Here is a 57671-nt window from a genome sequence, read left to right on the forward strand (position 1 = left end):
GCCCGCCGCATTGCTGCTACCTGCCTGCGTCACCATCAATATTTACTTCCCTGCGGCTGCCGCTGAGAAAGCCGCCGATCGCATCATCGATGATGTCTGGCAACTGCAGGACAAAAAAGTGGCCCCGACTGCCCCGGCTAGCGAAATACCTGCCGTTCAACCCGCACCATAAAGGATTCCCCATGAAAAATATCATTATCGTCTTCAGTCTTATGATGAGCATGTGGCTGTCATTGAGCCCGGCATATGCGGCGGCAGATCTTGAGATCAATACGCCCGCCATCAGCGCCATCAAAAACAGCATGCAGGCGCGCCATGCTCAGCTGGCGCCGTTTTACAGCAGCGGCGCGGTGGGATTTTCGCGCGATGGCCTGGTGGCCGTGCGTGATGCCGCGTCAGTTCCGCTAGCGCAGCGGCAGGCCCTGAATAGCCTGGTAGCGGCCGAAAACAAGGATCGCAACGCGCTCTACGCCGAGATTGCCAATGGCAACCAGCATCCCGAATGGGAGCCGGAAATCCGCGCCACCTTTGCCAAACGCTGGGCTGATAAGGCACAGGGCGGCTGGTGGGTGCAGGATGGCAGTGGCTGGGTCAAAAAGTAAGCTCGCGGACAGCTGGCTTCAACACCCATCTGGCTAGCCTTTTTATAACCCAGCTTTATAACCCAGCGCCTCACCGTGCCTTTTCACCAGATATTCACCGAGTGACACCATGACCCCGACCCTTGTGTTCGATATTGAAACCATCCCCGATGTTGACGGCCTGCGCCGCCTGTACGATCTGCCGCCTGACACTTCCGCCGAAGATGTCGCCCGCATTGCCTTTCATCAGCGCCGCCAGCAAAACGGCAGCGAGTTTTTGCCGCTGCAACAGCATAAGGTGGTGGCGATTTCATGCGCCATGCGCGAAGGGGATAGCTTTCGGGTGTGGACGCTGGGCGCTGCGGATGCCCCCGAGCGCGAGATCATTCAGCGATTTTTTGATGGCATTGAGAAGTACAAACCGAATGTGGTGTCATGGAATGGTGGCGGCTTTGACCTGCCTGTGTTGCATTATCGCGGCTTGATTCATGGCGTGCAGGCGAGCTGCTACTGGGATATGGGCGAAGATGATAGAGACTTCAAGTGGAACAACTACATCAGCCGCTACCATACGCGGCATCTGGACTTGATGGATTTGATGGCGCTGTATCAGGCTCGCGCCAATGCACCGCTGGATCAGATCGCACAGCTATGCGGTTTCCCTGGCAAGCTCGGCATGGATGGCTCCAAGGTGTGGGATGCCTATTGCTGCGGTGAGATTGAAGCCATACGCAATTACTGCGAGACCGATGTGGCAAATACCTACCTGGTCTACCTGCGCTTTCAGCTGATGCGCGGGCATCTTAACCCTGAGTCTTATGCCAGCGAAATCGCGCTGGTGCGTCAAACACTGGCTGCCAGTGAAGGGCCGCACTGGAAAGAATTTCTGGCGGCGTGGGCGGGGGAATAAACCTTGTCTGCGGGCGAGTCTGGCTGCCCCGTTATTTAGTGCAGCCACGCAAATTTGCGATAGCAGGCTGTCCCGCAGACCGGGCTTAAATAGCGGCGCTTATTGCTGGCTCGCAGTGTAGCGGGGCACTTCCAGATTCTGAATATTCATTTCTCCCGAGGCGATTCCGCTCAACACTGGGCCGAAAAGTAAAAAAGCCAGTAGTAAATGAACAAACTTTTCCATGATGAATTCTCCCGGTTCAACAAGTTAAAAAAAGTAAAAAAGTGTTGATGGAAGATTAAAATGGCTGGTGTCTGGTCCATATCCGACATAAGCTGATTCTCATGTAGGAATGCAGGAAGCAACGCCTGACCGCAAAGGCGTGGTGAATATAACAAGCGGATCAAAAGCTTAATATAAAAAATCGGGGTTTGATATCCATGGAGAGCACAATGCAAAACAATAAATTAGCGAATCTGGCGGCATGCCTCTGTCTGATGGGCGGGCTGGCACTCTCTGCCCCCGCCTTTGCTGGCAAGCCGGATGGAGCAGGCCACGGCAATGGCAATGGACAAGGTCAGAAACATGGCGGGCCGGACCGTGGCGGACGTGATAATGACGGACCAGGCGGGCGTCCCGACGGCGGCGACCGTGGTGGTGATCGTGGTGCGCACAAGGGCGGTGACCGCGGTGGCGACCTTGATCACCATGGCGGCGACGTACGTGTGGGCATGTATTTTGGCGATCAGCAACGCACCATCGTGCATGATTACTATGGCGAACAATTCCGCGGCGGCCATTGCCCACCGGGACTGGCGAAGAAACACAACGGTTGCATGCCACCCGGCCAGGCGCGCAAATGGCGCAAAGGCTATCCATTGCCACGGGATGTTGTGTATTACGACTTGCCACCGCGCATTATTGTTGACCTCGGCGCGCCGCCGGCCGGATATAAATATGTGCGTGTTGCTGCCGATATCCTGCTGATTGCGGTTGGCACCGGCATGGTGGTGGATGCCATAGACGACTTGAGCCGCATGTAAGTTTTTTTAAAGAGACGTGTCATCGCAAAAAGCCCCGGATCACTCCGGGGCTTTTTCTTTTTCGTGTGCATCAAACATGGTGCATGTGCGCTATTTTTGCACGTCCATGGTGCCATGCGCCTGATGCTGAATTTGGTATTGCATCAAGCAATATTCTGGTAAAAATCAAATAAAAACATCAGCATGTAAATATTTTTCACGTTTGTGTGATGGGTGGCATAACGGTTGCTTTGGTATTACTGAAATTCATTTTCGTAATACTAACCAGGAGAGCCATTGTGATATCACTTTTACCATCTTCAGGCATTAAAAACATTGCACGCATGGCGGTATTAGCCGCCGGTTTCTGTTTTACTTTATCTTTCACTATGGCGGCCGAAGCCGCCGCACCGCTCAAGATCGGCTATAGCGACTGGCCGGGCTGGGTGGCATGGCAAGTGGCCATCGAAAAAGGCTGGTTCAAGGAAGCTGGCGTGGATGTGAAGTTTGACTGGTTTGATTACTCCGCTTCCATGAATGCCTTCAGCGCTGGCAAGATCGACGCCGTCACCGTGACCAATGGCGATGCACTGGTTACCGCCGCCGGTGGTGCCAAAAACGTCATGATCATCGTCACTGATTATTCCAATGGCAACGACATGATTGTCGGCAAGCCTGGCATCAAAAGCCTGAAAGACCTGAAAGGCAAGAAAATCGGTCTTGAGCTGGGTCTGGTAGAGCACCTGCTGCTGCTGAATGGCCTGCAAAAAGCGGGTCTCAAGGAAAGCGATGTCACGCTGGTGAATACGCCTACCAACGAAACCCCACAAGCACTGGCTTCCGGCGACCTGGCGGCGATTGGTGCATGGCAGCCCAACTCTGGCGAAGCCATGAAGCGCGTTCCCGGTGCCAAGCCTATCTACACCTCTGCCGATGAACCCGGCCTGATCTACGACGTGTTGACCGTCAGCCCAGCCAGCCTCTCCAGCCGCCGTGCGGATTGGGAAAAAGTCGTGAAGGTCTGGGCCAAGGTAGTGGATTACATTAATGACCCCAAAACCCAGCCTGATGCAGTGAAGATCATGGCCGCTCGCGTGGGTATCAAGCCAGAAGCCTACCTGCCATTGCTGAAGGGCACCCGTCTGCTCACCCTGGACGAAGGCAAGGCCATCATGGTGAAGGCCGATGGCTTCAAGTCGCTGTACGGTTCTTCCAAGATCGTGGATGACTTCAACGTCAAAAACGCCATCTACAAGAAGCCGCAAGACCTGAACAAGGCGATTGATCCTACGCTGGTCAGCAAGTAAGTCATCCGTTATCAGGCGCAGGGAGAAGGTTATGGGTTCCAATTGGTTTGCAGTGCGGCAGGAGTTGACGCCAGAGCGTCGCAAATTCCTGGTAATTGCATCGTTTCTACTGCCTCTGCTGGTGTGGGCGTTGGTCAGCTATGTGCCGTTTATCTGGCACCCCATGGTGAAGGTGACTTCACCGGGCGACGTGGATTATTTCCAGGTCGACATGCTGGTCAACAAAGCGACCTTCGAGGAAGAAACGGCCACCATGCAGGAAGAGGGCAAGCAGCTGCCACTGGGCATCCCCTCCAACCCCATTTACCTGCCGCCTCCGCACAAAGTGGTGGAAGCCTTGTATACCGCTTTCACCACGCCACCGGTGCAGCGCGACGGCCTGTGGTTGCACCAAAGCCTGTGGCAAAGCATACAGGTGATTTTCTGGGGCTTTGTCATCTCATCGCTGGTCGGGGTGCCGCTCGGCATCCTGGCGGGCACCTATAGTGCGGTATCGCGTTTGTTTGAACCGTTTATCGAGTTTTTCCGTTACCTGCCCGCCCCGGCGTTTGGCGCCCTGGCCGTGGCAGTGCTCGGTATTTACGATGGCCCCAAGATCGCCATCATCGTGATTGGTACCTTCTTTCAACAGGTGCTGATCATCAGCAACACCACACGCAAACTGGATTATTCGCTGCTGGAGGCCGCCATGACCCTGGGCACCAGCCGCTGGAAACTGCTGCGCCATGTCGTGATCCCGGGTGTGCTGCCCGAGTTGTATCGCGATCAGCGCATTCTGCTGGGCTGGGCCTGGACTTATCTGATCGTGGCCGAACTGATCGGCACCTCGTCCGGCATCACCTGGTTCATCACGCAGCAGGCACGCTATGAGCACTTTGAAAACGTGTACGCCGCCATTTTGATTATCGGCATTATCGGTCTCGGCACGGATATGGTGCTGGCCCGCCTGGGCAAGCGTCTCTTCCCCTGGGATAAACCGGCGAACAAGGAGTAGGCCGTCATGCAAGCAAATACAGATCAAATCAGTTACCTGACCCAGTCCGAAGCCGTCAAGGCGCGCTTCGACAAGCTGAAACAGCGCGAAGTGATCCTGGAAGTGAAAAACCTCACCAAGGTCTATCGCGGTGCCAAGGGCGAAACCACGGCGCTGAAGGATGTCAGCTTCAAGACGCACCGCCGTGAGTTTGTCTGCGTCATCGGGCCCTCCGGTTGTGGCAAGTCCACGCTGATCCGCACGCTGGCCGGCCTGGAAAGCTACACCAGCGGCGAAGTGCTGCTGGATGGCAAGCCCGTCACCGGCCCCGGCCGCGATCGCGGCATGGTGTTTCAGGGCTACACCCTGTTCCCATGGCTCAGCGTAAAAAAGAACGTGATGTTCGGCCTGGAAATGAATGGCATGCCCTCTGAAGAAGCCTCGCGAGAAGTCGCGCTGTGGCTGGAGCTGGTGGGCCTGGAGAAATTTGCCAATGCCTATCCGCATGAGCTTTCCGGCGGCATGAAGCAACGCGTGGCGATTGCCCGTGCCCTGGTCAACCAGCCGCGCATTCTGCTGATGGATGAACCGTTTGGCGCGCTGGATGCGCAGACCCGCTGCAAGATGCAAACGCACCTGCTGGAGATCTGGCGCAACATCGACATCACCATCCTGTTCATCACGCACGATCTGGATGAAGCCATCCTGCTGGCAGACCGCATTCTGGTGCTGAAAGCGCATCCGGGTGAAGTGCAGGAGCTGATTGAGGTATCGGTGCCACGTCCGCGCAGCCCTGATCAATTGTTCACCCCCGAATTCATTGCCACCAAGGCGCGGCTGGAAGAGCTGATCCATCCACCCACTGAGCCCGTGGATGAAGACGCCGTCTCCGTGCCCAGTCGCATGATTCGCTTCGTCAATGTTGCCGATAACGTGGAGTAAAGAAATGACGATGCAATGGTCTGAAACAACCTGGGATGAACTCCCTGCCAAGCTGGCTGCGGCCAGCGGCACCGCCATGCTGCCGATAGGCGCAACCGAACAGCACGGCCCGCACATGGGCTGTGGCATGGATTACATCCTGGCCGATATTCTTTGCCGCGAAGTGGCGGAAACCACGGGCGTGCCCATGCTGCCGACCATGCCATACGGCTGCTCGGTAGGGCATAGCCGCCGCTGGCCAGGCACCATCGCGCTCACCCCCATCACCCTGATCAATCTGGTGAAGGAGATTGGCGACTGGGCCTACCACAGCGGTGTGCGTCGCCTCTTTATCATCAACAGCCATGTCACCAACGCCGCGCCCTTGCGCTGCGCGCTGGAAATGCTGCGCAGCGAGCACGACGACATGATGGTGGCCGTGATCAATACCGCCACCATGAGTCCGCGCGTCAAGCAGTTCCACCATGCTGATGGCGATGACTGGCATGCCAACGATGCCGAAACCTCGCTCATGCTGGAAAAAGCCCCGCACATCGTGCGCACCGACAAGCTCACGCTGGCCGATGACCCGGACCGCACCGATGACCTGGTGTTTGCCCACCCGGTGAATCGCACCAGCCTGAATGGCGTGACCGGCCAACCCAGCATTTCCAGTGCCGAAAAAGGCGCGGAATGGTTTGCCTGGATGGTCGAGGATTTATCCGAATTGATACGCCGCGGTCAGGCCGAACAGCCACCGCTCCCCCATTCCTATTTCAGCCATGCCGCTGCCTGAGACGTCAGGCCCGGCACAGCAAAACCGCAGCACCCTAATCCGATTTAATTGAAAGGTATGTATATGTCGAAGTCGACTGCAGAAATTGCCACGATCCAGAACGAGCTCAAAGCCAAGGGCGTAAAGTATTGCATAGGCGCTTACGTGGATATCCACGGCGTGCCCAAGGCCAAGGTGGTGCCGATTGATCACCTGCCGCAAATGGCTGCTGGCTCCGAGCGCTACACCGGCTACGCGCTGGATGGCCTGGGCCAGGCACCAAGCGATGATGAACTGACCTCGGTTCCTGATCTGGACCATATCATTCCCTTGCCATGGGAACCAAAAGTGGCCTGGATGCCCGCAGACAATGGCTTTCAGGGCGAGCCCTATGCGCTGAACACCCGCGTCGCACTGAAAAACGTGCTGGCACAGGCCGCTGAAATGGGCTTTGGCATGAACCTCGGCATTGAGTGCGAGATTTACCTGCTGAAGCAGGAAGCCGATGGCAATCTGTCTATCCCTAACCCCGATGACAAGCTGGTGAAGCCTTGCTACGACGTGCGTGGCTTTATGGATAACTTCGGCTGGCTGGACAAGATGGCGACCGCCATCAACGACCTGGGCTGGGATCTGTATTCGTTTGACCACGAGGACGGCAACAGCCAGTTCGAGTTTGACTTCAACTACAGCGATGCGCTGACCATGTGCGACCGCTTCACCTTCTTCCGTTACATGGCCAAGCACTACGCCAAGGAAGAGGGCCTGCTGGCAACCATGATGCCCAAGCCGTTTGCCGACAAGACCGGCACCGGCGCGCACTTCAACATGTCGCTGTACGACCTCAAGACTGGCAAGAACCTGTTTGCCTGCGACCCCAAGGATGATCCACGCGGCCTGGGCCTGACCACATTGGGCTACCAGTTCATCGCCGGTATCCTCAAGCACGGCCCGGCCCTGTGCGCGGCCTTTGCGCCTACGGTCAACAGCTACAAGCGCCTGGTGCGCCGCGGTGCCATGAGCTACTTCAGCTGGGCGCCGGTATTCAACTCCTACGGCTCCAACAACCGTACCAACTCGGTACGCGTGCCCATGGGCGGTGGCCGTTGTGAATCCCGGAATGCGGATGGCGCCGTGAACCCTTATCTGGCTGCCACGCTGGCATTGGCCGCCGGTCTGGAAGGCATACGCGAGCAGCTGGACCCAGGTGCACCGAACGAAGACAACCTCTACGCCATCAGCGAAGAAGAGCGCATGGGCCGTGGCATTCAATTCCTGCCGCAAACCCTGCAGGAAGCGGTTGAGGCATTCGCTGCCGATCCGCTGGTGGAAAAAACCCTGGGCAAGGAGTTGCGTGACGAGTTTGTCACCTACAAGAGCCAGGAATGGGAAACCTACCACCTGACCGTGAGCCAGTGGGAAATTGATCGTTACAGCTACATGTTCTAAGCCGAGGTGTTGACGGGGCAGGCTGCAAGGCCTGCTTCGGTCTGCCATGATGGCGCCTTTGGTCGCGCCAAACCGGCAAGTCACACAGGAGGAAACATGAACGAGAAAAACAAAAAGGCACCGGTAAATCGCATCAGTATCTCCTTGCCGGATGAACTGCATGCCGAGCTCGATTCCATGGTGATTGAGCGGGGATTCGAAAGCCGCTCGCAAGCCATCAACGACATGCTGCGCCAGCATCTGGCCGAGCATAAGCGTGAAAAAGGCAATGAGGTCATGGTGGGTACCATCACCATTCTTTACAACAATGGCACGCGCGGCCTGCAAAAAACCATTGCAGATTTGCAGTACCAGCATCTGGATGAAGTGATCAGCTCGCTGCACGTGCATCTGGCCGATAACCAGACCATGGAAGTGATACTGGTCCAAGGCCCGGCACTCACCGTGCAGGCCGTGGCGAATGAGATCATCGCGTTGCGTGGTGTGATTACCGGCAAGTTGCAACTGATGGGGGCGGTTATCCCGCCGTTACACCCGATGACGCCCAAGGCCCGCAAGGCGGGGCAATAACGGGAAAAAGAGACAAGGACAAAAGCATGAGTGCTGTATTTGAACCTGCTGCCGTGCTGTGGGAAGAAACCATCCCCGGCGGCAATCACTGGTCAGGCCTGATACGCCGAGGCACTGCGCTGCGTATCACCGACCTGGAGGGCGGGGCCAACCTGGCCGCGCTGTTTTACAACCCGGAAGACAAGCTGGAACGCTACAACATGCCGGATTCGCTGAAGGCGCAGCATACGGCGTACCTCACCACCGGCAATGTCTGCTATTCCGACATGGGCCGCGTCATGTGTTCCATCATTGGCGATAGCGTGGGCTGGCACGATACCTTCTGCGGCGTGACCGATGCCGCCATGATCGAAGCCCAGTATGGCAAGGCCACGTTTCAGACCCACCGCAATGCCATGCACCGCAGCGGCAAGGATGGCCTGCTGGTGGAACTGGCGAAATACGGTCTGGGCAAGCGCGATCTGGTTGCCAACGTCAATTTTTTCAGCAAGGCGGTGCCGGATGACAACGGTGCGCTGAGCTTTGTCACCGGCCATAGCAAGGCGGGCGATTATGTGGATGTGCGCTTCGACATGAACGTGTTGCTGGTGTTATCTGCCGCGCCGCATCCGCTAGATCCTGCCACCGAATACAAACCGGCTGCAGTAAAACTCACGGCCTGGTATGCCGGGGCCGCCGCGCCCGATGATGTATGCCGCACGCAGTGTGAGCAAAACGCCCGCGGCTTTATCAACACGGAAAGGTATTACCTATGAGCCAGATGCTGACCGAAAGCCCATTGGATCCGCGCAACGCCGTGCTGGACCAGGTATGCGATGCCGGCGACCCCTGGATGGCCGAAGTGAAGAAAGGCCAGATATTCCGCATTCTGGACCTGGAAGGCAATCAGGCGGTGGATACGCTTTTTTACAGCGCCGCTGATCCGGAAGAGCGCTACAGCGCGGTGGATACCATTGCCCGCCAGCGGCAGCTTTACCTGACTACCGGCTCGGTGCTGTATTCGAGCGAAGGCCGGCCCATGTTGACCATCACCGCGGATACCTGTGGCCGCCACGATACCCTGGGCGGGGCCTGTGCCGCTGAGAGCAACACCGTGCGCTATGCCCTGGAAAAGCGCCCCATGCACAGCTGCCGCGACAGTTTCATGCATGCGCTCAACCATTGCGGCTGTGCCACGCACCGGCACATGAGCAAGCGCGACATTACCGCCAACATCAATTTCTTCATGAATGTGCCGGTCACCGCCGATGGCCATCTCAAGTTTGATGATGGCATCTCCGGTGCGGGCAAATACGTGGAAATGCGCGCCGAAATGGATGTGGTGGTGCTGATCTCCAACTGCCCGCAACTGAATAACCCCTGCAATGCCTATAACCCGACGCCAGTTCGCCTGCTGGTATGGGATGCCGTCTAGGCCACCACGCAGAAGCTGGCATGCAACCTGCTAGAGAATGACGGATACAACGGTCAGTTAGTGTCAGCCAACTGAATCAACCGCTCACCGGGACGGCCCGGTGAGATCTATACCCAGCGGGACGGCCCGCACAAGGTTAGTCATGTTTCATAAAGTGCTTATTGCGAACCGCGGCGAGATCGCTTGCCGCATCATTCGTACCCTCAAGCAGCTTGGTGTCCGCTCAGTAGCCGTCTATTCCGAAGCCGATGCCGGTGCACGGCATGTGCTGGAGGCGGATGAGGCTGTCTGCGTCGGTCCGGCGCCCGCCGCCGAGAGTTACCTGAATATTCCCGCCATTCTGCAAGCGGCGCACCAGACTGGTGCGCAAGCCATCCATCCGGGCTATGGCTTTCTGTCTGAAAACCCCGGCTTTGCCGAAGCCTGCGAAGCCGCAGGCATTGCCTTTATCGGCCCCACTCCCCAACAGATGCGTGACTTTGGTCTCAAGCACACCGCCCGCGCGCTGGCCGAGGCCAATGGCGTGCCACTGCTGCCGGGCACCGGCCTGCTGGCAGATGTCGCCGAAGCCCGCACGCATGCCGCACGCATCGGCTACCCGGTGATGCTGAAGAGCACGGCGGGTGGTGGCGGCATCGGCATGCGCCTGATCTGGGGCGAAGAGGAACTGGCCGAAGCCTTTGCCTCGGTGCAGCGCCTGTCACGCGCCAATTTCAAGGAATCCGGCCTTTATCTGGAAAAATACGTGGAAGCCGCGCGCCACATTGAAGTGCAGATTTTTGGCGATGGCGCAGGTCATGTGGTGGCGCTGGGCGAGCGCGATTGCTCGGTGCAGCGCCGCAACCAGAAGGTGATAGAAGAAACCCCGGCGCCCAATATCAGCGAGGCGATACGCCAGCAGCTGGCCGAGACAGCGGTGCGTCTGGCCAGTGCCATCGGCTATCGCTCGGCGGGCACGGTGGAATTTGTTTACGACAATGCCAGCGGCGACTTTTACTTTCTGGAGGTCAACACCCGGCTGCAAGTGGAGCACGGCGTGACCGAGCTGGTAAGCGGCGTGGACCTGGTGGGCTGGATGATCCGTCTCGCCGCAGGCGAGCACGACTTTATTGCGGCCTATCAGCATCAGCCTAAGGGCCATGCCATTCAGGTGCGTGTGTATGCCGAAGATGCCAACAAGCAGTTTCAGCCCAGCTCGGGCGTGCTGACCGAAGTGGTGTTCCCCTCCGATGTGCGGGTGGATGCCTGGGTAGAGCAGGGCAGCGAGGTTTCGCCGTATTACGACCCCTTGCTGGCCAAGGTGCTGGTGCATGCCAGTGACCGCGCTGCTGCGGTGCAATCCATGCAAACCGCGCTAGACCAGACCCGCCTCGCCGGCATTGAAACCAACTTGGAGTACCTGCGCCAGGTGCTGGCCGACAGCATATTCCCGGCCGGGCAGCAGACCACGCGTTACCTCAACAGCTTTGTTTACCGCCCACACACGCTGGATGTGCTGGATGGCGGCGTCATGAGCACCATACAGGATTACCCCGGCCGCACCGGCTACTGGAACATTGGCGTGCCGCCTTCCGGCCCCATGGACCATCTGGCGTTTCGCTTTGCCAATCGCCTGGTGGGCAACGCCGAAGGCATGGCGGGGCTGGAAGTCACCCTGATCGGCCCCACGCTGAAATTCAATACCGATACCGTGATTGCCGTGACCGGCCCTGAGCTGGCATTAACGCTGGATGGCCAGCCGCTTGCCATGTGGCAGGCGCATGCCGTCAAGGCGGGCAGCACCCTCGCCATCGGCAAGCTGGGCGACCTGGGCTGCCGCGCGTATCTGGCAGTGCAGGGCGGCTTTGATGTGCCGGATTACCTGGGCAGCAAATCCACCTTTACTCTGGGCCAGTTTGGCGGCCATGGCGGCCGCGCCCTGCGCGTGGGCGATGTGCTGCATCTGGGCAAGCTGGCTGCGGCGCAAACCGCGGTGTCGGTGATTCCGCCAGCCCTGCGTCCGCAATACACGCACGAATGGCAGATTGGTGTGCTGTATGGCCCGCATGGCGCGCCGGATTTCTTTACCGATGACGATATTGCGATGTTCTTCTCCACCGACTGGGAAGTGCATTATAACTCCAACACCACCGGCATCCGCCTGATTGGCCCCAAGCCGCAGTGGGCGCGGCAGGATGGCGGTGAGGCGGGCTTGCATCCCTCCAATATCCACGACAATGCCTATGCGATTGGCAGTGTGGACTTTACCGGTGACATGCCGGTGATTCTGGGGCCGGATGGCCCGAGCCTGGGCGGCTTTGTCTGCCCGGCTACCATTGTGCAGGCCGAGCTATGGAAAATGGGCCAATTGAAAGCGGGCGACAAGGTGCGCTTTGTGCGCCTCTCCCAGGCCCAGGCACGTGCGCTGGAAATCGCGCAAAACGCCATGCTGGCGGATCTGGCGACCGCCACTGCGCCACTGGCCTTACCCGCCTCCGATATTGCCCAAACCCAAACCCCCATTCTGGCCACCTTGCCTGAGACGGCAGAGCGCGTGGCCGTGGTGTATCGCCAGGCCGGTGACAAATACCTGCTGGTGGAATATGGCCCGCTGGTGCTGGACCTCAACCTGCGCTTCCGCGTGCATGCCCTCATGCAGGCGCTGGAGCAGGCCAAGGTGCCCGGCATCATTGATCTCACGCCCGGCATACGTTCGTTGCAGGTGCATTACGATAGCCTGCGCCTGCCGGTGGAGCAGTTGCTGACTACCTTGCAAACCCTGGAATCGCAATTGCCCGCCATCGATGAAATGGAAGTGCCGACCCGCATCGTGCACCTGCCGTTGTCCTGGGACGATGCGGCCACCCAGCTCGCCGTGGAAAAGTACATGCAATCGGTGCGCAAGGATGCGCCGTGGTGCGATGTGGAGTCCGGCCATGGCAGCAATATCGAGTTCATCCGTCGCATCAACGGCCTCGATAGCATTGAGGACGTCAAGCGCATCGTGTTCGAGGCGAGCTACCTCACCCTGGGCCTGGGCGATGTGTATCTGGGCGCACCCGTCGCCACGCCGGTAGACCCGCGCCACCGTCTGGTAACCACCAAATACAACCCGGCCCGCACCTGGACGCCGGAGAACGCCGTGGGCATTGGCGGCGCCTATATGTGCGTGTATGGCATGGAAGGCCCCGGCGGTTACCAGTTTGTCGGCCGCACCTTGCAGATGTGGAACCGCTGGCGTGCCACGGCCGACTTCCCGCAGGGCAAGCCCTGGCTGCTGCGCTTTTTTGACCAGATCCGCTTTTACCCGGTCAGCGCGGAAGAGTTGCTGCAAATCCGCGAGGATTTCCCACGTGGCAAATTCAAGCTCAAGGTGGAAGAGCAGGTATTCCGCCTCAAGGATTACAACGCGCTGATCGCCGCTGAAGCCGCCACCATGATCGCGTTCAAGGAGCGCCAGCAAGCCGCATTTGATGCCGAGCGCGAGCGCTGGATTGCCAACGGCCAGGCCAATTACAGCAATGATGAGTCGGCAGCGAGCACGGTGGCGGAAGACGCGCTGCCCGATGACTGCCGTGCCGTGGCCGCCCATGTAGCCGGCAATCTGTGGCAAGTGGCAGTGAATGTGGGCGATACGGTCGCCGCGGGCGATACGCTGGTGATTATTGAATCCATGAAAATGGAAATCGCCGTGGTCGCCCCGGCAGCCGGGACCATCAGCCATGTGTTGTGCCAGCCGGGCAAGCCCGTCAGTGCCGGCCAGACCCTCATTGCCATTGCAACGGAATAAATCATGACCACACTCGATCTGCAAATCACCAGCCTGCGCGAGCAATACCGCACAGGCAGCCTCACTCCCTCGCAACTGGTACGGCAGCTGGATGCCGCTATGGGTACGGAAGACCCGCACCGTATCTGGATTCATCGCCTGCCACTGGCGCAACTGTTGTCTTACGCCGAGGCGCTGGAAGGGCGCGACCCTGCCAGCCTGCCGCTGTATGGCCTTCCGTTTGCCATCAAGGACAATATTGATCTCGCGGGCGTGCCTACTACCGCCGCCTGCCCGGAATATGCCTACACCCCTGCGCAGCACGCCACCGTGGTGCAGCGGCTGATCGATGCCGGGGCCATTCCCTTGGGTAAAACCAATCTTGACCAGTTTGCCACTGGCCTGGTGGGCGTACGCTCGCCGTATGGCGCCTGCCATAACAGCATAGACCCGGATTATATTTCCGGTGGCTCAAGCTCTGGTTCGGCCGTTTCGGTGGCGTTGGGCCTGGCAAGTTTCAGCCTGGGTACGGATACCGCAGGCTCAGGCCGCGTACCGGCCTCATTCAATAATCTGGTCGGGCACAAGCCCAGCTGCGGGTTGCTCAGCACCCGTGGCGTGGTGCCTGCCTGCCGCACGCTGGATTGCGTGTCCATCTTTGCGCTGACGGCACAGGATGCCGCTACCGTGCTGGAGGTCGCCCAGGGCTTTGATGAGGAAGACCCGTATTCGCGTGAGGCGCTCACGGCAGGCAAGCCCTTGCCCGAGCATGGTTTCCGCTTTGGTGTGCCACGTGCCGATCAGCTGCAGTTTTTTGGCAATGCGGAAACGCCCGCCTTGTTTGATGCTGCCGTTGCCAAACTGGTGGCGCTGGGCGGGGTGGCGGTGGAGATTGATTTCACCGTGTTTTTGCAAGCGGCCCGCTTGCTCTACGAAGGGCCATGGGTGGCCGAGCGCTACGCAGCTATCCGTGAATTCATCGAAGCCAAACCCGAAGCGCTGTACCCGGTCACGCACAAGATCATCAGCGGTGCGACACGCTTCAGCGCCGCCGATGCCTACAGCTTCGGCTATCAACTGAAAGCCCTGCAACGCAAGGCTACCGCGGTGTGGGATGACCTGGACATTATCGTCACCCCGACGGCGGGCACCATTTACACGATTGCCGAAGTCGAGGCCGACCCGGTGCAAACCAATTCCAATCTGGGCTATTACACCAATTTCATGAATCTGCTGGACCTGTCGGCGATTGCCGTGCCTACCGGATTCCAGGCCAACCGCCTGCCATTTGGCGTCACCCTGTGTGCCCCGGCGTTTCATGACGCTACTCTGCTGGCGCTCGCCGCCCGCATGGAAGACGCCGCGCGCACACTGGGCGCTACCTCATTTACCCGCAAGGAGATTCACGCATGAGCGATACCCCCATGATCAAAGTCGCTGTGTGCGGCGCCCACATGAGCGGCCTGCCGCTCAACCCGCAACTGATGGCGCTGGGCGGCGAATTCGTCGAGAAAACCCGTACCTCGCCTTATTACAAGCTGTTCAAGCTGAATGGTTTCACGCCGGAGCGGCCTGGGCTATTGCGGGTGACCGAGGGCGGTTCGGCGATTGCCCTGGAAGTCTGGCAACTGCCGCTCACCAATTACGGCGCCTTTGTCGCCAGTGTGCCTGCGCCCCTGGGCTTCGGCACGCTGGTGCTGGAAGACGGCTCGCAGGTGCAGGGCTTTTTGTGTGAAGCCTATGCCACCGAAAACGCCGTGGACATCTCGGCATGCGGTGGCTGGCGTGCCTGGTTGTGCAAAAAAGAGACAGTCTGAGACTGGTGTGGCTATTTTGCCAAAATGGGATAGTGCGATGTTTTTCAAAGGAGGATTATCAAACCCAACACGCGATTGTGACGTTTGTTTTTTTTATCTCTATTCATTCATTAAATAAGGGGATTGTGATGTTGAATACACCTGTAAAGAGTCTTGTTGCCCTGATGTTTGCTGCAGGCTTTGCTTCACCAGTTTTTGCTGCTGACGAAGCTGCTGCTCCTGCAGCGGAGTCGGACTGGACCTTTCCAAGCAGCATCGGCTTTGTCAGTGATTACATCTTCCGTGGCCAGTCCCAGACCTGGGGCAAGCCAGCGGCTCAACTGAGCGTTGAAGCAGACCACAAGTCCGGTTTTTATGCGGGTTTCTTTGCTTCCAATGTATCTGACAAGTGGTTGCCAGGCGCCAACCTGGAAACTGACCTGTACGCAGGTTTCCGTAACACCATTCCAAGCACAGCCGTGGGCTACGATGTGGGCGCGATTTACTACATCTACCCAGGTGCAGACTGGGAAGACTCTGCTTTCAACCCACCTACCGTCAATCCATCGACTGGCGTTCCATATCCAGCAGGTACCACCAAGGCTAATCGCCTGAATACACTGGAAATCTACGGCTCTCTGACTTATCAGTGGCTGACATTCAAGACTGGTATCACCGCCACTGAATACTGGGGCTGGAATACCAATAACTCGCCAACCGGTGGTGGTTTTGCGGGTGATCTGAGCGCTGGTGTGACTGGTAGCACCAAGGGTTCGTATTTCTACGAGCTGGATGCTGCCTATGAAGTGGTGCCAACCTGGAACCTGACAGGTCAAGTCGGTCATCAAGTGATCAACAACTCGACCGGTCTGGATATCACCTACTACAAGGCAGGTGTTACCAAAGTGTTTGACAAGGGCTGGTCTGTCGGTGCCTTCTACTCCGGTACCAATGAACCTGATGCCTACAAGGACTTCCTGAGTCTGGAAAACACGGTATCCAAGTCGGATATCGCCAAAGACAAGTTCTTCGTTTCGATCTCCAGAGCATTCTAATGCTGGTCAATACGGCGGCTGAGGCCGCCGTATTGGTTTCTCACGTCCACTTTCGATACGGAGTTCTGTCATGAGCACCTCTTTAAAATCCTCTTTGAACGGCTGGCACCTGTGGGGCCTGGCTGTGGGCCTGGTGATTTCAGGTGAATATTTCGGCTGGAGCTACGGCTGGGCGCAAGCCGGTACGCTGGGCTTTCTGGTCACCGCGATCCTCATCGCGATCATGTATACCACTTTCATTTTCAGCTTTACCGAGCTGACAACTTCCATTCCGCACGCGGGTGGGCCTTTTGCCTATGCGCGGCGTGCCCTGGGTTCCAAGGCGGCCTTTATTGCCGGCTTTGCCACGCTGGTGGAGTTTGTATTTGCGCCACCGGCGATTGCCATGGCGATCGGCGCCTATCTGAATGTGCAGTTCCCGGGCGTTGATCCCAAGATCATGGCGGCCGGTGCCTATGTGATCTTTATTGGTCTCAACATCATTGGCGTGCGCATTGCCGCGACTTTTGAGCTGTTTGTGACCATTCTGGCCATTATTGAATTGCTGGTGTTCATGGGCGTGGTGTCGCCTGGCTTCTCTTTCAGCAATTTTGTGGCTAACGGCTGGTCTGGCGAGAACACCTTCAGCATGGCGGCTATCCCCGGCATTGTGGCGGCGATTCCGTTTGCGATCTGGTTCTTCCTGGCGATTGAAGGCGTTGCCATGGCGGCAGAAGAAGCCAAAGACCCGAAACGCACCATTCCCAAGGCTTACATTGCCGGTATTCTGACCCTGGTAGCGCTGGCGATAGGCGTGATGGTATTTGCCGGTGGTGCTGGTGACTGGCGTACGCTGTCCAACATCAATGATCCATTGCCACAGGCGATGAAGATGATCGTCGGTGAAAACAGCGGCTGGCTGCATATGCTGGTGTGGATTGGCCTGTTCGGCCTGGTGGCTTCGTTCCACGGCATTATCCTGGGCTACTCGCGCCAGATTTTTGCCCTGGCCCGTGCTGGCTACATGCCCAAGTATTTCGGTGAAGTGCATCCCAGGTTCAAGACCCCGCACCGTGCCATCATTGCCGGTGGTGTTGTGGGCGTGGCCGCGATTTTCAGTGATGACCTGATCCAGTTCGGCGGCATGACGCTGACGGCCAACCTGATCACCATGGCGGTGTTTGGCGCGATCGTCATGTACATCATGTCCATGATCAGCCTGTTTGCGCTGCGTAAAAAAGAGCCTAACCTGGAACGTCCGTTCACCGCGATTGCCTATCCATTATTCCCGGCAATTGCGCTGGGTCTGGCCGTCGTCAGCCTGGTGACCATGATCTACTATAACCAGCTGCTGGCGTTCATCTTTGTTGTGCTGATGGCGCTGGCCTATGTGTACTACAGTGTGACCCAGCATCACCGCGATGCTTCGTCAGACAATGTGGTAGCAGGCACTGCCGTATAGTTTCAGAGAGTTATTTGTGATCGTCATGTAACAATGGCCGCAGGAATGTCAGTGCCGGGGTCTGCCGACTCCGGCACGGCATGCAGGCAGCTTGATGCCACCTGCGGCCATCTTCAACCCAATGGATGCATGCCATGAAATACAGTCATAGCGTAGGCCAAGTCCACTATACCTTTACCGATTTGAAAGACGTGCTGGCCAAAGCAACGCCAGCCCGCTCCGGCGATTATCTGGCCGGTGTGGCCGCGGAGACCTATGCCGAGCGCATGGCCGCCCGCATGTGCCTGGCCGATATTCCCTTGCGCCAGTTCCTGCAGGAAGCGGTCGTGCCGTATGAAGAAGATGAGGTGACGCGCCTCATCATGGATACGCACGATGCCACCGCCTTTGCCGAGATCAGTCACCTCACCGTGGGTGGTTTCCGTGACTGGCTGCTGTCTGATATGGCCGATAGCGCCACGCTGAAACGTGTAGCCCCCGGCATTACCCCGGAAATGGCCGCGGCTGTCAGCAAGCTGATGCGCAATCAGGATTTGATACTGGTGGCGCGCAAATGCCATGTGACCACGGCGTTTCGCAATACCATAGGCTTGCCCGGCCGCCTGTCGGTGCGCTTGCAACCGAATCACCCCACCGACGATGCGCGTGGCATTGCCGCCTCCATGCTGGATGGCCTGCTGTATGGCTCCGGCGATGCGGTGATCGGCATCAATCCTGCGACCGATAGCATCCCGGCGCTGATGGATCTGTATTACCTGGTGGATGAAGTCATCAATCAATATGGCATTCCCACCCAATCCTGCGTGCTGACGCACGTCACCAACCAGATTCAGGTGATGGAAAAGGGCGCGCCTGTCGATCTGGTATTCCAGTCAATTGCCGGTACTGAAAAAGCCAACCAGAGTTTTGGCATCAATCTGGGCATTTTGCAGGAAGCCTACGATGCGGCACTGGCGCTCAAGCGCGGCACTGTCGGCAATAACGTCATGTATTTTGAAACCGGGCAGGGCTCGGCCTTGTCTGCCAACGCCAATTTTGGCGTGGACCAGCAAACGGTAGAGGCGCGTGCCTATGCCGTGGCACGCCGCTTCTCGCCCTTGCTCAGCAATACCGTAGTGGGCTTTATCGGCCCGGAATATCTCTATGACGGCAAGCAGATCATCCGCGCCGGGCTGGAAGATCATTTTTGCGGCAAGCTGCTGGGTCTGCCTCTGGGTTGCGATGTCTGCTACACCAACCATGCCGAGGCCGACCAGGACGACATGGATACCCTGATGACGCTGCTAGGCGCGGCGGGCATTACCTTTATCATGGGTATCCCGGGTGCGGACGACATCATGCTGAATTATCAGACTACCTCTTTCCACGATGCGCTGTACCTGCGCAAGGTGCTGGGCCTGAAGCCCGCGCCGGAATTCGAGCAGTGGCTGATGAAAATGAACATCATGGATTCGCAGGGCCTAGTGCAGCCGGTGCGCACTGGCCATCACATGTTGCAAAACATGCCCAAGAATCTGTTGAGTGCGGCGTAATCCCTCATGAACGAAAACGATCAACCTATCAAGTCAGAAGCCTTGGCCGATGACCCCTGGCAGCAGCTGAAAGGCTTTACCCGCGCGCGTATCGCCCTTGGGCGCGTCGGCAGCAGCCTGCCCACGCGTGAAGTGCTGGATTTTGGCATGTCGCATGCCATGGCGCGCGATGCCGTGCATCTGGCGCTGGATATGGATCAGCTGGCGGCAGGCATTGCCGGGCTTGGTTACGACACGGTGCAGGTGAACAGCTGCGCGCCGGATCGCGCCACCTATCTGCTGCGGCCCGACCTCGGGCGTCGCCTCAGCGAGGCCGATAGCGAAAAGCTGCTCGCCATGCGCAGCGCCAGCCCGATAGACCTGCTCATCGTGGTCGGTGACGGCTTGTCATCGCTGGCGGTGGAGCGGCATGTGCAGGGCTTGCTGGCGGAGATCAAGGCGATTTTTCCGCCAGACTGGAGTACAGGCCCGGTGGTGCTGGTGCGCCAGGCGCGGGTGGCCATTGCCGATACCATAGGTGAGCTGCTGAATGCCCGCATGGTCGCCATGCTGATCGGCGAGCGTCCGGGCCTGAGTTCACCTGACAGCCTGGGTGTTTACCTGACCTATGACCCCCGCACCGGGCGTAACGATGCAGATCGCAACTGCATTTCGAATGTGCGTCCTGAGGGGCTGATGTATGCGGCGGCGGCCCGCAAACTGCTGTGGCTGGCGCGCGAATCCATGCGGCTCAAGCTATCAGGTGTGGCGCTGAAGGATGAAAGTGATGCGGTGGAAATCGAGGTACAGGCTGCACCGCGTTTGCCGGGGGAATCTGCCTGACTAGAACTCTTCGTCGGTCAGGTTGTAGGTCTGCATATTGCCGTTTTCCACTTTGTACAGCGTCATGGTGATCTTGCTGAACTGTATGCCATCGGTGGTGCTTGATTCTTCCAGTTTGAAAGCTTCTGATCTTGCCAGGGCGCCATTGTGCAGATTGCGGTAGCGGATATCGTAATTGCCGGGGTTGACCTTGGTCAGGGTAAATTTTCCGCGGGCGGGAATGAAAAACTGCCGTACTGGAAAGGCTTGGTCATCCCCCAGGTAGACCAGTTTGACGAAGACATCGCCATCATTCTGACGATTATCCACGGTCACGGTCGATAGCCCCTTCATGCGCAACTTGGGGTAGCCATCCACATAGCCCGCGTTGTGCGGCCATGGCGCACCATTGGGCGCGAATGGTTCCCGCTTGCTGGCGGCCAGCGTGGGCTCGGGCTCCATGGGCGGATTCGCCACATATTGCTTGGGCATGGTAACCGCCGGGGCCTGCTTGTCGCTGCTGAAAGTCCAGATAAAGACGGCGCTACTAATGTAAAGCAGGCCATAGCGCAAAAGATGCTTCACGGCCCAATTCTGGCGTAGACGGCTTGCAAAAACGGTCGACGATTTTGGGGCGGGTGTTTCTGTTCGGGGCTCGGTCCGGGTGGCACGCGGCTGCTCGGGAGGCGGTGGCGGTGCCCGCCGTACTACCACTTCCTGCTCGGCAATCCAGAGGTCATGCGATTTGCGTTTTTCCTGATCAGACAACACTTCATAAGACGTGTTGATCAGCGCCATGATGCGCGAGGCCTCAGCGTTATCCGGATTGCGGTCGGGATGGTACTTCTGCGACAGGGTTCTGTAGGCCGCACGAATCACTTCGGGTGGCGCGTTGCGCGCGACCTTGAGGTTGTCGTAATGCGTATGCAGTTTCTTACGCATTGTCCCGATGTTGAGTGATGTGGCCGCTCAATGCGTGCGGCGCCGTGGTGGAGCTAATCATGGTCTATGCCGATTTATCGTTTTGAAGGCTTATTCCCAAGCCGTGTTGCATGATAATCAAAGCGTCATGCGGGTGCAATAATCCTTTATGACTAATGACTTATCATGTCCCCTCCGCTGATTGCCGACGGGAGAGGGCTTAAATGCTGATTTGCGGCGTAAATCGTCACGCTGTAAATAATCAATCTACTTTTTTTTGCACAGCTCTTATAATAGCCGTTTTACTTCAAGCACATCGTTTGCGCCTTGCGCTGCATTGCAGAATTCATGAGTCCTAGTCAAAAATTTGCCACCGATGATGTCCGTATCAAGGAAATCAAGGAGTTGCGACCACCGTCAGACCTGCTGGACGAATTGCAGGCCACGAGTGCCACGACAGACAATATCCTCGAAACCCGCGCTGCCATTCACCGTATCCTGCACAGCTCCGATGACCGCCTGCTGGTGATCATCGGGCCATGTTCCATCCATGATTACGATGCTGGTGTTGAATACGCCAAGCGCCTGCTGCAAGAGCGCAAGCGCCTGTCGGCCGATCTGCTGATCGTCATGCGCGTGTATTTCGAGAAGCCACGCACCACGGTGGGCTGGAAAGGCTTGATCAACGACCCGTATCTCGATGGCAGTTTCCGCATCAACGAAGGCCTGCAACTTGCCCGTCGCTTCCTGCTGGAAGTGAATGAGCTGGGCATGCCTGCCGGTACCGAATTCCTCGACACCATTACGCCGCAATACACCGCCGACCTGGTGAGCTGGGGCGCCATTGGTGCGCGTACTACCGAGTCGCAGGTGCATCGCGAGCTGGCCTCCGGGCTATCGTGCCCGGTGGGCTTCAAGAATGGCACCGATGGCAATATCCGCATTGCGGTCGATGCGATCAAGGCGGCCGCCAGCCCGCATCATTTCCTGTCGGTGACCAAGGAAGGGCATTCCGCGATTGTGTCAACCAGTGGCAATGAGGATTGTCATGTGATTCTGCGCGGCGGCAAGGAGCCTAATTACGAGGCACCGTACGTGGAAGCGGCCGCGCATGAGCTGGCGACGGCAGGCTTGGCCGCCAAGGTGATGATCGATTGCTCGCATGCCAATAGCCTCAAGCAATACCGGCGTCAGCTGGATGTGGCGCTGGATGTCTCCGGCCAGCTGGCGGGTGGCGATGATCGTATCATCGGCGTGATGGTGGAATCGCACCTCAACGAAGGCCGTCAGGAACACAGCCCGGGCTGCACGCTGGAATACGGCAAATCAATCACCGATGCCTGCCTGGGGTGGGATGATACGGTTTCCCTGCTGGATACGCTGGCCGCCGGTGTGCGTGCCCGCCGCAAATTTCAGGATGAAACCGAGTAAGGCATAAGCTCAACGTTTGGTGAATGCCCGCACGGGCGGATGCCGACAATATAAAAGGCTTGATGATGGACACCCGCGTGTGCCCCACATCAAGCCTTTAGTTTTTTGGCGGAGAAACTAGTTGAGCGGGTGCAGGCGACGGAAGGTCGTCGATGGCAGCTCGCCAAACATCTTTTTGTATTCCTGCGAAAAATGCCCGAAGTGCCAGAAGCCCCAGTGGGTCGCGGCTTCCGTAACCGAGTTGGCGGTTTTCAGCATGCGGCGCACGCCATTCAGGCGCTCGGCGCGCAGGAAGGCAATCGGGCTGATATCCAGCGCCTGCTCAAAATGGTATTGCAGACTGCGGCGGCTGGTGCCCAGCTTCTGGCACAAATCCGCGACGGTCAGGGCCTGGGTATCCGGCTGGCTTACCAGTTCGCGTACTTCGGTAATCATTTTCCAGGATTTTGCCCCAGGGACATGAATCGCCTCTGCGGCAGGCAGCAGGCAATCGGCAATGACTTCGAGGCCAGCCATGCGCACGCTTTCAAGGAAGGCGGTGCTATCGGCGAGCTCTGGCGTGGTCGCCAAGCGTTCAAACGTGCCAGAAAGATACGTGCAGAGTTTGATCCAGGCGCTTTCGCTCACAGGCAGCAGGCGTGCCTGTTTGATGACATTCATCAGCTGCGCCTGCTCATCGGGGCAGAGCGCCGCCAGCAGGACTTCGCGCTTGATGGTCAGCACGCCCACCAGGGTCTCCTGGGCGGAAATATATTCAAAGCCCTGGTTGCCGGAATACAGATGCACAGCGGCAGGCTGGCAGGTGCTGCCACAGAACATGCCGTGTGGTCTTTGCAATGGAACGCCGATGGCGATGACATCCTCGCCAAGATGGCCGCTCTGGTAGAGCACCTGATTGGTGTATTCGAGAAACAGATGCATGTCACGCAGGTAAAGCTCCGAGACATAGCCTTCAAACGCGCCAGCGGAGAGTTGCAGGTAATCCTGGTTCCAGCCCTTCAGCAAGCTGGCCTGATGTTCAAAATCCCCGGTCTGCTGATGCTGTATCAGGCTGGATGTCATGGTGCTCAGTGCGGTATGAGATGCAGTTTGCATACGGCCTCTGTTCTGAATAAATGCGATCAGGAACACTTCAGCAAAAAACATGCCCATGGGGACAATGGCCTTAATGCATTGGTTTGCATGGAATTTGTCCGCTGGCACAGGAGATTCTGCACCTGCCGGGTGCATGTTCACCAAATAAAGGTGCATGCATCGATCTATGACGTGTGCAAGGCAGTCTGCGGTAAAATGCGGGCCATGGAAAATTCTACTATTGCATTTATTGAGTCGCTGGATCAGGAAGGGCGCGGTGTCGCCCATGTGGACGGCAAAACCATTTTCATTGACGGCGCGCTGCCGAGCGAGCAAGTGACCTACAAATCGCATCGCCGCAAATCCAGCTACGAGGTGGCGGATGTGGTGGAGGTCGTGCAGCCATCCAACCTCAGAACCACGCCCAAATGCCCGCATTTTGGCTATTGCGGTGGCTGTGCCCTGCAACATATGGATTTCTCCGGGCAAGTGGCGGCCAAGCAGCGCCTGCTGGAAGGCAATCTCTGGCATATCGGCAAGGTGAAGGCCGAAACCATGCTGCCACCTATCTACGGCCCGGCATGGGGCTATCGTCACAAGGCACGCCTGCGCGTGCGCCATGTGCCGAAAAAAGGCGGCGTCCTGGTCGGCTTCAATGAAAAAGCCAGCAGCTTTGTGGCGCATATGGATAGCTGCGAAGTCTTGCCTCCGCACGTGTCGGCATTGATCGTGCCCTTGCAGCACATGATCGCGCAACTGAGCGTGCGCGAGCGCCTGCCGCAGATTGAAGTGGCGGTGGGCGAGCAGGCCACCGTGCTGGTGTTGCGCATACTCGAGGCATTGCGACCCGAAGATGGTCCCATCCTCAAGGCGTTTGCCGATACGCATGGGGTGCAGATATGGACTCAGACCAAGGGGCCGGATACCGTTATGCCGTTTTATCCATTGAACGGTCCGGCGCTGACTTATTCGCTGCCGGAATTCCAGCTGACCTATCCGTTCAAGCCGACTGAATTCACCCAGGTAAACCCGCATATCAACCGCGTCATGTTGCGCCGTGCCATGCAATTGCTCGGCGCCCAGCCGCAAGATCGTATTGCCGATTTCTTCTGTGGCCTGGGCAACTTTACTTTGCCTATCGCACGCAGCGGCGCGACCGTGCTGGGCATGGAAGGCTCAGCCGCGCTGGTGGCGCGTGCAGTCGAAAGCGCCAGTCTGAATGGCCTGGCCGATCAGGTGGAATATCGCGAGGCCGATCTGTTCAAGATGACGCCGGAAGCGCTGCAATCGCTGGGCTACTTCGACAAATGGCTGATTGATCCACCGCGTGATGGCGCACTGGAACTGATCAAGTCCCTGGCGGATGTCGGCCGTGGTGAGGACGGCGCCATGCCAGTCGCCCCCAAGGTGGCCGGGCCTGAGCGCATCGTGTATGTCTCGTGCAATCCGGCGACGCTGGCACGCGATGCTGGCGTGCTGGTCAACCTCAAGGGCTATCGCCTGCTGGCTGCGGGCGTGATCAATATGTTCCCCCATACCTCGCATGTGGAATCGATTGCGCTGTTTGAAAAAATCCAGACTCCCGTCTGACATCGGATACCTGCGTCTGGCCATGCTTTCCTGATCAGGCGCCTGGTTAAGTTAAAAGCGCTTGGTCAGCATTTCCAGCATCAGCCCCGGTACTTTCTGCAGGCCGTAGCGTGGGTCATCGGGGAAGGGTTGCAGCTTGCCGGTGCGCTGGTAGCCCAGACGCTCGTAATAGGCAATCAGGCTGGTGCGCAGGGTGATTACCGTCATGGAGATCTCGCTGGCTTGCCAGCCTTGGCGCGCGGTTTGCTCGGCGTGCGTGAGCAGGGCGCGGCCAGTGCCGCGCTGCTGCAAGCCCGGCTCCACCGCCAGCATGCCCACATAGGCCGACTGGTTGGCCGTCTGCTTGAGATGAATGGAGGCGATGATCTGCCCGGCCTGCTCAGCCAGCAGAATATACGAGGCTGGCGCCGCGATCAGCTCGGACAATTCCCCGGCATCCGTACGTTGCCCGCCCAGTATGTCAGCCTCGGTAGTCCAGCCACGGCGGCTCGATTCACCGCGATAAGCGCTGTTGACCAGCACTGCCAGGGTGGGAATGTCGGCGGTGTCGGCCACCCTGAAATGCAGAGTACTCAAATGGCATCAACCCTGTAATGTGGCGAGGAAGCCCTTGTGATCCATGGGAACGGAAAACATGGGGAAGTTTTTGGCAATCGCCATTTCCTGTTCCTCCGGGCTCAAGGTGGCGGTGCAATCGCCCAGGGTAATCACCTGGTAGCCCAGCTCGTAAGCGGTACGCATGGTGGACTCCACACAGCAATTGGTGAGGAAGCCTGCCAGTGCCACGTGCTGTATGCCGCGGCTGCGCAGGACAAAGTCCAGATTGGTGCTGGCAAACCCGCACAGGCCGCGCTTGCCTTCCACGATGATGTCGCCTTCAGCAGGTGTCAGCACATCCACTATCTCGGCGCCCCAGGTGCCTTTGCGAAAAGACTGGCTATCCACCACGCCCTTGAGAATGCCGTAGGGTGCGCTGGGCAGCTCACGGTAGTCCGGCGTAAAACTGATGGGCACATGGACGATGGTAACGCCCTTTGCACGCGCCTGATTCACGGTATCCACGGTATTCGCCAGCATGTTGTTCTGTGCCATGACGCCGCTCACCGCGCCATGCAGGCTGCCGCCTTCGGACGTAAAGTCATTCTGAAATTCAATCAGTACCAGTGCCGTTTGCTTGGGATTCATTTCATCTCCTGAAGATTGGGGAAAGGGCGGCGCCATGGCGGCCCGACATGCCATAAGACGGCAGCGCGGCAGGATATGTTGCCTGCATCAACGCGCTAGTCTGCTACAGGCGCATAAAAAAGCAATACTCCCTAAATGTAATAGAATGCCAGGCAGCGGGAATCGACAATGACGGGAAAGGGAATGACGCTTGCATAGGTATTTAAGCGCTTGGTGGCTGGGCTTGGCGCTGGTGCTCAGCAGTTGCACGCCGTCTGCCCCCGACAGTGCTGTGCACATGGGCCTCGCGCAGGCACCGGTGAATCTGGACCCCCGCATGGCGACGGATGCCGCCTCTGCCCGCGTCAATCGTCTGCTTTACCAGGCTCTGGTGCGCTTTGATGCTCATGCCCGCCCGCAACCGGCGCTGGCCGACTGGCAACAACTGGCCTCTGATCACTACCGCTTTCATTTGCTGAAACCTGTGCCGCGTTTTCATGATGGCAGTGCCATGACCGCCCATGATGTCGTCGCGACCTATGAATCCATGCTCAAGCCTGGCGCCAGCCCGCTGGCTGCCGAGTTTTCCCATATCCGCAAGGTGAGGGCCGTGGACGATGATACGGTGGATTTCACGCTGGATGCGGCAGACCCGGAATTTCCAGCGCGGCTCATCATCGGCATTTTGCCGGCGCACCTCATTGCCGCCGGGCATGATTTCAGCCGCCAGCCGGTGGGCAGCGGGCCATTGGCTTTTGTCAGCTGGCGCGGGCCACTGGTATTGCAACGCTGGTCTGACGGGCAGCGCTATGTGCTGGAAGAGGTGAAAGATCCGACCGTGCGCGTGCTGAAACTGGTGCGCGGTGAAATTGACCTGCTGGCGGGCGATCTGCCGCCCGAGCTGCTGGTGTATCTGCAACAGCAGACGGCGCTCAAGGTGGAACATACGCAGGGCGCCAATTTTTCGTATCTCGGCTTTAATCTGCAAGACCCGCTGCTCGCTAACCCCAAGGTACGTCAGGCCATTGCCCATGCCATTGATCGGCCGGCCATCGTGCGTCTGGCGCTGGTGCCGGATAGCCGTCTGGCAGGTGCCATCTTGCCGCCCGAGCACTGGGCGGGCAATGCGAGCCTGACGCCGTATGCGCATGATCCTGCGCTGGCGCGCAAGCTATTGCAGGAAGCTGGTGTGTCGCTCCCCCTTAGGCTGGTATACAAAACCTCCACCGATGCGCAGCGGGTGCGGCTTGCCACCATACTGCAGGCGCAAATGCGCGAGGCGGGCATAGAGCTGCAGATACGCAGCCTGGACTGGGGCACGTTTTTTGATGATATCCGCCAGGGTCATTTTCAGATGTACAGCCTCAATTGGGTGGGCATCCGTACGCCGGATATTTACCGGCTGGCGTTTCATTCGGCCAGCGTGCCTCCGCTCGGCGCCAACCGCGGGCGGTTGCATGATGCCGAGCTGGATGCGCTGATAGACCAGCGTGACTGGCCCGCGGCCACGCAGCGCATTCATGCACTGCTGCCGTATGTGCCGCTCTGGTACGAAGGGCAGTTTGTCGCCATGCGGCGTGGCCTGTACCATTACACGCTGGCAGCCGACGGTAATTGGGATGGCCTCATCACAGTAACGCGGAACAGTAAAAACGACCATGCAGATTAATATTTCCTTTAAAAAGCAGCAGCTTGATGTGCTTGGTGACGATGGCACACTGCTGGCGAGCTATGCCGTTTCTACCGCGCTGAATGGCCCAGGCGAGCAGAAAGATAGCGGATGCACGCCGCGTGGCGCGCATATCGTACGGGCCAAGATAGGTGCGGGTGCAGCGCCTTATACCGTGTTTCGTGGCCGTCGCCCCACAGGGGAAATCTGGACGCCTGAGCTGGCCGCCCACTATCCGGGACGCGACTGGATATTGACGCGCATACTCTGGCTTTCCGGCTGCGAGCCTGGCTTCAATCGGCTGGGGCAGGTCGATAGCATGCAGCGCTACATCTACATTCACGGCACGCCCGATACCGAACTCATGGGGGTGGCGGCTTCGCATGGTTGCGTGCGCATGCGCAATACGGATGTCATCACGCTGTTTGATCTGGTGCCGGTGGGAACACCCGTATGGCTTGAGGATGATACGGCGCGTGATTAAGCGATTGTGGGGCGTGCTGCCGGTTGTGTTTGGCGTGCTGCTGCTGACTTTTTTGCTGTTGCATCTGGTGCCGGGCGATCCGGTGGATGTCATGCTTGGCGAGTCTGCCGCCGTGGCAGATCGTGCCCAGCTGCGGGCTGAACTGGGGCTGGATCAGTCCTTGCCAGTGCAGTTCGTGCAATACCTCAAACATCTTGCCCATGGCGATTTCGGGCGCTCCATTCATAGCGGGCAGGCCGTGAGCAGCCTGCTGGCGGAGCGCCTGCCCGCGACGCTCAGGCTTGCCATGCTGGCCTTGCTGATCGCCCTGCTGGTGGGGCTGCCGCTCGGCATCATCGCCGCGCTCCGCGCCCGGCATTGGCCTGATACCTTGGCAACCTTGTTCAGCCTGTCATTATCGGCCATGCCGCATTTCTGGCTGGGGCCTTTGCTCATGCTGCTGTTTGGCCTGTGGCTGGGCTGGCTGCCTATCAGTGGCATGACGCCCGCTTCTGCCATTATCCTGCCCGCCCTCACACTGGGCTTTGGCTTGAGTGCCATCCTGACCCGCATGACACGCGCCAGCCTGCTGGAAGTGCTGAGCGAAGATTTTGTCCGCACGGCACGGGCCAAAGGCCTGAGCGAGTCGCATGTCATCCTGCGCCATGCGCTGCGTGCTGCCCTGCTGCCGGTAGTGACGGTGGTCGGCCTGCAGATGGGCAGCCTGCTGGCGGGCACGGTGATTACGGAAACCGTGTTTGGCTGGGATGGTCTGGGCCGTCTGCTGGTGGAGTCCATCGAAAAGCGCGATTACCCGGTGACCCAGGCCTGTGTGCTGGTGATTGCGCTGACCTATGTGCTGGTGAACCTCTGCACCGATATTGCCTATCAGCGGCTGGATCCGCGCGTGCGCCTGTCATGAAGCAGCTGCCTGCACTGGTCATAGTGTTCTGGCTGGCGGCCGTGATGCTGGCAGCCGTCGTTGATCTGCAACCCGACCATATCCACCTCGAATATATCCTGGCCGCTGCGGATCAGCACGCCTGGCTGGGCTACGATGATCTTGGCCGCAATATACTGGCGCGTTTGCTGAGTGGGGCAGGGGTGTCGCTGCTGGTGGTAGGGGCCGTTACGCTGATTACCTTGTCGATAGGCACCGTGCTCGGCTTGCTGGCCGGATTTTATGGCGGCTGGCTGGATCGCCTGCTGATGCGCATTACCGATATCTTTCTCGCATTCCCCGGCATGCTGCTGGCGATTGCCTTTGCCGCCGTGCTGGGCCCAGGCCTGAACAATTTGCTGCTAGCCTTGTGCATGACCTCGTGGGTGGGCTATGCGCGCCTGACCCGCGCGCAGGCGCTCTCGCTGCGCCAACGCCAGCACGTGCAGGCCTCGGAAGCACTTGGTGCTAGCCCGTGGCGATTGATGCGGCACCACATGCTGCCTTTGCTGGCGGCACCGCTGGTGGTGGAGGCGACCTACAGCATGGCGGGCCTGGTAATTGCGGAGGCGAGCCTGTCCTTTCTCGGGCTGGGGGTGCAGGCACCACAGGCCTCCTGGGGCAGCATGTTGCGCGATGGCGTACGCTATCTGCTGGTGGCGCCGCATTACGTGCTGGCTACCGGCATCAGCCTGATGTCGCTGGTGCTGGCGATCAATCTGCTCGGCGATCGCCTGCGCGACCATTGGGATGTGAAGCGGGCATAAGCGGAAAAAGCTGCTACTATTCCGGCATCGCTTTCCAAAACTTACTTCCCCGTGCAGACAACGCGTAGCTACCGCTATTACGACCTCATGATGGCTGCTTTTGTCACCGTGCTGGTCTGCTCCAATCTGATTGGCCCGGCCAAGATTTCGCAGATCGAGGTACCGGTGCTGGGCACGCTGACCTTCGGCGCGGGCCTGCTGTTTTTCCCTATTTCCTTCATTTTTGGCGATATCCTGACCGAGGTTTACGGCTATTCACGTTCACGCAAAGTCATCTGGGCCGGGTTTGCTGGCCTCGCCTTTGCCTCGTTCATGGCCTGGATGATCGTTGCCTTGCCGGCCGCGCCGTTCTGGCATAACCAGGAAGCCTATGAAGTGGCCTTCGGCTCGGCCTGGCGCGTATCGCTGGCTTCGCTGGTAGCCTTTGCTGCAGGCGAGTTTGTGAATTCCTACATCATGGCAAAAATGAAAGTCATGACCGCTGGGCGCTGGCTGTGGATGCGCACCATAGGTTCAACCATTTTTGGCGAAGGCGTAGACTCGGCGCTGTTTTATCCCCTGGCGTTTTACGGTAGCGGGGTGATTCCCGATGACAAGCTGCCGCTGGTGATGCTGGCGCAATTTGTTGCCAAGGTCGGCGTGGAGGTGGTATTCACCCCGGTGACATACAAAGTGGTGGCCTGGCTCAAGCGTGCCGAAAACGAGGATTACTACGACCGCCATACCGATTTCAATCCGTTTGCCCTTAAAACCGACACTTAAAACCAAGCTCTTGAAAACCAAACCATGACATTAGGCCCGATTATGCTGGATGTGGTTGGCACCGAACTGGACGCCGCCGACATCCGCCGTTTGCAACACCCGCTGGTGGGCGGGGTGATCCTGTTCGCCCGCAACTACCAGTCGCCCGCTCAACTGAAAGCCCTCACCGCCAGCATTCATGCCGTGCGCCAGCCGCCCTTGCTGATAGGCGTGGACCATGAGGGCGGCCGCGTGCAACGTTTCCGCGAGGGCTTTACCCGCATTCCTCCCATGCGCGAATTCGGCAAGATCTGGGACAAACAACCGAAAAAAGCCAAGCAGCTGGCCGAAGAAGCAGGCTGGCTGATGGCCGTGGAGCTGCGTGCCCATGGCATTGATTTCAGCTTTACGCCAGTGCTGGATATGGATTACGGCGTCAGCCAGGTGATCGGCGATCGCGCCTTTCACATGCAGCCACAAGCCATTGCCGAGCTCGCGTATGCGCTGATGCAAGGCCTCAAACGTGGTGGCATGGCGGCAGTTGGCAAGCATTTCCCCGGCCATGGCTACATTGCTGCGGATTCCCATGTGGCGATTCCGGTGGATGAACGCAGCTTTGACGAGATTGCCTCTACCGACATGCAACCTTTCCGCCAGATGATTGATGACGGCTTGCCCGCCATCATGCCTGCGCATGTGATCTACCCCAAGGTGGACGACAAGCCCGCTGGCTTCTCGGAGCGCTGGCTGCAGAAGGTCCTGCGGCAACGTCTGGCGTTCAACGGCGTGATTTTCAGCGATGATCTGTCGATGGAAGGCGCGGTGGTGGCGGGCAATGTTACCCAGCGTGCGCTGGCCGCACTGAATGCCGGGTGTGATATGGCCTTGCTGTGCAATCGTCCCGACCTTGCCGATGAGCTGCTTGAAAATCTTCAGTGGAATATTTCGGCACCCAGTCTGGCACGGCTCGCCCGCATGCATGGCAAACTGCATCCGGCTGACATGACGGCCCTGCGCGAAAGCCACGAGTATATCGATGCGGTGCATACCATCAGCCAGATCGGCATTCATGAGGATGACATGTTCGCCGAGGCTTCCTGATGGGCCGTGCTAAATGTGATGCCAAGGTTGAAACTTTACCGATGTTTGTTTAGTCTTAACAATTGATTGAAGTACAGATTTTTTTGATGAGGAACGCAAATGATGCAAAGCAATTATGAGATCGCACGTAATTCCGAAGTGCTGGTTGCCGATAGCAACAAGGTACTGCGCAATACTTACGCGCTACTCGGACTCAGCATGATCCCCACCGTGATCGGTGCCTTCATCGGCATGAGCATGAATTTCAGCTGGGCTGCCCAGCACCCCATCATGTTCGCGCTGGCTACACTGGCTGGCATGTTCGGCCTGTTCTATGGCATTCAGGCCAACCGCAACAGCGGACTGGGTGTGATTCTGCTGCTGGCCCTGACCCTGTTCATGGGCGTGATGCTTGGCCCTATCCTGCAAGTAGCGCTGCAACTGCGTAATGGCGGCCAGCTTATTGGTCTTGCCGCAGGCGGCACCGGCATTATCTTCCTGACACTGGCTGGCATTGCCACCACCACCAAGAAGGATTTCAGCTTCATGGGCAAGTTCCTGATGGTCGGCATCGTGCTGCTCATCATTGCTTCCCTGGCCAATATGTTCTTCCAGATTCCAGCGTTCTCACTGGCCCTGTCTGGCGTGGCTGTGCTGCTGTTCTCGGGCTTCATTCTGTATGACGTTAGCCGCATTGTGAATGGTGGCGAAACCAACTACGTGATGGCTACCCTGGCGATTTACCTGGATATCTACAACCTGTTCGTCAACTTGCTGCAGATTCTGATGGCAGTACTGGGTGACCGTGACTAACGATTTGCCTTGATCGCTGGCAAGCGGATCAAACCGGCCGAAATGGCCGGTTTTTTTATGTCTGTTGCGCGTGAAAGCTGAGGTTTTGTTGGAGCATGTCTGCTGATAAAACCAGGCTATTCAGCAGTATCCGGCTTGCTGGATAGCGCTTTTTTACTGGCACGGCGGGCGGAGAAAAAGCGGCTCAGCATGCTGCCGGACTCTTCGGCCAGAATGCCACCTGCCACCTCGGTATGGTGGTTGAGCCTGGGCTCTGCCATCAGGTCAATCACGCTGCCGCAGCTACCGGTCTTGGGGTCGCGGGCGCCGTATACCAGACGCGCAATGCGGGCGTGTTGTATGGCGCCGCTGCACATGGCGCAGGGTTCCAGCGTGACGTATAGCGTGCAGCCTACCAGTCTATAGTTGCCTATGGCGGAGGCCGCCTCGCGCATGGCCTGGATTTCTGCGTGCGCAGTGGGATCATGGCGGCCAATGGGGGCATTCATGCCACGGCCGATAATAGCCCCATCCAGCACCACGAGCGCACCGACAGGCACTTCGCCAGCGTCAGCGGCGGCTTGCGCCAATTGCAGCGCCTGTTGCATGAAGGCCTGGTCGATGGCGAGCTGTTCGTCGGGGGTGGCAGATGTTGGCTTGGTCATGAGTAAATGGGCTTGATAATGAGTGGCTTATAACTTTTAAAGCTTATAGATTCCTGATCTGGCGCTTAAGCATTTGCAGCGAGGCCGCAGAGGGCCGGCCGTAACGCAATTGCAGATAAAGCGCCGTAATCGCCGCGATCTGCGCAGCCTGCATGGGCAACTGCTGTTGTGCCCGATGGCTGAAATCCTGTGCGCCTTCCTCAGGCGCTTGCTGCAAACCTGCGCGCGCCATCTTTCGCAGAAACCTGGCATATACCTGTTGCAGCGGGTCGCGCCTTGTTTTGTCACGCAGCAGTACCCAGCTGATCAGGCCTAGCACCAGTGCTGTCACCGCGATAAACAGTGCCGTGAGCAGTGATAATGGAAAAGATGCGCCAAAAATCCGGGATAGCAACTCGGCCTGCTTTTGCTGATTGTAACCCAGCACCCACTGGTTCCAGCCGTTGTTGATGGCATCCCAGTTGAGGTAGAGCTTGCGCAGCAGCGGGTAATCGCGCCGTGCCAGCAGCGGCAGGCTGGCGCTTTCGCTAATGGCGCTGGCGATGCCTGCTTCAATGCGCGATGGCGATACCGCGGCGGTGGGGTCTACCCGCACCCAGCCGCGATTGGGAAGCCAGACTTCGGTCCAGGCATGGGCGTCGGATTGGCGCACGATCATGTACTGGCCAACCGGATTCAACTCGCCGCCCTGATAACCCGTGACCACCCGTGCCGGTATCCCGGCGGCCCGCATCAGAAAGGCAAAGCTCCCGGCATAGTGCTCACAGAACCCGCGGCGTGAGTTGAACAGAAAGTCGTCGATGCTGTTCGTGCCCAATGGCGGCGGGGTCAGCGTGTAATAGAAATTCTGTTGGCGAAACATGCGTAGCGCGGCATCTACAATCGCCTGGTGGTCTGGCAGTTGCGCGCGCCATTGTTCGGCCAGGGCGCGTGACTTTGGGTTGCCTTGCTGGGGCAGTTGCAGCAGATAGCGTTCGGCCACCGGCGATAGTTGATCCGCCAGGGTGTAATCCAGATGCGATACACCTTCATAGCGTATGCGGGTGCGTACCGGTTCACGCGCCAGTATCTGCAGATCCGGGCTCGCCAAGGCGCCTGCGGGCAATTGCGATGGCATGTCCAGCACCAGCATCCATGGCTGGTTGTGCGGTTCCAGCGTCACGCTGTAGCGGACAGGTTCTCCACGCACCGATAGCGATTCCCGCGGCAGATACCCCGCACGCCTGTCGGCACGCCACTCGCGGCCATCAAAATAGCCAAATACAGGACCGCGCCAGTAAAGCTGGCTGGCCCTGGGGGGCGCACCGACAAAGCTGACCCGAAACGCCGTGGCACCAGACAGGCTGAGCTCGCTGATATCGCCGGGGCGCATGCGGTCAGAAAGCCCGGTCATGCTCTTGTAGCTATCTTTGGGCACGCCCCACAATGGCCCCGGCAGGCGCGGGAATAGCACAAACAGCACCAGCATCAGCGGTATGGCCTGCCCCAGCAGGGTGAGCGCAAGGCGTAACTGCAGGCCCTGGTCTGAGCCCGACTGCGGTTTTTGCAGGCCGATCAGGGCAGCTGTCAGGCCCGTCACCGGGATCAGCATGCCAGCCGCGACCAGCATGGATTGACCAAACAGGAAGGCGTTGACGGTGAGGAAATAGGCTATGAAGATCACCAGCATGAAATCGCGGCTGCTACGGGACTCCAGCAGCTTCAGCCCCAGCATGAGCGTGAGCAGGGCGACGCTGGCATCGCGCCCGAACAGCCCATCGAAGCTGGCGACGATGCCGGCAATACCAAGCAATGTCAGCGGCAGCAATACCGGCATGCGTGGTAGCGACCAGCCTCGCGACTCAATCAGCCAGCGCCAGCCGAAGATGAGCGCCATCAAGCCATTGATCCAGAGTGGCAGGTGCGCAATGTGCAAGCCCCATACCGCCAGCAGGGAAAGCAGCAGCCAGATCACATCATGGCGTTGCGGCGTGAAGTTGCGCAGGGCGTGGCGGGTAACGCTCATACGGGCAACTCCATCAGTGCCAGGGCTTGCAGGCAGCGGTGGTAATGCGCTTCACCGCGATCCGCCGCCAGCGTGAGCTGCGGCAGGCGTAGGCCATAGCGGCCACCAGCCTGATGCGCGTCCATCACCCAGCGTACCAGCTGGCAGATGCGCTCCTCGCCATCGGGCCCTGTGGTTTCATGCCAGTCCAGCCAGACGCTGGATACGGGCTCGCCCTGAAAATGCTTGCTGTACATGCCTTGCTCGCGCGAAGAGGCTTTCCAGTCGATGCGGCGTGGCGAGTCGCCCGGCCGATAGTGACGCAGTCCGGCAAAATCCTGATCGCCCAGCAGACTATCCCGACTGCCTTTGCCTGCCTGATCCGTGCTGGTGGCACTGCTGCGGCCAGACGCTGCCGGGCGCGGGTAAACCAGCACCCGGCAATCCGTATCGGCATACGACCATGCCTGCAACAGGCCTAAGGGAAACACGGTGAACACCGTGAGGCGCCCGGGTTCGCTCCAGCCGCGTCGGGTGGTGGGGTAAGCGAGCGTGATCGTGCCGGATTGCCTGGGCGGGATGTCGGTGCTCTGCGGCTGCAGGCAGGCTGCGCAAGAGGCGTAAATGGCATGGCGCATGCGACCGGAGGATTCCTTGAGGCGAATTTCCAGTGTGGCCTCTTCCCCAGCAAACACGGGGCTGGTCTGGCAGTGGCTGACTTCCAGCCAGGCGAGATTGCGCCAGGTATGCAGCATGCAGACGATGCCCAGCGCAGCCAAAAGAAAGGTCAGCACAAAGCCCAGGCTCAGGCTGTAATTGATGCTGCCCAGCAGCATGGCAATGATGATGGTGCCGTAGAGCACGCCAGCGCGAGTCGGCAGGATGTAGATATGGCGCGTGGTGAGAACGGGGCCGCGGCGGGCATCAGCGCGGGCTGTGCGTAGCCAGCGCGTCCAGTTCAGGGAAGATTTGATAAAGGCAGCAGGGCGGCTCACAGGCGTTGTGCTGGCCGCGCTAGGGGATGGCGACCGCGTTCAATAAATGCAGCCCGCTATCCGCATGTGATTCCATGCCGACGGCCCATTGAAGCCGGTGGCCCGCTACGCCCGGGAGCACGGCCTGTATATCTTCCGGAATGACAAAGTCGCGGTTGTGCATCAGCGCCCAGGCTTGCGCGCATTGCCGCAGGGCGAGTCCGGCGCGTGGCGATAACCCGGCGCTGTAATCCACCGCTTGTCGGCTGTATTGCAGCAGGGCTTGCAGGTAATCCAGCAGGGCATCTGAAAGGTGCACATGGTCTACTTCGGCCTGCAAGGCCATCAGCTCGACCGCGCTGATGCAGGCTTCGACCTCGCCAACATGGGCGCGGCCACCATTGTTTTGGAGCAAGGCGCGCTCGGATTGCGGATCGGGGTAGCCCAGCCGGATGCGCATCAGAAAGCGGTCCAGCTGGGACTCCGGCAGGGGGAACGTCCCGATATGGTGGGTGGGGTTTTGTGTGGCAATCACGAAAAAGGGCGTTGGCAACGGGCGCGTTTCGCCTTCCAGGGTGACCTGGCCTTCTTCCATGACTTCCAGCAGCGCGCTTTGGGTTTTGGGCGTGGCCCGGTTGATCTCGTCGGCCAGCAGCACGTGGGTAAAGACCGGGCCGGGATGAAACGTGAAGGCGCCGATATTGCGGTCATACACTGAAATGCCCAGCACATCACCCGGCAGCAGGTCGCTGGTGAACTGCACGCGGTTGAACTGCAAGCCCAGTACCTGCGCCAGCGTATGCGAAAGCGTAGTCTTGCCCATGCCGGGCAAGTCTTCGATCAGCAGATGACCGCGCGCCAGTATGCACGCCAGCGCCAGCTTGATCTGCTGCTCCTTGCCCAGAATGATGCTGGAGGTGGCATGAATGATCTGGGCGGCGACAGGGTGCAGGCTGGACATGGACGTTTAGTTGGTTTTACCGAATTTGTTGGACCAGCGTACCAGCACATACATGATGCCCAGCATCAGGCCTGCGCCTACCCAGAGGGCGACATCGGAAGGGATCAGCGAACCATCTTCCACCGGCATGACGATCAGCTTGCGCAGGACCACGATCATGGCAACTTCGATAAAGGCTTCCACTTCCAGCTGGCTGCCACGCAGATAGCGAATCTCTGCAGTAATCAGCGCCGAGATGGACCACAGCAGCATGAGGGTACCGAGGGCATGCAAAAAGCCATGTACCAGATTGTGGGCGGAGGCCGCATCGCGCACATCCACATAAAACAGCCAGGTAAACATCAGCACGGCCACGGCCAGTGCCAGCCCGATGATGATGTGGGCAAAGCCATTGAGCCAGACCATGGCTTTGACGGCATAGCGGTTAACAGCATACAGCTCACGTGGAATATGCACTTTGTCGTATTGTTCTGGTTTTTCTCTGATCATGATGGCAGCTCTTGATGAATATTAGGTGGATGAAATGGCCTTCCCCCGGCCATGCTCTTGGTCCTGCGCGGCCTTGAACTGTTCTGATCCAAGGCTGCATCATGGATTTTGGCACTAGATCAGCAGTTCATCCAGTGCTAGTTGGGAAAATTCGCGAATCAGCCAGGCCTGCGCTTTGCCGCCATCGCTGCGCCAGGCAAGAAAACAGGGCACCTCAGGCTTGGGTTCGGCCACCTGTTTGATCACCAGCGTGCCATTGGCAACATGCTTTGCGGCCATGGTGCGGGGCAGGTAGCCCACTCCCAGACCGCGTTGCTGGGCCAGGAGTTTGGATGCCATGTCCGATACCGTCAGCACATCCTGCCCCTGCAGAATGCCGGAGGTGCGGGGCGCCAGGTCACGCGAGCTATCGGCAGCGGAGATGGAGCGGTATTGCTGGATATCCTGATTTTGCAGGGGTTCGGGCAGGGCGGCCAGCGGGTGATGCGGAGCTACCGCATAATCGAACTCCACCGTGCCCATGGTGTGGGTAATGTAGCCGCCGCCGGGCGGGCCATCGCCCGGCGCGCCTATGGAAATGTCGGCACGGCCAGTGACCAGGGCATCCCAGCTGCCACCATATACCTCGCGCATCAGCCGGATGCGCGTGCCAAAGCCTTGGGCATAGAACTTTTCCAGCACCCGGTATATCGGCGCCACAGTAAACAGGTCGCTCAGGGCAATGCCGAGTTCGGTTTCTACGCCTGTGGCCACGCGCTTGACGCGGGACTCAATCTCTTGCGCCGCTTGCAACAGGCGGCGACCCTCGCGCAACAGCTCGGCGCCGGCTTCTGTCAGCTCCGCCCGATGGCCTTTGCGGTCAAAAATGGCAATGCCAAGATCACTTTCCAGCTTGCGCACCGTGTAAGTAATGGCCGATGGCACGCGAAACAGCGATTCTGCGGCCGCTGCAAAGCTGCCCTTGCGCGCAATGGCATCCAGCACTTCCAGTGCATCCATGGTGAGGGAGGTATTCATATTTTTTGAACGAGATATGCAAAATTATTTGCTAATCTCGTCTTGGCCTTAGGTTTAATATGCTGCAGGTCATTCAATATAATTGAATAAGGCATTCATGATCAAGCTGAGAAAATCTCGTGAACGGGGACATGCCAATCTGGGTTGGCTGGATAGTTACCACTCGTTTTCGTTTTCAAGTTATTACGACCCCGCCTATATGGGTTATTCAGTGCTGCGCGTGATCAATGAGGACGTGATTGAGCCGGGCCGCGGGTTTGGCATGCACAGCCATCGTGATATGGAAATCATCACCTATATGCTGCAGGGCGACTTGCGCCATGAAGACAGCCTGGGAAATGGATCGACCATCCATGCCGGCGATGTGCAGCGCATGACGGCGGGCAGCGGTATTTCTCACAGCGAATTCAATGCATCGCAGACCGCGCAGGCACATCTGCTGCAAATATGGTTGATGCCCGAGCAGGATGACCTGTCACCCGGGTATGAAGAAAAGCATTTTCCACTCGCCGCCAAGCATAATCGCTGGTGCCTGATTGCCTCACGCGAGGGCCGTGACAACAGCTTGAAGATCAACCAGTTCGTGGATCTCTACGCCAGTGTGCTTGATCAGGGTGTAACCTTGGACATGCCGCTGGATAGTGGACGCAGCTATTACCTGCAAGTGGCCCAGGGCAACCTTCAGGCAAATGGCCAGGATTTGCAGCAAGGGGATGCGATCAGAATGGATGGTGAAACCCGGCTGGACTTACGGGCGCTGACGCAAGCGGAAGTGCTGCTGTTTGATCTGCCACCCCATCACATTCCCGCAACGCAGCCGATCTAAGGTCTTCTATCTCAATACATCAGCTGTATCTAAAATTAACTCATCAGGAGCACACATCATGGCAACCATCGCAATCGTGTATCACAGTGGCTACGGCCATACCGCCGCCCAGGCCCAGGCCGTCGCACGCGGTGCTGGCAAATCCGCCGGCACGCAAGTTCACTTGCTGACCAGCGAAGAGGCTCAGCAGCAATGGGAACTTTTGGCAGGGGCCGATGCCATTATCTTCGGCAGTCCGACTTACATGGGCTCGGTGTCGGCCAAGTTCAAGGAGTTCATGGAAGCGAGCTCCAAGATCTGGTACGAGCGCGGCTGGCAAGACAAGCTTGCAGCCGGCTTTACCACCTCTGCCAGCCAAAGCGGCGACAAGCTGGATAGTCTGATTCAGTTGTCCGTATTTGCCGCTCAGCATGGCATGCTCTGGGTCAGTCTGGGGCTGTTGCCCGGCAATAATCATAGTCAGGGCTCAGTAAACGATTTGAATCGACTGGGCAGTTTTCTGGGCGCAATGGCACAAGCCAATAGCGACCAGGGTGCCGATGTGGCGCCTATACAAAGTGATCTGCTGACTGCCGAACATCTGGGCGAACGCGTAGCCGAGCTAGCCAAGCGTTTGCAGGCTTCTTAATTTTTTGCATTTTTAATGGGGATTTCAATGAAACACATCATCGCCTCTCTGGCGCTCGTAAGTTTTGCTGGCGTTGCATCTGCTGCTGTCGATACCTACAACATCGATACCGCACACAGCTTTGCCAACTTCAAGATTCGCCACGTGGTTTCCAAGACTGCCGGCAGCTTCAATGACATCAAGGGCGTTATCAAACTGGACCCGGATAATCTGGCTAACTCCAGCGTCGATGCCCGCATCAATGTTCTCAGCATCAGCACTGGTCTGGCCAAGCGCGATGAGCATATCCAGAAGCCTGAGTATCTGGATGCTGGCGCCTTCAGCGAAATCCAGTTTGTCAGCACCAAGGTCGAAGCCAAAAGCAAAACCCAGGGCGTGATCACCGGTAAATTCACTCTGCATGGCGTGACCAAGGAGATTTCCTTCCCCTTCGTGGTGCTGGGCTATGGCAATGACCCATGGGGCGGCCAGCGCACCGGGATCGAAGCAAACGCTGTGATCAAGGCTTCCGATTATGGTTACACCTGGGGCCAGAAGGTGGGCAGCCCGGTAGGTGACGATATTGAAGTCAATCTGCTGATTGAAGGCGTGAAGCAAAAGTAAGCTAATTCCTGATTCTTAACCTTGGCGTGCTTGCACGCCATTTGTATTTAAAACGTAAAGGAATCTCTCGATGACAGATCTATTCAGCCCGGTAAGCCTGGGTTCCATCCAACTCAAAAACCGCATGGTCATGGCGCCACTGACCCGCAACCGCGCGGGCACCGGCAATGTGCCAACGGACCTCAATGCGCTTTACTACCAGCAGCGTGCCAGTGCTGGATTGATCATTACCGAAGCCACGCCTATTTCTGCCATGGCGCATGGTTATCCGGCAACGCCTGGTATCCATACTCCGGCGCAAGTGGAAGGCTGGAAAAAAGTGGTGCAGGCCGTGCATGCCCAAGGCGGCAAGATCGTTCTGCAACTCTGGCATGTAGGCCGTATTTCGCATCCTTCCTTGCTGCCGGACAATGCCTTGCCGGTGGCGCCATCTGCCATCAAGCCTGCTGGGCAGGCCTTTACCTATCAGGGCCTGCAGGATTTCGTCACGCCACGTGCGCTGGAACTTGCCGAGTTGCCCGGCATCGTGGCAGATTACGCTGCCGCTACCAAGCACGCGCTGGAAGCCGGCTTTGACGGCGTAGAGGTGCATGCCGCCAATGGGTATCTGCTGGACCAGTTCCTGCGTGATGGCAGCAACAAGCGCACGGATCAATACGGTGGCAGCCTGGAAAATCGCAGCCGTCTGTTGCTGGAAGTCGTGAACGCGGTGATTGCCGTGGCCGGTGCTGACAAGGTGGGTGTGCGTATTTCGCCTCTCAATCCGTTCAACGACATGGCGGATTCCAATCCACAGGCACTGTTCAATCACGTGGCCGAAGTATTGAGCCCGCTGGGTCTTGCCTATCTGCACGCCGTCGAAGGCGGCATGGGTGGCGGCGAAGTGGCGCCATTTGATTTCAATGTGTTGCGCAAACACTTCAAGGGCCCATACATCGCCAATTTGGCCTATGACAAAGCGAAAGGCAACGCGGCCATTGCCAGCGGACATGCCGATGCCATCGCCTATGGCGTACCTTTCCTGGCAAATCCGGATCTGGTGGAACGCTTCCGCCAGGATGCGCCATTGAATGCGCCGGATCAGGCCAGCTTCTACGGCGGCACGGAAAAGGGCTACACTGATTACCCGACACTGCAGCAAGCTTAAGCTCTTATTGCCACATTCAGCCCTGACGTGATCAGGGCTGATTTCCATCAGAACAAGGAGTATTCATGAAAAAGCCAGCTACCACGCAAGTCCCTGTTGCCGAGATTATCGCGAACCGCTGGAGCGGACGCGCGTATGACGCCGCCAAAGCGGTCAGCCGCCAGCAGATCATCAGTTTGCTCGAAGCTGCCCGCTGGGCACCATCCTGCTTTGGTGACCAGCCATGGCGTTTTATTGTCTGGGATCGCAACCATGATGCCGGCGCCTGGCAGCAAGCGTTTGAGTGTCTGGTCGAAGGCAATCAGTCCTGGGTGCGCAATGCACCGGTGCTGTTGCTGGTGACCGCCAATACCCTGTTTGATCACAATGGCAAGGAAAACCGCTGGGGCAGCTATGATGCGGGCGCCGCCGCTGAAAACCTGTGCCTGCAGGCGGAAGAGCTCGGCCTGATGGCGCACCAGATGGGCGGGTTTGACACGAAAAAGACGCGCGAAGTCTTTGCTATCCCCGAGCAGTTTCAATTGATGGCCATGATTTCGGTGGGCTATGCCGCGGATGTCTCCACGCTTTCCGGCGATATTCTGGACCGGGAAACCGCTCCGCGTGCGCGCAAAGCCTTGGGTGATATCTTTTTTGATGGTGCCTGGGCCAAGCCGGTAGCCTAAGCCGGACTTGATTCTGTCGCAGGCTGGATATCGATTCGGGGCGCCTTTGGGTGCCCCGAATGCTTTTTCATCTGCTAGAATCGCAGCCTATTTACTATAAAAGCAGGGGTCGGATCATGGCAGTGGTAACCTTAAACCGCAGTAACTTCAAAGACACGATCGTCAACAATGCCATCGTCATTGTCGATTTCTGGGCGCCATGGTGTGAGCCTTGCGTTAATTTTACCGATGTATTCACAGCGGCTTCCGAGAAAAATCCTGACATCGTGTTTGGCATGGTGGATACGGATGATCAGCCCGAGATTGCCGAATACTTTGAAGTGAAAAAAGTGCCTGGCATTCTGGTGATTCGCGAACAGGCTGGCATTCATGCACAAATCGGCGAAATCGGCGCGCCTGCGCTGGACAAGCTGATCGAATGGACGCGCGACTTTGATATGACGCAGGTACGTGCCTATCTGGCGGAAGAAGACGCCCGACTGGCAAAAGAAGCGGCCGCCAAGTAATTCCCGGATATTCCATCCATCTGCATCGGGTGCGGCATGTCTTGAGCATGTGCTGTACCCGATGCCATCCCAATAGCGGCGTTCGCCGCCATGGTCATAAACTTCCGGTTGTAATCAGGCGATACAGAAAGTAGGCGCCTATGCCCATCATGATGTACATGGGCAAGTCGCCACGGGTGGAGGCTTTGCCGTCAGTCGCGGTGCCCAGCCAGCGGTTAAACAGATAGAGTGCCAGCAGTGCCAGTGGAATGGAGAATATCCCCAGCGGGGAATCCAGCATTTTTGTGAATAATTGCTTTAGCAGACCATTGTCGCGAAAAATCTCCACCGCCAGTCCGACAATACCGAGCAGCATGATGCCGATTTTCAACACGGCAATCAGCGTGCTTTTCAATGAATCCGGTTTTTCGGGCTGGCTGGTTTTCATAATGCAGACACTCCCATTGAATCGCGGTTACGGATTACTGCCGGGCAGGTATTTGGCGGGGTCGACAGATTTGCCTTGCTGGCGTATTTCAAAGTGCAGCTTGACCTTGTCGGTATCGCTGTTGCCCATCTCGGCAATTTTCTGGCCGCGGCTGACCTGCTGGCCCTCTTTCACCAGAATCTGATTATTGTGGGCATAGACCGAGAGATAGGTCTTGTTGTGCTTGATAATCACCAGCTTGCCATAACCACGCAGGTCCGAGCCGCTGTAGATCACCTTGCCAGGGGCGGCTGCTACCACGGGCTGCCCTTGTGAACCGGCAATATCAATGCCTTTGCCACTGCCTGTGTCGCTGAAGGTGCCAATGACCTTGCCATTGGTGGGCCAGACCCATTCCAGCGCCTCGTCATTACCAGTTGCTGCGGCATCTGCTTTGGCAGCCGTCTCGGCAGGCTTCGCATCCGCGGGTTTAGTCTCAGCCGGTTTTGCTTCCTGAGCCTTGGCTGCATCCGCCGTTGTGGCGGCTGGCGTTGCCGTTGCTGGTTTGACTGGCGCAACCTGCATGGCTTGCTCGCTGTATGGCACGCGCAACGCCTTGGGCTCGCTCAGCACCGGGATCCCGGTGGCAGGGCTGCTGGCAGATGGCGGGGCATCCGAGCCCAAGGGACGGACTACGACGTTGCCATCGCCGCTGCCCAGGGGGGCGGTGACCACTCCTGTAGCGGTGTCTGTGGATTCCTTGCTGTCCACCGACTTCAGCTGTAATTGCTGGCCAATACGGATGATGTAAGGCGGCGGTATGTTATTGGCCTGCGCGATTTCCTTGTAGTCATAGCCGTACTCCAGGCCAATGCTGAACAGCGTATCGCCTTTTTTCACGGTGTAGCGGTCCGGGCGCCAATCCTTTCCGGGCTGGCTGGTGGCTACGGAGCTGGCAGGTTTTACGGCAGGTGCCTTGCTGGCGGGTGGCCGGCGGTCGATGACCGGCGCGGGCTCATTGGCGGCACAGGCTGCCAGCACCAGTGTGCATGCCAGGGTCAGATAACGGTAAAAAGCAGCTTGTATACTCAAATGATGATGTCCACTCAATTCGTTCCGCCCAGCAGGGGAACGAACTTCACCGGCTCGAGCTTGGTTTGCCGGTATTCGCTGCCATTGGTGGTGGCAACATGTTCAATCAGGTAGAGGATTTGTTCTTCGGTGCCCACCGGGATCACCATGCGTCCGCCTACCGCCAGCTGTTCCAGCAGCTCCTGCGGTACATGGCTGGCAGCCGCTGTGACAATAATGCCATCGAATGGTGCCATCTCAGATAGCCCCATGGTGCCATCCGCATGCTTGAGCTTGATGTTGCTCATGCGCAGCTCGCGCAAGTGGCCGCGGGCTTTCATCAGCAGGGGGCGTATGCGCTCCACCGAGTAGACTTCTTTTGCCACCTTGGAGAGCACGGCGGTCTGATAGCCGCAGCCAGTGCCGATTTCAAGCACGTTGCCCAGTGGTTTGCCAGCACGCAGGATTTCCGTCATGCGGGCGACGATATACGGTTGGGAGATGGTCTGGCCGAAACCGATAGGCAAGGACACATCTTCATAGGCGCGAGAGGACAAAGCCTCATCGACAAAAATATGGCGGGCAATGCTGCCCATGGCGGAAAGGGTGACTTCATCGCGTATGCCTTGCTCACGCAGACGCGCCAGCATGCGCTCACGCGTACGAAGAGAGGTCATGCCTATGCCACGGATTACGCTACTCATGGGTCTTGATCAGAAGTCTAGCCAGGTTTTCAGGGAGCTCAGCTGGTTGTAGTGCGTGAGATCAATCTGCAGGGGTGTCATGGAGACACGGTTGTTGGCCACCGCATAAAAGTCGGTGCCATCACCTGCATCCTGCGCGCCACCTGCGGCACCTACCCAGTACACGGTTTCGCCACGCGGTGTAGTCGACTTGATCACGGGCTCTGCCTTGTGGCGCTTGCCCAGGCGGGTAATCACACGCCCTTGCAGGGCATCGTAAGGCACATCGGGAATATTCACATTGAGCAGCATGGGCGGCGGCGTGTCTTTTTTCTGGATATGCTGCACCAGCTCAACGGCGACGCGGGCGGCGGTCTCGAAATGCGCTGGATTATGATGCGACATGGAGAACGCAAAGGAGGGCACACCTAGCAGATAGCCTTCCATGGCGGCGGCCACCGTGCCGGAGTAAATCGTATCGTCGCCCATATTGGCGCCATCATTGATGCCGGAGATCACCATGTCGGGCAGCTGGTCCAGCAGGCCGGTCACCGCAAGGTGCACACAGTCGGTAGGGGTGCCGTTGACGTAGTAGAAACCATTAAGCGCCTTGCGCACGGTCAGCGGACGATCAAGTGTCAGGGAGTTGCTGGCACCGCTGCGGTTGCGCTCGGGGGCGACCACGACGACTTCGGCGATCTTGCTGATGTGCTCGGCCAGAATGCTAAGGCCAGGCGCAAAATAGCCGTCGTCGTTGGATAGTAGAATTCTCATGCAATTATTATAAGGGAATAATGACGGCGTTGGGGCAGGCTTAACGTGATTGGTCAGCTTTGAGTTTGGCCTTGTGCTGCTGCTTTATTGGCTGCAGTAGCCATCTGGCTGGGGCGGGTAAAACGGGCATAGAAAATCGCGCAGGTGAAAAACACGAGGGTCAGGGCTACCTCTATCAATGCAAGCTGGGCAGATAATCCGCTATCAGCCCATGCGCGTACACAGCCTTCGGTAAAGTAAAACAGAATAAACATGCAGGCCCACTGATAGGTGTAACGCTTGCCGCGCAACACGCCGAAAAGTGCTGGCAGCAGAAAGGCAGCTTTCCAGATGAGCATGGAGCCACCCGGACGCAAGGGCGCCAGCCAGCCTTCCCAGGCCAGACACAATAAAATCAGGGCAATCAGGCTGATGCTGGCGCCAAGTCGCAGACCTTTGATCATGGGCGGCACGCCTTTGCCATCGCCACCAGTGCCTGGCGTGCTTGCATGGCATCCTGGATGGCTTGCTCGAATTCAAAGCGCAGTATGGTGGGCGGCTGGTGTGCGCTGGAGGCGCGTACGTCAAACCCCAGGCTGTCTATGCCTATCATCTCGGCCTGTTCGGTATCAAGTTGGTGAAAGTGCTGGCAATAGGCACGCAGGTTGTCGGCGTGGTCCGCATTCATGTGCTCGATGATGCCGGTTTCCTGCTGTGCCAGTGGCGGCAACGGCGTGGTGAGCGCGGCGCCTTCTTCCCAGCCCATTTTGCCAAAGCCTGCGATGTAGCGCGCTTGCACCGGCGTAATGCGATAAAACGAAAAATCATGCATATCAAAATACCCCGCGGCCTGGGGGAAGTAACGCAAATAGCGTGCGCGCAGATCGGCATCGGTTTTGTCAGCCGCCAGCGCTTGGCCTAGCACGGTAAGACGCGCGTTGGCCTGCATGTCATCGGCATCATCCAGCACGATCAGCGAAACGTGTGGGTTTTGCAGGATATTTTTGGTGTGCTCGGCCAGCGTGCTGATCAAAATGATGGGGCAGCCGGTATGGTCCACCACAAAAGGTGCGATGGAGCCAAACGGGTAACCCGCAAAGCGTGCCGAGTGCGTGGATAGCACGCCCTTGCGCGAACGATGCAGAAATTGTCGGGCTTCAGTACTGAGGTTCATGCGTCAGGCTTTGTGTTCGGAGTGGCTGCCATGGTGTTCGAGTCAGGCGACAAGCTTGGCCGCGGTGATGGCCAGGCGCTTGCCCAGGGCAATGCACAGCTTGCGTTCATCTTCGGTAATTGGCCGGTCATCGCTGGCGCCACCGATATGGCTGGCACCGTAAGGCGTGCCGCCGCTGGTGGTGGATGCCAGCGCTGGCTCGGAATAGGGCAGGCCGACTATCAGCATGCCGTGGTGCAGCAAAGGCAACATCATGGTGAGCAATGTGCTTTCGTTGCCGCCATGCTGCGAACCGGTGGAAGTAAATACGGCGGCAGGTTTGCCGATCAGTGCGCCCTTGAGCCAGAGGCTGGTCGTGCCATCCAGAAAATATTTCATGGGAGCTGCCATATTGCCGAAACGGGTGGGACTGCCCAGGGCCAGGCCCACACATTCTTCCAGATCTTTCAGTTCTACATAGGGGGCGCCAGTCGCTGGAATCTCCGGCTCGGTTGCCTCGCAATTGGCCGAGACTTTAGGCACGGTGCGCAATCGCGCCCGCATGTCGGGCACGCTATCAATCCCGCGCGCAATCAGTTGCGCCATGTCGCGCACGGCACCGCCCTGTGAGTAATACAAGACCAGTATGTCGCTCATTTCTTGCGCTTGTCCTTGATGCGTTGCTTTTGCGTGTCGGCTTCAAACAGGCCGGTGGCCTTGATCAGGTCGCTGAACTTGCCATAGCCGTAATTGCGCGAGTCGAATGCCGAGAAGTTTTTCACGATGTGTTTTTTGACTTCGCCCATATGGGCAAAGCCATCATCGTCCGACAGGGCTTCAATCGCAGAACGTATCAGCGTCACCAGCTTGGTATCCATCGCCAGTTCCTTGGCGCTTTTGCGGATGCCGGGGGCAGTGGCAGGCTCGGTGGCAGAAGGTCGTGCAACCTTTGCTGCTCTGCCCTTGGTCGTTTTGGCAGTCTCCTGCGCTGCTGGTTCCGGCTCGATGGCAGCGCTGTCTGCCAGCTTGTTCTGCGAGAGAATCTCGATGTAAATGAACTGGTTGCAGGCCGCCATCAGCGATTCAGGCGTTTTTTGCTCACCAAAGCCGTACACCATTTTGCCGGATTCACGAAAACGGATCGCCAGGCGCGTGAAATCGCTATCGCTGGACACAATGCAGAAGCCATCGAGCGGGGCGGTATACAGCAGGTCCATGGCATCAATGATCAGCGCGCTGTCCGTGGAGTTTTTGCCCTTGGTATTAGCGTATTGCTGTATCGGCTGTATGGCGTGCTTGGGCAGGATTTCCTTCCAGCGGTTCAGCTGGTTTTGCGTCCAGTCACCATAAATGCGCCGGACGCTGGCATCGCCAAACTTGGAAATTTCCTCGAACAGCTCGTCGATGATATCGATCACCTTGAAGGTATTGTCCGCGTCTATCAGCACTGCCAGACGTGGATTGTTACGGTCGGTGATCATGCCATGCTCGATCAAATGCGCTTGGCCAGCTCAACCGCCTTGCCGATGTAACTGGCGGGGGTCATGTCGAGCAGTAATTGCTTGGCATCCTGTGGGATTTCGAGGTCCTGAATGAACGCCTGCAGAGATTCCTTGCTGATACCACCCTTGCCGCGCGTGAGCGCTTTCAGCTGTTCGTAAGGGTTGGCAATGCCATAACGGCGCATCACGGTCTGGATTGGCTCTGCCAGCACTTCCCAGTTGTTGTCCAGGTCTTCCAGCAGGCGCGCGCGGTTGGCTTCCAACTTGTTAAGGCCTTTGAGGCAGGAATCGTAGCCCAGCAGGGTGTAACCCAGCGCCACGCCCATATTGCGCAACACGGTGGAGTCAGTGAGGTCACGCTGCCAGCGCGAGATCGGCAGTTTTTCTGCCAGATGGCGCAGCACGGCATTGGCCAGGCCCAGATTGCCCTCGGAGTTTTCGAAGTCGATCGGGTTGACCTTGTGCGGCATGGTGGAAGAGCCGACTTCGCCTTCTTTCACCTTCTGCTTGAAGTAACCCAGGGAGATGTAACCCCAGACATCGCGATCCAGATCGATCAGGATAGTGTTGATGCGCGACAGGGCGTCATACAGCTCCGCCATGTAGTCATGCGGTTCAATCTGAATGGTGTAAGGGTTGTAGGTCAGCCCCAGCGCGGTGACAAATTTCTGGGCAAAGTTTTCCCAGTCAAAGTCAGGATATGCCGACAGGTGCGCATTGAAATTGCCGACGGCGCCATTGATCTTGCCCAGAATTTCCACCTCGGCCAGCTGCTTGTGCTGACGGCGCAGGCGGTAAACCACATTGGCAATTTCCTTGCCCAGCGTGGTGGGTGAAGCAGGCTGCCCGTGTGTGTGCGACAGCATGGGCGCATCGGCCAGGTCATGGGCAATCTCGGTCAGGCGCGTGATCATCTGCTCCAGCATGGGCAGCATGACCTTGTCACGGGCTGCTTTCAGCATCAAGCCATGGGAGAGATTGTTGATATCTTCGGAAGTACAGGCGAAGTGGATGAATTCGCTGACCTTGCGGATTTCGCTGTTGCCGTCGAATTGCTCCTTGAGCCAGTATTCGAGGGCTTTGACGTCGTGATTGGTGCGCGATTCAATCGCCTTGACCTGTGAGGCTTCCACTTCGCCAAAGTTGGCGATGGCAGCATCCAGGTCCTGGATGGTTTGCGAGCTGAATGGCGCGATTTCTGCCAGCGCAGGCTCAGCCGCCAGTGCTTTGAGCCATTCGACTTCCACCAGGGCGCGATGCCGGATCAGCGCATATTCGCTGAAGAAAGGGCGTAACGGATCCAGTTTGGCTTGATAACGACCATCAAGCGGTGAAAGTGCATTGAGTGATGTGAGTTCCATCAGCAGCCTTTGCTCAATTGTAAAAAGAACAAGATTTTACCCTACATCGGGGATGGGCAAAAATCTGATCATGAAATATTTGGAATGTCATGCCGATGATGAGGTCAGAAGCTTAGGGCTCGCATGATGGAGATTGAGCGACAGGATGATCCATCATGTTTTCTGAAACGATCAGCGCCATGCAGGGTAATGATCATGGATGGTATCCGGGCAAGGGGTTATGTGGTTAAATAACAAGCAGCTAGCGGTCAGCTCGAGTGTTTCAATCGTGTGCCGCAATCCGCGTGGCGTCAATGGAAATTTTGGTTTTCAAATGACGGTGAAGGCCATGCATGCAATCGGAAGTGAAGGTGAAATCAAAATGGACATCATGAAAATCGACATGTGGAAATTGGCCGGGCTTGCCCTTGCCGTCTGTGCCATTCCGGTTGCCGCCGCCGAGTCGCCATTTATCACGGTGGAAGAGCGCCTGCAGAAAATGGACAAGGACCATGATGGCATGGTGACGGTGGAGGAAGTGCGTGCCTATATCGAAACCGTGCATGGCAAGGATTTCAACAAGCCGGTGATGGACGAAATGGTGTCTGCTGCCAACAGCAAAAGCTGTGGCTCGCCATTTTCGCGTTCGTTCTACTAGATCTCCCCAGCGGATAGCGCTTCTTTTTGCTTTTCCCCTCGTCAGCCTTTGAGCTTGCACTGGTGACAAGCTCCCCTCATTCATAGCCTCAGGGCTTCAGCATCTCATCCAGCGGGGCCGGTTTGTGGCGCAGATAGCCCTGCGTGTAGTGAATGCCCATGCCGCGCAGCAGGTTTTCCACTTCTACCGTTTCTACATACTCTGCAATGGTCTTCAATCCGGTGCCGTTGGCAATTTCGCAGATGCACTGCACCATGGCCTGATCAATCACATTGCTATCAATCGCGCGAATGAACTGGCCATCAATCTTGAGGTAATCCACGTCCAGATTCTTGAGGTGTCCAAAGGACGATACGCCACTGCCAAAATCATCCAGTGAAAAACGAATGCCAAAGCGGCGCATGGAGGCGATAAAACTGTTGGCGTCGGCCAGATTGGTAATGGCAGCGGTTTCGGTGATCTCAAAACATAATTTGGAGTAGGTGGCGGGCGTGGAGACGATCAGCTCCAGCATGTAGTCATGAAAGGCCCGATCGCCTATGGATTGCCCGGAAATATTAACGGACAGCACATCAATATGGTCGATCACATGCTCGTGTTGCATGAGCCAGTGCAGCACGCGTTTGGTGACCCAGCGATCAATGCGGGAAGTGATATGAAAGCGCTCGGCCGCTGGCATAAAGGCGCCAGCAGGGATCATGCCGCCATTGCCATTGCCATCCGGCAGGCGCAGCAGGATCTCGCCATGGATGCCACTGTTTTCGTTCAGCGGAAGAATGCGCTGGCAATACAGGCTGAAGCGGTTTTCTTCCAGCGCGAGTTCCAGCCGGTTCACCCACTGGATTTCCTCGTGATGTTTTTTGATGGCGAAGTCGGTATCGCGATAAAGGTGCGTGCGGTTGCGACCTTCCTGCTTGGCGGTGTAGCAGGCAGCGTTGGCAATTTGCAGCAGAGCGCTGATGTCCTGCCACTGATGGTCTATCCTGACCAGGCCTATACTGGCGCTGACGTGAAAGCGCTTCTGCTCATGCGCGAAGCGGAACGCCTCGATCCGGTTGCAGATGTCATCGGCAATCTTGCCAGCGGCATCGCTATCGCAACATAACAGCAGAATGGCAAATTCATCTCCGCCCAGCCTGGCCAGCAAGGCGTCTGTGCTGAGGCAGCCGCGGATGATGCTGACGATCTGCTTGAGCAAGGAATCACCGACGGCATGGCCGCAGGTATCGTTGACAATCTTGAACTGGTCCAGATCAAGATACATGAACATGTGCTGTTCGCCCTGCGTATGCGCAGAAGCAAGCGCGGCTTGCAGACGGGTTTCGAGCGCGGTGCGATTGTGAATGCCGGTTAGCGGGTCCAGTTCAGGCTGGCCAGGTGCCGGGGTCTGCTCCTCTTGCAGAACGATGATGGTGCCAGGCGTCTGCCGGCCTTCAGGGCTGAGGGGGCTGATGGTGCTTTTCAGTATGGGAGATGCATGCCCAGCCAGTACGCGCAACGGAATATCCAGCGAGCGCATCTCCCGCATGCTGAGGTCCAGCGCCTCATCAATCCCGGCCTGCAGGCTGCCGTCTGCCAGGCTTATGAAGTGACGCAAGGGTTGACCGCCAATCCGACTCAGGGGCTGCCCCAGCAGTCGTTCTGCGGCGGCACTAAGAAACTCGATGTGGCCGCGCTGGTCTGTGGTGATGACGGCATCGCGCACCGCGGACAACATGGCATGCCAGCGCTGCTGTTCCATGAAGAGCGCCTGGCGGATGCGATTGTTTTCAGTCAGGTCATGTACGACACGTGAAGCGCCAATGATATTGCCAAGAAGATCCCACAATGGGGTGAGGGTGTTGAGAATAAGCAGCATGCTGCCATTCTTGTGCACATGCTCGGTTTCAAAATGCATGATGCATCGGCTTTCCCGCATCTTGTTCAGGCGGCTTTTCTCCTGGGCTTGCTGCTCCTGCGTGCAGAGGGCGCTGAAGGGTTGGCCGATGACTTCCAGCGAGGAGTAACCAAACATATCTTCTGCGCGCTGGTCCCAGCTAGTAATGATGCCATCCAGGGTTTTTCTGATGTGGGCGCCTCTGGAGCACTTGATTATTTCTAGCGGTGGGTTAGATTTCATCATGGCCTGTTTTTACTGGGATGGGCGATGTGGTTTATCAAGGTCAGGAGGCGCATCGCCATGTCAGCGCTGCCGTTTTCGATATTTGCCTGAATGGAGGCGGGGAACAGACGGATGAAATGCCTGCATCTCTTTGGCTTGAGCCAGATGCGGCGGTAGTATGATGAGGGATGAATTCAGGCTAAGGACGGCGTGTTTGCCGGTCAGGCAACGGTCATGTAACTGCCGTGTGTCTATCTGCATGCTGCGGCCCCCTTAACCAATGACATCATTGGCGATGTGTTCTGCCTTGCCATCATGATGTGCAAGGCCACGTTCAGCCCAGCCTCGGAGTATGCAGGCTGAGATGAATCTAATTAACGATTAAAACCGTCAATGGCAGGGGATCAGAAAGCGGCCGTGTTTGTTATATATGTGTCATAGATCACACATATACGCGGGCTAACGCGGATTGCACCCCCTGTGCGGTTTAATTTCGCTTGATTTGCCTTTGGCAATCTAAGCGTTTTTGGTTGTGAGGCAATGTTAGGAAATATTTCTCAACTTGTCAACACGATCTGCTTAATTTTTACGAATAAAAACCAATACCAACAAATAAATATATAGAACAAATAGTTAAATAAATACGCATGCCTAACATTTTCCCAACATTTTTATCCACCGGGACGAATCCATATGGGCATTAAGCAATGGTTTTCCGCATCCGAGCTTGCATTGCTCTCACAACATTTGGTGGTGAGGCTGCCTAACTCCGTTCGCGGCTGCCGAGACAAGGCAAAAAGAGAAGCCTGGCCTTCACGTCAAGTGAATGGCAAGGGCGGGCCCAATGGCATTCTTAATGAATACCTGCCGCCGCCTGAGCTTTCCGAGGCCATCCGTGTATTTCTGGAAGCGCGGCCGGATTTTTTTGGATCTGTCCCTCGCGCCAAGATGGTCGAGGTGTTTCATGATGAAAGCCTGTGCGTGGAACGCTATTGCGCCGACCATGCTTCGTCCAGCCAGCTGCTTATCCATGAAAATCATCTGATTAAAAAGGTCGAGCTCAATGCCGACTCCGGGCTGGGCGGGGTGCCTTCGCGTTACCTCAAGCTGGTGCATGTCTACGGCGATGGCATGGAGCCCTTGTTGAGCGATGGTGATGAGGTGTTCATCGACATCCGCTGCAATGCCTTTGATGGAGATGCGCTTTACGCCATCCGCCAGCACGGACGCATCACGATCAAGCGTGTGCAAGTGCGCCTCGATGGTAGCGTTGCCATCAAGTACGACAACGACGGCGGCTTCCCTATTGAAGTCTATTCCGCCGAAAATGCAAAAGACGTTGAAGTCGTGGGCAAAGTCATGCCCTTCAAGTTCGGCAAGTTCCGAGCCTAAGGGCGGGCACCAGTTTGGGGCATAGCCCTGGCTGGGCAAGCTATCCCCGGTCATTCGCGCCGGGCGTTTCCTTTCGCAGTTTCATATTGAAGCCATGGCAGCTGCGCTGGCAGGGGGGATGTTGCTCGCCTTTTAAATGTGAATGGAAATGCGAATGCCGTATCAAGGCAGGCACAGTCATTGCATGTACTTATTGCATATAGTTTGCGTGTGATTGCCTGCACGATTTATAGGGCTTGCGACGCACTGTATAATCCCATCATCTATTACTTATCCTCGAATGAGTGCCATGCTGAAAAATTACCGTGAACATGTAGCCGAGCGTGCCAATGCCGGTTTGCCTCCCTTACCCCTTACCGCTGAACAAGTTGCCGAGCTGGTTGATCTGCTGAAGAATCCGCCAGCCGGTGAGGCCGATGCCTTGCTCGAGTTGCTGGCTAACCGCATTCCTGCCGGGGTAGACCAGGCTGCCTACGTCAAGGCTGCCTTTCTGGCCGACATTGCCAAGGGCACTGCCACATCGCCATTGGTCAGCCCGGCAAAAGCCGTTGAACTGCTGGGGACCATGCTGGGCGGTTACAACGTGCAGGCATTGGTGGAGCTGCTGGATGGTGCGATGGCCGAGGATGCGGTCAAGGCGCTCTCCAAGACCATACTCATGTTTGATGCCTTCCATGATGTGGCCGAGAAAATGAAAGCGGGCAACCCGCATGCCAAAAAACTGATCGAATCCTGGGCAGCGGGCGAGTGGTTTACCAACCGCCCAGCCTTGCCTGCCGAGATTCGCGCCATTGTGTTCAAGGTGCCGGGCGAGACCAATACCGATGACTTGTCACCTGCGCAGGAAGCCTGGTCGCGTCCGGATATTCCTTTGCATGCCAAGGCCATGCTGGTCAACAAGATGCCCAATGGCTTGCAGACCATCCTGGACCTGCAGCAAAAAGGCCTGCCGCTGGCCTATGTTGGCGATGTGGTCGGTACTGGTTCCTCGCGCAAATCGGCTATCAACTCTGTGCAGTGGCTGATGGGCGACAACATTCCGAATATCCCCAACAAGCGTAGCGGCGGCATTGTGCTGGGCGGCAAGATTGCCCCGATTTTCTTCAATACCGCGGAAGACTCTGGTGCGCTGCCCATCCAATGTGATGTTGGTCAGATGAATACCGGCGATGAAATCGTCATCAAGCCATACGAGGGCAAAGTGCTGAATGCCGCTGGCGAGGTGATTTCCACCTTTGATCTGGCGCCATTGACCATGCCGGATGAAGTCCGTGCCGGTGGCCGTATTCCCTTGATCATCGGCCGTGGCCTGACCACCAATGCCCGTCAGTTGCTCGGCCTGCCGCCATCAGATCTGTTCATCAAGCCCATCGCCCCCAAGGATACTGGCAAGGGTTACACCCTGGCCCAGAAGATGGTGGGTCGCGCCTGTGGCTTGCCAGAAGGGCAGGGCGTGCGTCCCGGTACCTATTGCGAGCCAAAAATCACGACCGTGGGTTCGCAGGATACGACGGGTGCCATGACCCGTGACGAGCTGAAAGAACTGGCCTGCCTGGGCTTCTCGGCCGATCTGGTGATGCAGAGTTTCTGCCATACCGCTGCTTACCCCAAGCCTGTGGATATCAAGCTGCAGCACAGCCTGCCTGAATTCATGTCCAGCCGCGGCGGCGTCAGCCTGCGTCCCGGTGATGGTGTGATCCACTCCTGGCTGAATCGCCTGATTCTGCCTGATACTGTTGGTACCGGCGGTGATTCGCATACCCGCTTCCCGATCGGTATTTCCTTCCCGGCCGGCTCTGGCCTGGTGGCGTTTGCCGCTGCCATGGGTGCCATGCCGCTGGATATGCCTGAGTCTGTGCTGGTGCGCTTCAAGGGCGAAATGCAGCCTGGCATCACCTTGCGGGATCTGGTGAATGCCATTCCGTATGCCGCGATTCAGAAGGGTGATCTCACCGTAGGCAAGCAGGGCAAGAAGAATGTATTCAACGGGCGCATTCTGGAAATCGAAGGCCTGCCTGACCTCAAGGTCGAACAGGCATTCGAGTTTGCCGATGCCTCCGCCGAACGCTCGGCCAATGGCTGCACCGTCAAGCTCAACAAGGAGCCGGTGATTGAGTTCCTGCAATCCAACATCGTGTTGATGCAAAACATGATCGACAACGGCTATGCCGACGCCCGCACCCTGCAACGCCGTATCGAAGCCATGCAAGCCTGGCTTGCCAGCCCTAACCTGCTGGAGCCGGATGCGGATGCCGAATACGCTTACGTGCTGGAAATCGACCTCAACGAAATCAAGGAACCGCTGGTGGCTTGCCCCAATGATCCTGATGACATCAAGCCGCTTTCTGCCGTGGTGGGTGACAAGATCGACGAAGTGTTTATCGGCAGCTGCATGACCAACATCGGCCACTACCGCGCCGCTGCCAAGGTACTTGAGGGCTCAGGCGGCATACCCACTCGCTTGTGGATTGCGCCACCTACCCGCATGGACGAAAACCAGCTGCGTGATGAAGGCGTATATTCCGTCTTTGGCGTGGCCGGTGCGCGTACCGAAGTGCCGGGCTGCTCGCTGTGCATGGGTAACCAGGCACGCGTGGCCGACAAAGCTACCGTGTTCTCTACCAGTACCCGTAACTTTGATAACCGCATGGGCAAGGATGCCCGCGTATATCTGGGTTCCGCCGAACTGGCCGCAGTGTGTGCCCGTCTGGGCCGCATGCCGACGCCCGCCGAGTATCTCGAAACTGTCGGCGACAAGCTCAGCAAAAATGCCGACAGCATCTACAAATACCTCAATTTTGACCAGATGCCGGAATACACCAAAAAGGTCATCCCGATTGCCGAGGTCATCTAGTAACACGTTGGTGAAGTCAACGTTAGTGAAGTCAAATCAGAAAAGCCGCGAAAGCGGCTTTTTTGTTATGCGCGGACCAGAATTTATCGGGTACTTCAGCGTCCTATGTTTAGTGACCTGGTAGGTGGAATGCCATGAATTTCAAAAGAGTAAGCACGCGATACCTCCTGATGGCGATGCTGGTGTTGGGCGTTAGCCATGCGCATGCCGAACCGCCAGCAGGCGCGGTGGTGGTGGAGTTCGTTCAGCCCGAGAAGTTTACCGATGCGGGCAATGACAGTTTTGGCGGATATAGCCCGTCCACATTGGCGTCGTTACGGAAATATATCGAGCGCACGGCCCCGCGCTATTTGCAGCCGGGGCAGCAGCTCAGCATCCGCATTA

The 57671-nt window shown here is 57.6% G+C and carries 59 protein-coding genes (2 of these 59 only partly in view); 38 read left to right on the plus strand and 21 right to left on the minus strand.

The features are described 5' to 3' along the window. The 3 genes from MPQ_RS13840 to MPQ_RS04830 all read left to right on the plus strand — a co-directional run. On the plus strand, positions 1-172 hold the 3' portion of the coding sequence (locus MPQ_RS13840) for a hypothetical protein (RefSeq protein WP_013441770.1). Its footprint begins 23 nt before the window's first position; 172 of the gene's 195 nt are visible here — the last part of the coding sequence; its start codon lies beyond the left edge, outside the window; its stop codon occupies positions 170-172. 10 nt (positions 173-182) lie between these two features. Beyond that, the gene (locus tag MPQ_RS04825; RefSeq protein ID WP_013441771.1) at positions 183-602 is read left to right on the plus strand and encodes a YdbL family protein; all 420 of its coding nucleotides are present in this window, start codon (positions 183-185) and stop codon (positions 600-602) included. Positions 603-711: 109 nt separating this feature from the next. Further along, positions 712-1491, plus strand: coding sequence for a 3'-5' exonuclease (locus MPQ_RS04830; protein ID WP_041362059.1), 780 nt, complete (start codon positions 712-714; stop codon positions 1489-1491). Positions 1492-1590: 99 nt separating this feature from the next. On the opposite strand, the gene MPQ_RS14150 is transcribed toward MPQ_RS04830, so the two are convergent. Beyond that, complete coding sequence (locus MPQ_RS14150; RefSeq protein WP_013441773.1) at positions 1591-1716, minus strand: hypothetical protein; 126 nt, start codon at positions 1714-1716, stop codon at positions 1591-1593. 209 nt (positions 1717-1925) lie between these two features. Between MPQ_RS14150 and MPQ_RS04835 the strand changes: the two genes are divergently transcribed. From MPQ_RS04835 to eutC, 16 genes are all read left to right on the plus strand, one after another. Then, positions 1926-2516, plus strand: coding sequence for an RcnB family protein (locus MPQ_RS04835; protein WP_013441774.1), 591 nt, complete (start codon positions 1926-1928; stop codon positions 2514-2516). 323 nt (positions 2517-2839) lie between these two features. Further along, positions 2840-3802 carry an ABC transporter substrate-binding protein gene (locus MPQ_RS04840; RefSeq protein ID WP_049821872.1) on the plus strand — a complete coding sequence of 321 codons (963 nt, stop codon included), beginning with the start codon at positions 2840-2842 and terminating at the stop codon, positions 3800-3802. 31 nt (positions 3803-3833) lie between these two features. After that, positions 3834-4796, plus strand: coding sequence for an ABC transporter permease (locus tag MPQ_RS04845; protein ID WP_013441776.1), 963 nt, complete (start codon positions 3834-3836; stop codon positions 4794-4796). Between the two features lie 6 nt (positions 4797-4802). Then, a complete protein-coding gene (locus tag MPQ_RS04850; protein WP_013441777.1) occupies positions 4803-5717 on the plus strand; it encodes an ABC transporter ATP-binding protein in 915 nt (304 codons plus the stop codon). 4 nt (positions 5718-5721) lie between these two features. Further along, positions 5722-6492: a creatininase family protein gene (locus MPQ_RS04855; protein WP_013441778.1), complete on the plus strand. Its 771-nt coding sequence runs from the start codon at positions 5722-5724 to the stop codon at positions 6490-6492. A 63-nt stretch (positions 6493-6555) separates the two neighbouring features. Then, positions 6556-7920 (plus strand): type III glutamate--ammonia ligase, encoded by a 1365-nt coding sequence (glnT, locus tag MPQ_RS04860; protein ID WP_041362601.1) that lies wholly within the window; start codon positions 6556-6558, stop codon positions 7918-7920. A gap of 96 nt (positions 7921-8016) precedes the next feature. Beyond that, on the plus strand, positions 8017-8490 hold the full coding sequence (gene nikR / locus MPQ_RS04865) for a nickel-responsive transcriptional regulator NikR (RefSeq protein WP_013441780.1): 474 nt from the start codon (positions 8017-8019) through the stop codon (positions 8488-8490). A 26-nt stretch (positions 8491-8516) separates the two neighbouring features. Next, entirely contained in the window at positions 8517-9245 is a 729-nt protein-coding gene (locus MPQ_RS04870; protein WP_013441781.1) for an urea amidolyase associated protein UAAP1, read from the plus strand. Then, positions 9242-9904 (plus strand): urea amidolyase associated protein UAAP2, encoded by a 663-nt coding sequence (locus tag MPQ_RS04875; RefSeq protein ID WP_013441782.1) that lies wholly within the window; start codon positions 9242-9244, stop codon positions 9902-9904. The genes MPQ_RS04870 and MPQ_RS04875 overlap by 4 nt, the downstream gene beginning before the upstream one ends. 142 nt (positions 9905-10046) lie before the next feature. Beyond that, the gene (gene uca, locus MPQ_RS04880) at positions 10047-13673 is read left to right on the plus strand and encodes an urea carboxylase (RefSeq protein ID WP_013441783.1); all 3627 of its coding nucleotides are present in this window, start codon (positions 10047-10049) and stop codon (positions 13671-13673) included. A gap of 3 nt (positions 13674-13676) precedes the next feature. Then, positions 13677-15065 (plus strand): allophanate hydrolase, encoded by a 1389-nt coding sequence (atzF, locus tag MPQ_RS04885; protein ID WP_013441784.1) that lies wholly within the window; start codon positions 13677-13679, stop codon positions 15063-15065. Continuing rightward, on the plus strand, positions 15062-15469 hold the full coding sequence (locus tag MPQ_RS14055) for a hypothetical protein (protein WP_013441785.1): 408 nt from the start codon (positions 15062-15064) through the stop codon (positions 15467-15469). Before atzF ends, MPQ_RS14055 begins: the two co-directional genes overlap by 4 nt. A 128-nt stretch (positions 15470-15597) precedes the next feature. Continuing rightward, on the plus strand, positions 15598-16503 hold the full coding sequence (locus MPQ_RS04895) for a TorF family putative porin (RefSeq protein ID WP_013441786.1): 906 nt from the start codon (positions 15598-15600) through the stop codon (positions 16501-16503). Between the two features lie 70 nt (positions 16504-16573). Further along, a complete protein-coding gene (gene eat / locus MPQ_RS04900; protein WP_013441787.1) occupies positions 16574-17944 on the plus strand; it encodes an ethanolamine permease in 1371 nt (456 codons plus the stop codon). 134 nt (positions 17945-18078) lie between these two features. After that, positions 18079-19476: an ethanolamine ammonia-lyase subunit EutB gene (locus MPQ_RS04905; RefSeq protein ID WP_013441788.1), complete on the plus strand. Its 1398-nt coding sequence runs from the start codon at positions 18079-18081 to the stop codon at positions 19474-19476. 6 nt (positions 19477-19482) lie between these two features. Continuing rightward, on the plus strand, positions 19483-20298 hold the full coding sequence (gene eutC, locus MPQ_RS04910; protein WP_013441789.1) for an ethanolamine ammonia-lyase subunit EutC: 816 nt from the start codon (positions 19483-19485) through the stop codon (positions 20296-20298). Here the strand turns inward: eutC and MPQ_RS04915 are convergent, their stop codons facing one another. After that, positions 20299-21219 (minus strand): J domain-containing protein, encoded by a 921-nt coding sequence (locus MPQ_RS04915; RefSeq protein ID WP_013441790.1) that lies wholly within the window; start codon positions 21217-21219, stop codon positions 20299-20301. Positions 21220-21546: 327 nt separating this feature from the next. On the opposite strand from MPQ_RS04915, the gene aroG reads away from it, so the two are divergent. Continuing rightward, entirely contained in the window at positions 21547-22629 is a 1083-nt protein-coding gene (gene aroG, locus MPQ_RS04920) for a 3-deoxy-7-phosphoheptulonate synthase AroG (protein ID WP_013441791.1), read from the plus strand. 117 nt (positions 22630-22746) lie between these two features. Here aroG and MPQ_RS04925 read toward each other — a convergent pair whose 3' ends face one another. Further along, a complete protein-coding gene (locus tag MPQ_RS04925) occupies positions 22747-23724 on the minus strand; it encodes a helix-turn-helix domain-containing protein (RefSeq protein ID WP_238525349.1) in 978 nt (325 codons plus the stop codon). Positions 23725-23919: 195 nt separating this feature from the next. Between MPQ_RS04925 and rlmD the strand changes: the two genes are divergently transcribed. Then, on the plus strand, positions 23920-25293 hold the full coding sequence (gene rlmD, locus MPQ_RS04930; RefSeq protein WP_049821873.1) for a 23S rRNA (uracil(1939)-C(5))-methyltransferase RlmD: 1374 nt from the start codon (positions 23920-23922) through the stop codon (positions 25291-25293). Positions 25294-25344: 51 nt separating this feature from the next. Here the strand turns inward: rlmD and MPQ_RS04935 are convergent, their stop codons facing one another. Next, positions 25345-25869, minus strand: coding sequence for a GNAT family N-acetyltransferase (locus MPQ_RS04935; protein ID WP_041362063.1), 525 nt, complete (start codon positions 25867-25869; stop codon positions 25345-25347). A 6-nt stretch (positions 25870-25875) separates the two neighbouring features. Then, on the minus strand, positions 25876-26478 hold the full coding sequence (locus tag MPQ_RS04940) for a cysteine hydrolase (RefSeq protein ID WP_013441795.1): 603 nt from the start codon (positions 26476-26478) through the stop codon (positions 25876-25878). A gap of 190 nt (positions 26479-26668) precedes the next feature. On the opposite strand from MPQ_RS04940, the gene MPQ_RS04945 reads away from it, so the two are divergent. The 7 genes from MPQ_RS04945 (at position 26669) to MPQ_RS04975 (ending at position 32930) form a co-directional block, all read left to right on the plus strand. Continuing rightward, positions 26669-28126, plus strand: coding sequence for an ABC transporter substrate-binding protein (locus tag MPQ_RS04945; protein WP_148225257.1), 1458 nt, complete (start codon positions 26669-26671; stop codon positions 28124-28126). Continuing rightward, positions 28116-28610: a L,D-transpeptidase gene (locus MPQ_RS04950; protein ID WP_013441797.1), complete on the plus strand. Its 495-nt coding sequence runs from the start codon at positions 28116-28118 to the stop codon at positions 28608-28610. The genes MPQ_RS04945 and MPQ_RS04950 overlap by 11 nt, the downstream gene beginning before the upstream one ends. Next, on the plus strand, positions 28591-29511 hold the full coding sequence (gene nikB / locus MPQ_RS04955) for a nickel ABC transporter permease (RefSeq protein WP_083801039.1): 921 nt from the start codon (positions 28591-28593) through the stop codon (positions 29509-29511). The genes MPQ_RS04950 and nikB overlap by 20 nt, the downstream gene beginning before the upstream one ends. Next, on the plus strand, positions 29508-30296 hold the full coding sequence (locus tag MPQ_RS04960; protein WP_013441799.1) for an ABC transporter permease: 789 nt from the start codon (positions 29508-29510) through the stop codon (positions 30294-30296). Before nikB ends, MPQ_RS04960 begins: the two co-directional genes overlap by 4 nt. Before the next feature lie 51 nt (positions 30297-30347). Continuing rightward, complete coding sequence (locus MPQ_RS04965; RefSeq protein WP_013441800.1) at positions 30348-31058, plus strand: queuosine precursor transporter; 711 nt, start codon at positions 30348-30350, stop codon at positions 31056-31058. Positions 31059-31082: 24 nt separating this feature from the next. Next, entirely contained in the window at positions 31083-32138 is a 1056-nt protein-coding gene (gene nagZ, locus MPQ_RS04970) for a beta-N-acetylhexosaminidase (RefSeq protein ID WP_013441801.1), read from the plus strand. A 99-nt stretch (positions 32139-32237) separates the two neighbouring features. Continuing rightward, positions 32238-32930 carry a Bax inhibitor-1/YccA family protein gene (locus MPQ_RS04975; RefSeq protein ID WP_013441802.1) on the plus strand — a complete coding sequence of 231 codons (693 nt, stop codon included), beginning with the start codon at positions 32238-32240 and terminating at the stop codon, positions 32928-32930. Between the two features lie 116 nt (positions 32931-33046). Here MPQ_RS04975 and tadA read toward each other — a convergent pair whose 3' ends face one another. From tadA to MPQ_RS05005, 6 genes are all read right to left on the minus strand, one after another. After that, complete coding sequence (gene tadA, locus MPQ_RS04980; protein WP_013441803.1) at positions 33047-33574, minus strand: tRNA adenosine(34) deaminase TadA; 528 nt, start codon at positions 33572-33574, stop codon at positions 33047-33049. Between the two features lie 43 nt (positions 33575-33617). Next, on the minus strand, positions 33618-35579 hold the full coding sequence (locus MPQ_RS04985; protein ID WP_013441804.1) for a DUF3488 and transglutaminase-like domain-containing protein: 1962 nt from the start codon (positions 35577-35579) through the stop codon (positions 33618-33620). Then, complete coding sequence (locus MPQ_RS04990) at positions 35576-36553, minus strand: DUF58 domain-containing protein (RefSeq protein WP_013441805.1); 978 nt, start codon at positions 36551-36553, stop codon at positions 35576-35578. The genes MPQ_RS04985 and MPQ_RS04990 overlap by 4 nt, the downstream gene beginning before the upstream one ends. A gap of 19 nt (positions 36554-36572) precedes the next feature. Next, the gene (locus tag MPQ_RS04995; protein WP_013441806.1) at positions 36573-37493 is read right to left on the minus strand and encodes a MoxR family ATPase; all 921 of its coding nucleotides are present in this window, start codon (positions 37491-37493) and stop codon (positions 36573-36575) included. Between the two features lie 6 nt (positions 37494-37499). Then, on the minus strand, positions 37500-37982 hold the full coding sequence (locus tag MPQ_RS05000; RefSeq protein WP_013441807.1) for a phosphate-starvation-inducible PsiE family protein: 483 nt from the start codon (positions 37980-37982) through the stop codon (positions 37500-37502). 114 nt (positions 37983-38096) lie between these two features. Continuing rightward, a complete protein-coding gene (locus tag MPQ_RS05005; RefSeq protein WP_013441808.1) occupies positions 38097-38999 on the minus strand; it encodes a LysR family transcriptional regulator in 903 nt (300 codons plus the stop codon). A gap of 97 nt (positions 39000-39096) precedes the next feature. Between MPQ_RS05005 and MPQ_RS05010 the strand changes: the two genes are divergently transcribed. From MPQ_RS05010 to MPQ_RS05035, 6 genes are all read left to right on the plus strand, one after another. Then, on the plus strand, positions 39097-39825 hold the full coding sequence (locus tag MPQ_RS05010) for a pirin family protein (RefSeq protein ID WP_013441809.1): 729 nt from the start codon (positions 39097-39099) through the stop codon (positions 39823-39825). Positions 39826-39883: 58 nt separating this feature from the next. Then, positions 39884-40453: a flavodoxin family protein gene (locus MPQ_RS05015; protein ID WP_013441810.1), complete on the plus strand. Its 570-nt coding sequence runs from the start codon at positions 39884-39886 to the stop codon at positions 40451-40453. Positions 40454-40480: 27 nt separating this feature from the next. Then, complete coding sequence (locus MPQ_RS05020; RefSeq protein WP_013441811.1) at positions 40481-41056, plus strand: YceI family protein; 576 nt, start codon at positions 40481-40483, stop codon at positions 41054-41056. 70 nt (positions 41057-41126) lie between these two features. Further along, the gene (locus MPQ_RS05025) at positions 41127-42203 is read left to right on the plus strand and encodes an alkene reductase (RefSeq protein WP_013441812.1); all 1077 of its coding nucleotides are present in this window, start codon (positions 41127-41129) and stop codon (positions 42201-42203) included. Positions 42204-42268: 65 nt separating this feature from the next. After that, positions 42269-42868, plus strand: coding sequence for a nitroreductase family protein (locus tag MPQ_RS05030; protein WP_013441813.1), 600 nt, complete (start codon positions 42269-42271; stop codon positions 42866-42868). Between the two features lie 116 nt (positions 42869-42984). Continuing rightward, entirely contained in the window at positions 42985-43374 is a 390-nt protein-coding gene (locus MPQ_RS05035; RefSeq protein WP_013441814.1) for a co-chaperone YbbN, read from the plus strand. Positions 43375-43468: 94 nt separating this feature from the next. Here the strand turns inward: MPQ_RS05035 and MPQ_RS05040 are convergent, their stop codons facing one another. Genes MPQ_RS05040 through purB form a run of 9 tightly spaced genes read right to left on the minus strand, consistent with a single transcriptional unit; the run spans position 43469 to position 50303 of the window. Continuing rightward, on the minus strand, positions 43469-43801 hold the full coding sequence (locus tag MPQ_RS05040; protein WP_013441815.1) for a hypothetical protein: 333 nt from the start codon (positions 43799-43801) through the stop codon (positions 43469-43471). A 27-nt stretch (positions 43802-43828) separates the two neighbouring features. Beyond that, positions 43829-44890 (minus strand): peptidoglycan DD-metalloendopeptidase family protein, encoded by a 1062-nt coding sequence (locus tag MPQ_RS05045; protein WP_013441816.1) that lies wholly within the window; start codon positions 44888-44890, stop codon positions 43829-43831. Further along, positions 44887-45555: a protein-L-isoaspartate(D-aspartate) O-methyltransferase gene (locus MPQ_RS05050; RefSeq protein WP_013441817.1), complete on the minus strand. Its 669-nt coding sequence runs from the start codon at positions 45553-45555 to the stop codon at positions 44887-44889. Before MPQ_RS05050 ends, MPQ_RS05045 begins: the two co-directional genes overlap by 4 nt. Positions 45556-45564: 9 nt before the next feature. Next, a complete protein-coding gene (gene surE / locus MPQ_RS05055) occupies positions 45565-46308 on the minus strand; it encodes a 5'/3'-nucleotidase SurE (RefSeq protein WP_013441818.1) in 744 nt (247 codons plus the stop codon). 53 nt (positions 46309-46361) lie between these two features. Beyond that, positions 46362-46751, minus strand: a complete 390-nt coding sequence (locus MPQ_RS05060) for a DUF2069 domain-containing protein (protein ID WP_013441819.1) — start codon at positions 46749-46751, stop codon at positions 46362-46364. Continuing rightward, complete coding sequence (locus MPQ_RS05065) at positions 46748-47461, minus strand: HugZ family protein (RefSeq protein ID WP_013441820.1); 714 nt, start codon at positions 47459-47461, stop codon at positions 46748-46750. Before MPQ_RS05065 ends, MPQ_RS05060 begins: the two co-directional genes overlap by 4 nt. Before the next feature lie 42 nt (positions 47462-47503). Then, on the minus strand, positions 47504-48097 hold the full coding sequence (gene wrbA, locus MPQ_RS05070; RefSeq protein ID WP_013441821.1) for an NAD(P)H:quinone oxidoreductase: 594 nt from the start codon (positions 48095-48097) through the stop codon (positions 47504-47506). After that, complete coding sequence (locus tag MPQ_RS05075) at positions 48094-48921, minus strand: NYN domain-containing protein (RefSeq protein WP_015829764.1); 828 nt, start codon at positions 48919-48921, stop codon at positions 48094-48096. Before MPQ_RS05075 ends, wrbA begins: the two co-directional genes overlap by 4 nt. Positions 48922-48932: 11 nt before the next feature. Continuing rightward, entirely contained in the window at positions 48933-50303 is a 1371-nt protein-coding gene (gene purB, locus MPQ_RS05080) for an adenylosuccinate lyase (RefSeq protein WP_013441823.1), read from the minus strand. 328 nt (positions 50304-50631) lie between these two features. Here purB and MPQ_RS05085 point away from each other — a divergent pair, with 328 nt between their 5' ends. Continuing rightward, a complete protein-coding gene (locus MPQ_RS05085; protein ID WP_238525351.1) occupies positions 50632-50940 on the plus strand; it encodes a calcium-binding protein in 309 nt (102 codons plus the stop codon). Between the two features lie 88 nt (positions 50941-51028). On the opposite strand, the gene MPQ_RS05090 is transcribed toward MPQ_RS05085, so the two are convergent. Continuing rightward, positions 51029-53062 (minus strand): EAL domain-containing protein, encoded by a 2034-nt coding sequence (locus MPQ_RS05090; protein ID WP_238525352.1) that lies wholly within the window; start codon positions 53060-53062, stop codon positions 51029-51031. Between the two features lie 672 nt (positions 53063-53734). On the opposite strand from MPQ_RS05090, the gene MPQ_RS05095 reads away from it, so the two are divergent. The 3 genes from MPQ_RS05095 to MPQ_RS05105 form a co-directional block, all read left to right on the plus strand. After that, positions 53735-54433, plus strand: a complete 699-nt coding sequence (locus MPQ_RS05095) for a S24 family peptidase (RefSeq protein WP_041362071.1) — start codon at positions 53735-53737, stop codon at positions 54431-54433. 289 nt (positions 54434-54722) lie between these two features. After that, a complete protein-coding gene (gene acnB, locus MPQ_RS05100) occupies positions 54723-57287 on the plus strand; it encodes a bifunctional aconitate hydratase 2/2-methylisocitrate dehydratase (RefSeq protein ID WP_013441829.1) in 2565 nt (854 codons plus the stop codon). Positions 57288-57421: 134 nt separating this feature from the next. Continuing rightward, positions 57422-57671, plus strand: partial view of a DUF3016 domain-containing protein gene (locus MPQ_RS05105; protein ID WP_013441830.1) — the 5' end (the start) only. It continues 263 nt past the right edge of the window; only the first 250 of its 513 coding nucleotides appear in the window; its start codon is at positions 57422-57424; its stop codon lies beyond the right edge, outside the window.

The organism is Methylovorus sp. MP688, from assembly GCF_000183115.1.
Classification (GTDB): Bacteria; Pseudomonadota; Gammaproteobacteria; order Burkholderiales; family Methylophilaceae; genus Methylovorus; species Methylovorus glucosotrophus.

Coding starts and splice junctions, on each gene's coding strand:
- MPQ_RS04825 (WP_013441771.1), top strand. CDS start 183: ATGAAAAATATCATTATCGTCTTCAGTCTTATGATGAGCATGTGGCTG.
- MPQ_RS04830 (WP_041362059.1), top strand. CDS start 712: ATGACCCCGACCCTTGTGTTCGATATTGAAACCATCCCCGATGTTGAC.
- MPQ_RS14150 (WP_013441773.1), bottom strand. CDS start 1,716: ATGGAAAAGTTTGTTCATTTACTACTGGCTTTTTTACTTTTCGGCCCA.
- MPQ_RS04835 (WP_013441774.1), top strand. CDS start 1,926: ATGCAAAACAATAAATTAGCGAATCTGGCGGCATGCCTCTGTCTGATG.
- MPQ_RS04840 (WP_049821872.1), top strand. CDS start 2,840: ATGGCGGTATTAGCCGCCGGTTTCTGTTTTACTTTATCTTTCACTATG.
- MPQ_RS04845 (WP_013441776.1), top strand. CDS start 3,834: ATGGGTTCCAATTGGTTTGCAGTGCGGCAGGAGTTGACGCCAGAGCGT.
- MPQ_RS04850 (WP_013441777.1), top strand. CDS start 4,803: ATGCAAGCAAATACAGATCAAATCAGTTACCTGACCCAGTCCGAAGCC.
- MPQ_RS04855 (WP_013441778.1), top strand. CDS start 5,722: ATGACGATGCAATGGTCTGAAACAACCTGGGATGAACTCCCTGCCAAG.
- glnT (WP_041362601.1), top strand. CDS start 6,556: ATGTCGAAGTCGACTGCAGAAATTGCCACGATCCAGAACGAGCTCAAA.
- nikR (WP_013441780.1), top strand. CDS start 8,017: ATGAACGAGAAAAACAAAAAGGCACCGGTAAATCGCATCAGTATCTCC.
- MPQ_RS04870 (WP_013441781.1), top strand. CDS start 8,517: ATGAGTGCTGTATTTGAACCTGCTGCCGTGCTGTGGGAAGAAACCATC.
- MPQ_RS04875 (WP_013441782.1), top strand. CDS start 9,242: ATGAGCCAGATGCTGACCGAAAGCCCATTGGATCCGCGCAACGCCGTG.
- uca (WP_013441783.1), top strand. CDS start 10,047: ATGTTTCATAAAGTGCTTATTGCGAACCGCGGCGAGATCGCTTGCCGC.
- atzF (WP_013441784.1), top strand. CDS start 13,677: ATGACCACACTCGATCTGCAAATCACCAGCCTGCGCGAGCAATACCGC.
- MPQ_RS14055 (WP_013441785.1), top strand. CDS start 15,062: ATGAGCGATACCCCCATGATCAAAGTCGCTGTGTGCGGCGCCCACATG.
- MPQ_RS04895 (WP_013441786.1), top strand. CDS start 15,598: ATGTTGAATACACCTGTAAAGAGTCTTGTTGCCCTGATGTTTGCTGCA.
- eat (WP_013441787.1), top strand. CDS start 16,574: ATGAGCACCTCTTTAAAATCCTCTTTGAACGGCTGGCACCTGTGGGGC.
- MPQ_RS04905 (WP_013441788.1), top strand. CDS start 18,079: ATGAAATACAGTCATAGCGTAGGCCAAGTCCACTATACCTTTACCGAT.
- eutC (WP_013441789.1), top strand. CDS start 19,483: ATGAACGAAAACGATCAACCTATCAAGTCAGAAGCCTTGGCCGATGAC.
- MPQ_RS04915 (WP_013441790.1), bottom strand. CDS start 21,219: ATGCGTAAGAAACTGCATACGCATTACGACAACCTCAAGGTCGCGCGC.
- aroG (WP_013441791.1), top strand. CDS start 21,547: ATGAGTCCTAGTCAAAAATTTGCCACCGATGATGTCCGTATCAAGGAA.
- MPQ_RS04925 (WP_238525349.1), bottom strand. CDS start 23,724: ATGCAAACTGCATCTCATACCGCACTGAGCACCATGACATCCAGCCTG.
- rlmD (WP_049821873.1), top strand. CDS start 23,920: ATGCGGGCCATGGAAAATTCTACTATTGCATTTATTGAGTCGCTGGAT.
- MPQ_RS04940 (WP_013441795.1), bottom strand. CDS start 26,478: ATGAATCCCAAGCAAACGGCACTGGTACTGATTGAATTTCAGAATGAC.
- MPQ_RS04950 (WP_013441797.1), top strand. CDS start 28,116: ATGCAGATTAATATTTCCTTTAAAAAGCAGCAGCTTGATGTGCTTGGT.
- nikB (WP_083801039.1), top strand. CDS start 28,591: ATGATACGGCGCGTGATTAAGCGATTGTGGGGCGTGCTGCCGGTTGTG.
- MPQ_RS04960 (WP_013441799.1), top strand. CDS start 29,508: ATGAAGCAGCTGCCTGCACTGGTCATAGTGTTCTGGCTGGCGGCCGTG.
- nagZ (WP_013441801.1), top strand. CDS start 31,083: ATGACATTAGGCCCGATTATGCTGGATGTGGTTGGCACCGAACTGGAC.
- MPQ_RS04975 (WP_013441802.1), top strand. CDS start 32,238: ATGATGCAAAGCAATTATGAGATCGCACGTAATTCCGAAGTGCTGGTT.
- tadA (WP_013441803.1), bottom strand. CDS start 33,574: ATGACCAAGCCAACATCTGCCACCCCCGACGAACAGCTCGCCATCGAC.
- MPQ_RS04985 (WP_013441804.1), bottom strand. CDS start 35,579: ATGAGCGTTACCCGCCACGCCCTGCGCAACTTCACGCCGCAACGCCAT.
- MPQ_RS04995 (WP_013441806.1), bottom strand. CDS start 37,493: ATGTCCAGCCTGCACCCTGTCGCCGCCCAGATCATTCATGCCACCTCC.
- MPQ_RS05000 (WP_013441807.1), bottom strand. CDS start 37,982: ATGATCAGAGAAAAACCAGAACAATACGACAAAGTGCATATTCCACGT.
- MPQ_RS05005 (WP_013441808.1), bottom strand. CDS start 38,999: ATGAATACCTCCCTCACCATGGATGCACTGGAAGTGCTGGATGCCATT.
- MPQ_RS05010 (WP_013441809.1), top strand. CDS start 39,097: ATGATCAAGCTGAGAAAATCTCGTGAACGGGGACATGCCAATCTGGGT.
- MPQ_RS05015 (WP_013441810.1), top strand. CDS start 39,884: ATGGCAACCATCGCAATCGTGTATCACAGTGGCTACGGCCATACCGCC.
- MPQ_RS05020 (WP_013441811.1), top strand. CDS start 40,481: ATGAAACACATCATCGCCTCTCTGGCGCTCGTAAGTTTTGCTGGCGTT.
- MPQ_RS05025 (WP_013441812.1), top strand. CDS start 41,127: ATGACAGATCTATTCAGCCCGGTAAGCCTGGGTTCCATCCAACTCAAA.
- MPQ_RS05030 (WP_013441813.1), top strand. CDS start 42,269: ATGAAAAAGCCAGCTACCACGCAAGTCCCTGTTGCCGAGATTATCGCG.
- MPQ_RS05035 (WP_013441814.1), top strand. CDS start 42,985: ATGGCAGTGGTAACCTTAAACCGCAGTAACTTCAAAGACACGATCGTC.
- MPQ_RS05040 (WP_013441815.1), bottom strand. CDS start 43,801: ATGAAAACCAGCCAGCCCGAAAAACCGGATTCATTGAAAAGCACGCTG.
- MPQ_RS05050 (WP_013441817.1), bottom strand. CDS start 45,555: ATGAGTAGCGTAATCCGTGGCATAGGCATGACCTCTCTTCGTACGCGT.
- surE (WP_013441818.1), bottom strand. CDS start 46,308: ATGAGAATTCTACTATCCAACGACGACGGCTATTTTGCGCCTGGCCTT.
- MPQ_RS05060 (WP_013441819.1), bottom strand. CDS start 46,751: ATGATCAAAGGTCTGCGACTTGGCGCCAGCATCAGCCTGATTGCCCTG.
- MPQ_RS05065 (WP_013441820.1), bottom strand. CDS start 47,461: ATGAACCTCAGTACTGAAGCCCGACAATTTCTGCATCGTTCGCGCAAG.
- wrbA (WP_013441821.1), bottom strand. CDS start 48,097: ATGAGCGACATACTGGTCTTGTATTACTCACAGGGCGGTGCCGTGCGC.
- MPQ_RS05075 (WP_015829764.1), bottom strand. CDS start 48,921: ATGATCACCGACCGTAACAATCCACGTCTGGCAGTGCTGATAGACGCG.
- purB (WP_013441823.1), bottom strand. CDS start 50,303: ATGGAACTCACATCACTCAATGCACTTTCACCGCTTGATGGTCGTTAT.
- MPQ_RS05085 (WP_238525351.1), top strand. CDS start 50,632: ATGCATGCAATCGGAAGTGAAGGTGAAATCAAAATGGACATCATGAAA.
- MPQ_RS05090 (WP_238525352.1), bottom strand. CDS start 53,062: ATGATGAAATCTAACCCACCGCTAGAAATAATCAAGTGCTCCAGAGGC.
- MPQ_RS05095 (WP_041362071.1), top strand. CDS start 53,735: ATGGGCATTAAGCAATGGTTTTCCGCATCCGAGCTTGCATTGCTCTCA.
- acnB (WP_013441829.1), top strand. CDS start 54,723: ATGCTGAAAAATTACCGTGAACATGTAGCCGAGCGTGCCAATGCCGGT.